This is a genomic window from Candidatus Hinthialibacter antarcticus, assembly GCA_030765645.1.
Taxonomy (GTDB): Bacteria; Hinthialibacterota; Hinthialibacteria; order Hinthialibacterales; family Hinthialibacteraceae; genus Hinthialibacter; species Hinthialibacter antarcticus.
In genome coordinates, this window is record JAVCCE010000030.1 from 1 (window position 1) to 47,675 (window position 47,675).

The following is a 47,675-nucleotide window of genomic DNA, read 5'->3' on the forward strand; positions in this document are numbered from 1 at the left end:
ACAGCAAGGACAGCAAGGACAGCAAGGACAGCAAGGACAGCAAGGACAGCAAGGACAGCAAGGACAGCAAGGACAGCAAGGACAGCAAGGACAGCAAGGACAGCAAGGACAGCAAGGACAGCAATTCGGCGGCGGGGGCAGCCCCGGCGGCAACCGTTCGTTCGCGCAGGTTCCCGGCGACATTCGAACCCGTGAAGGGATGCAGCGTTTCCTCGACGGCGAAGGCGGCGAATTAGATACGTTGCGCAACGCCGAGCAGTTTCTGCCCGGCGATAGTCCGTTTCGGGAGCCGCTAACGCGGGTGCGCGAACAAGCCCAAGAGTTTCGCCGCAGCGGAGAGTATGGCGAGCGCGCGCCTATTTATGAAATGTATCTGGAGAACGTCGCCGAGCCGCTGGTTGAAACCGCACAACGATTAGAAAGCGAAATTCAACGCTTGCTGAAGCAAAAGGAATTTGCGTTGACGGATGAAGGCGATGTTCCGCTGCAATATCAGAAAAAAGTGTCAGAGTATTTTAAAGCCTTGAGTGAATCAGAATCGGCGGATGGAGAGTAATGCAAGAATTCTTTGAATGGCTCAGCGGAGGCCGCAGCCAGGGGCTGGATTCGCTGCAATTTGACTTATCGTTTCCATTCGGATTTGGATGGGCGTTGGTCATATTGATTGCGTGCGGCGCGCTGGCGTCTTTTTTCTATTGGCCCCAATTACAGCGTCAATCCAATTCGCTTCGCTATACATTGGTCGGGCTAAGGACGGCTTCCGTCCTGCTGATATTATTTTTACTGATGGATCCCTGCATCGTCGGACAGCGCATCCAGCCGGGCGAACAAACGGTGGTTTTGTTATTTGACGACTCCAAAAGTATGCAAGTGCGCGATATGGATGGGGCGTCTCGCGCCGCCCGCCTGACGCAGCGTTATGCTCAAGAAAAAGAACATTTCGAAGAGCAGCTCAAGCAGCGTTTTAACGTCGCCAAATATCGGTTCGGCGCTTCGATTGACGCAGTCGGCGACGTTAGCCAGAACCGCTTTGAGCAACCGCAGAGCGATCTGGCGCAAGCCCTGACGCGAACGCAGCAGGAAAATCAGGCCGCAAACATTGCCGCCGTTGTCTTGTTTTCCGACGGCGCTCAGAACGCGGACGGCCCGCTTGGTCTTGAGGACGCGGCGAGCCGGATTTCTGCGCCGGTCTATGCGGTCGGTGTTGGCGAAGACGCCGAATGGAAAGACGCCCGCATCCGTTCGCTCAGCGTGAATCGGACCCATTTTGACAACAGCCCGGTCAGTCTTGCGGTGGATATTCAAACAGAAGGCCTCGACGGCGAAACGCTCCTGCTTGAGTTGTTGGAAGACGGGCGGGTGATCCAGACAAAGACGGTTGATATTGAAACGGCATTGCAATCAAACCAGATTGCAATTGACTTTACGCCGCAAAAAAAGGATTGGGTTGAATATCAAACCCGGATTTCGATTGAAGGACAAACGGTTGATGCGCCGCCCGGCGAAGAGAATTCTATACGTTCTGATGAGACCATTATTCAAAATAACGCGCGCTCGTTTGTGATTGATAACCGCAAGACGGAATACAAAATTTTGTTTTATAGCGGGCGCCCCAACTGGCAGCATAAATTTGTGCGCCGGGCGTTGCTTGAAGACGAACAACTCAAAACCGCCAGTTTGATTTTAATCTCAAAAGCCGAGCGCCAGTTTGTTTTTCGCGGCGCGCGCACAACGACCACCAACCCATTGTTTGACGGTTTCGATCAAGACCAGGACAAGTACGGGCGCTATGACGAACCCATCTTTTTGCGTTTGGGCGTCAGCAAAGATGAATTGACGAACGGGTATCCGCGCGAGGCGAAAGAACTATTTGCGTATGATCTGGTCATCTGGAACGAAGCCGATTTGGGCGACCTGAGTTTAGAGCGGCTTGAATTGACCCGTGAATTCGTCGATAAGCGCGGCGGCGCATTTCTGTTGATCGGCGGCGAAAATATATTTCGTGATGACAAACTCGCCAGCAGCCTCATCGAACCGATGCTGCCCGTTTTGGCGACGCAAATTCGCGGTGACAGTGTCAGAGACCAGGAGCGATTTTCGGTTGAAGCCACCACCGAAGGGTTTGTGTCCGGCGCGTGGACGCTCGACCCCGATAAAGATATGAACCAATTGCGGTGGAGTGAAATGCCCGCGTTGTTTCGATATCATCCATTTCAATTGACGCGGGCGGGCGCGGTGGTGATGGCGCAAGTCCAAGCGTCGGCGGATGGCGCCCGGCAAGCGCCGTTCTACGCGGTGCAACGCTACGGCGCCGGTAAAAGCGCGGTCTTGTCGTCGCCCGAAACCTGGCCCTGGCAAATGAAAGCCGACTTGGAGGACGACTCGCATGAACAACTGTGGCGGCAGATTGTCCGTAATCTGGTCTCCAATGTTCCGCAGCCGATTGCGCTGGTATCGGTCGAAAGCGCGTATCCGGTCGAGACGCCGATTGTGTTGGACGCATTGGTGCGCGATGAACAGTTTGACGCGCGAGAAGGCGCACAGACGGATATGACAATAACGGCGCCGTCGGGGCAAGAATATGTTCTCGGCGTTGAAGAATCGCTGGATGAGATGGGTGTGTATCAAGGCGAGTTTACGCCGACTGAGGTCGGCATGTACCGCTTGTTGATCGAAGCCTCGGCGGAAGAACCCGACGATATCGGAAACCGCGAGTATGCCTTTCTGGTCGAGCCGGATTTAAGCGAATTCCAAAATGCAAAATATGATCCGTCTACGTTGCAATTGGTCGCTGACCAGACGGGCGGCGAGTTGTTGACGTTAAATCAACTGGCTGAAATCCCAAAGAAAATTCCATTCATCAATCAAGAAAAATCCGAGTGGGTCCGGCTGCATTTATGGCACAACCCGCTGTTTTACTTATTGCTGGTTGGGTTGCTGTGCGCGGAATGGTATCTGCGCCGTACGCGCGGGGAGGCGTAAGATGATGAAGCGAATTGCAACGTATGCCTTTCATATCAGTTTGATTTTTATTTGTTTGATTGATCATGCTGATGCTAATCAGGCGGCGTTGATTATTTGCGGCAGCGGCGGCGAGGCGGAATTCGAAGAACGCTTCGCAGACTGGGGCAAGCGGCTTCAAAGCGCCTTCGTTGAACAATTTGGTTTTGAACCAGACCAAGTCGCGCTTCTGACGGAGCGCCCTGAAGACCCGGGCGCTATATCCAACTTAATCAATATTGAACGTGAAATTCAGAAATTAGCGGCGCCGCAAATGAAGAGGGAGGCGGTTTGGATTTTTCTGATCGGTCACGGAAGTTTTTTTGCGCAGCAGGCGAAGTTTCATGTCCCTGGAATGGACCTGACGGCGGAGCAACTTAATGAATGGCTGCGCGAAATCAATGCGCAACATCTTGTGGTACTCAATGCGTCATCCAGCAGCGCGGGTTTTATCAATGCGCTCAGCGGGCCGGGGCGAATCATTTGCACTGCGACGAAAAGCGTCAGCGAAAAAAACGCGACCGGGTATATGCGCTTTTTTCTGGAAGGAATCGAAAGCGGCGGCGCTGACCGCAATTTTGATGAGCGAATTTCTTTTCTTGAAGCCGCGTCCCGCGCGTCAGAACTCACCCAGGCGTGGTATGACTCCGAAGGGCTTATTGCAACTGAGCATTCGCTGCTTGACGACAATGGAGACCAACTCGGGTCGCGCTTGCCAATTGAAGCGCTTGATTCTCGAGATCAAGACGGCAATGTGGCGGCGACGCGTTTTCTGAAAGAATTTTCCTTCCCAGATGACGCGCCGAATGAATGGGTCCAAAACTATCAGGCAACAATGGCTGAAATTTTTGCATTAAAATCTCAAAAAGAGGCGTATGGCGCAGAGGCCTATTACGCGAAGCTCGAACAGCTATTCATCCACGCAGCGACAATCAACCGTCAGATACGCCAATATAAACCCTCCAATTAAATTTAGTGATTAAATTTTTGTCGACCGATCCAGGCGCAGATAGCATGTATGTGTTATATTTTTAAAAGAGATCAAGCGATTTGTTCTTTTTGGATGAATCTTTTTTGTCTAACAGCCGTATATAGAGAGTGCGCCTATTCATTGGGGAGATGAAGAATGAACCGAAAAATTACTTATTTTCTTGTTTTATTGTCGCTGTTTCTAACTTCAGCAAACGCCGACGTGGTTATCAACGAAATTCATTACAATCCTGCGGAACCGGGTTTTGAAGCCGGGTCGTTGCAAGAATTTATTGAATTGTATAACCCGCAGTCAACGCTCATTGATCTATCCGGCTATCAGTTTACCAATGGAATCACCTATGTGTTTCCCGATGGGACGATAATGGGTGCGAATGAATACATTGTATTAGCGCGCGATCCGGCAGACCGGTCTTGGCGCGGCAGATACTCGCCTGACTTGGGGCCGTATGAAGGGCAACTTTCAAATAGCGGCGAGCGCATTCGCTTGGAGCGACCGGATGGTACGATTGTCGAGAATTTTGAGTACCATGATGGCCCGCCCTGGCCGAGAACTTCAGACGGCTATGGTTCTTCGTTAGAACGCATTCAATGGGACCTGCCTTCCGCAGACTTTCACAGTTGGCGGGCTTCGCTTCAGACCGACGGTACGCCGGGTGAAATCAATACCGTCGCCAATGTATTGCCTCGTCCAATGATTATTGGTCACCAGACATTCCCCGCGCATCCGACTTCTGGGGATGCGGTTGCGGTTCAGCTTCACATCGACGCCGCTGACACAATTGATTCCGCGACGTTGCAGTGGGAGGTCGCCAACCAAAGGTCTTCTGGCTCAAACCCGAACCAACCAGAATTTTTAGTGCAAGGTTTTGATCGGTTTCGATATTTTAAGGGAACGAGCGACCCTTCGCCTGGTTTGGAATGGACGCAACCAGAATTTGACGATTCTCAATGGCGCGCCAGTAACGGCGGCTATGGTTATGGCAACGTCGATTTTGTCAGTACGCAATTGGACGACATGCGGGATTCATATACTACGGTGTATATCCGTCGGGCATTCAATGTGCAGGATGTGGATGAATTAGAAACGCTTCTACTCTATACGTTCTACAGCGGCGGTTTTGTCTGTTACATCAATGGGACGGAGGTCGCCCGCGATAATATTGCGGGTGAGGTTCAATTCGCTTCTACCTCGTCAAGAGTGAATAATGCAAACAATCCATCTCTCATTACCATCGAAAATGCCAATGAAGTTTTGGTTGAGGGCGAAAACACAATCGCCGTAGTCGGTCTTGCGCGGCGGTTGAATCTAACGTCTTTCTTGATTGCCGTCTTCTTGCTTGAAGGCGAGCGCCGCGAAGGCTCCGACGAGGGAAGTCATCGCATTGAAATGAACAAGATTAGTACGAGCGACGATGTCGCGATTTATGAGGCTGTCATCCCGCCGAATTTATCGCAATCGTTGGTGCGGTTTAACGCCGCGCTTTCTTTAAGCGATGGCTCGTCTTTGATCCTGCCGCATATCACCACGCTTCGACCATTTGAATCCTACTTTGTTTATGACGGTGAAGTAGAATCAAAACTGCCGATTCTCTGGCCCTATCACGCCTCGGTTTCGCAGTTGACTGAATTTGAACGCTCCGTCACTGGTATGGTAATTCTACCGACGGACGCTGTTTCTCCCTTGGTATTTGACGGCGCACTGGTTTATCCATCACGCGGCGGGACGAAGTTGAAATTCCTGAAGGGCGAAGAATACCGCAACGACCGTACGCTCAACATGATGCCGGAGCGGCCAACCGGCGGAACAACAGCGGGTTCTAGTTCGCCGCACCGTGAACATCTGGGCTATTGGTTTTTCAAGCGCTTCGGCGTGCCTGCGCCGAGAGCTGAATGGCATCGTGTTATCACTAGCGGTGAACATACCCAACAGGTAGTGTTTCAGCAAATCAACGAGCGCTTTTTAGAAATGAACGGCTTAAATCCTAATGCGGACCTATTCAAGCGAAATTACGTTAACCCAAAGTGGGAGCCGCATACCAACAAAGAAAACGGTACGGATGCGATTGATGCGCTGGAGCGGGCAATTCGCCAACGTAATGACGACGATTTGCGGGCCGCGATTGAAGCCAATCTGGTGGAAGAAGAATTTTTGAGCTATAGCGTCGCCTCTGTCCTCACAAGCAACTGGGACGGTTTCCACAACAATCACTGGATGTATCTCGACCCGGATACGCAGAAGTGGCAGATGATCCCTTGGGATTTAGATAAAGCCTGGGGATTTACCGACAGCAATTCGATGTTTGTCCGTATGCCGGTTGAGTTTCCCTTAAACGGCAGTGCCCAACACGCCGGGCGCGAGCCAGGCCCGATTACCGGATGGGTCCATCGGGACGCTACTTATGATGAAGCCTATCGAAACCGCTTACAGTATGAATTGACCCATACGTTCACCGAAGAATTCATGGGGACCAAAATTAACGAAGTCAGAGACTATTTGCTCGAAGATTTAGACTTGCTTGAAAGTCATATCGGCGATTCGCGCAATGAGCGCCGCGAGCAGATCAATGACTCAACTCAAACGATCTTAGACTTTGTCCAATTGCGCCGCGACTATCTGGTTGGTGAATTAGGAACGCCGATTCAGAACTGGGATATCTATTAAGGTTCTTCCCGTATTTGGGTGCTTTATCACAAATTGAATTGCGTTTTTTTAACGCTTTTTCGTGAATTCTTGATCTTTCGCTGTATCAGGCATGAGTACAACTCTGCTTGCTTCAGTGCGGGCTTTCACGCCCTTATGCACAGGCGCTCCCAGAGTTCCACCCATACCTGATTGGTTTGTCAATTTTTGAAATGCCGGAGCCCGTTTCTGAATCCAAAAAATGGCCATCCATCAAGGTAGGTACTCACTTACCGGATGAACCTCTATTAATAAAACCGAAATGGACCGACACCCCGACCGGTCCGGCGTCATAGATGCCGGGCCGGTTGCCGTTATATGGAGTAATCTTGTATAGTTGAACGGCTGTATTCAATTGAGTGAGTTTTGATCGAATTGGAGAAGGAAATGAAAAATACTGGACAAAAATTTTATGCTTTAACGCGAGCGCTGCTCGTTATTTCTGCCATCGCTTGCACGATGAATATTGTGACTGCCGGGCAGTCAAACATGCGGCTCTGGTATGAACAACCCGCAAAAGAATGGGTGGAGGCCTTGCCCGTCGGCAATGGACGCCTGGGCGCAATGGTTTTCGGCGGCGTGGAGCAAGAACGCATTCAGTTTAATGAAGACACGCTATGGAAAGGCGTTCCCCGCGATTATATCAATCCAAAAGCGTTGGAGACACTGCCGAAAGTGCGCCAGTTGTTGTTTGAAGGAAAACAACGCGAGGCGCAAGAAGTCGCCAACGACATGATGAGCCTGCCGCTTAATCAAGAGGCTTATCAACCGTTCGGCGATGTCAATCTTACATTTCCTAAACACCAATCCGTCGAAAATTATGAGCGCGAACTCGATTTAAACACAGCAGTCGCAACCACCACCTATAAAGTGGGCGATGTGACATACAAGCGCGAAGTATTTTCGAGTTTTCCCGATCAGGCCATTGTTATTCGGCTCTCGGCTGATCAGCCAAATGCCATTGATTGTTCAATGGCCCAATCTACGCCGCATCCTTACGTCGATGTTTTGAACACCATTCAAGACGGCGCGGGATTAGTCGTATTGACTGGTCGGCTGGACGGCTACGACCATCCCCCGACAAAATCCTATAAACCAAGTTGCTTGCGCTTTGAATCACAGTTGCGCATCGAAGTAAAAGACGGAAACCTTGCGATCACAGATGAAGGCATTGATGTGGTCGGCGCGTCGGAAGTAATTTTAAAACTCTGCGCCGCGACCAGTTATAAAAACTATCGTGACATTGGCGCCAATCCCTCCCGCCTGTGCGATGAGTATATGCGTCCTGTCGCGGAGAAGTCATTTGATGATTTAAAGCAAGCCCATGTCGCTGATTATCAAAACCTGTTCAACCGCCTTTCAATTGATCTCGGCGAGACGGATGCAGCCAAACAGCCGACCAACGAGCGCATAAAGCAATTTAGCGAACAAGCCGACCCGCAGTTGGTCTCGCTTTATTATCAGTATGGACGTTATTTGCTCATCAGTTGCTCGCGTCCCGGCAGCCAACCCGCGACCTTACAGGGCATCTGGAACCAGGAGTTAAATCCGCCTTGGGACAGCAAGTGGACGGTCAATATCAATACCGAAATGAACTACTGGCCCGCCGAAATGTGCAACCTTTCGGAATGCCACGAACCGTTGTTTTCAATGCTGGAAGACCTCGTCTACACCGGCGGCGCTGTTGCGCGCGAACATTACGGCGCCCGCGGTTGGGTGTTGCATCACAACTCTGACGTTTGGCGGGGCGCGGCGCCGATCAACGCTTCCAATCACGGCATCTGGATGACGGGCGGCGCTTGGTTAAGCCAACATTTATGGTGGCGTTATGAGTTTACCCGCGATGCAGAATTTTTGCGCAATCGCGCCTACCCCATCATGCGCGGCGCGGCGCTGTTCTTTGTCGACTTTTTGATTGAAGACCCCAAAACCGGCTGGCTGATTAGTACGCCGTCTAACTCGCCTGAAAACGGTGGGCTGGTCGCGGGGCCGTCGATGGACCACCAGATTATTCGCAACCTGCTGGGCAATTGCATTCGCGCTAGCGAGATTCTGGGGACGGATGAATACTTGCGCAATACATGGAAATCCATCAAAGAAAAAATCGCGCCGAACCAGATCGGCCAATATGGGCAGTTACAGGAATGGCTGGAAGACAAGGACAATCCCAAAGACGAACACCGCCATGTGTCGCACCTGTGGGCCTTACACCCCGGCAACGAAATCACGCCGCTGCAAACGCCGAAATTCGCCGAGGCCTGCAAGGTAACGCTTTCGCATCGCGGAGACGGCGGCACCGGTTGGAGCAAGGCGTGGAAAGTGAATTTCTGGGCGCGGCTGCATGACGGCGACCATTCATTCAAAATGCTTTCAGAGCTGTTCACCAAAAGCACGTTGCCGAACATGTTTGATACTCATCCACCGTTCCAGATCGACGGCAACTTTGGCGGTATCTCCGGCATCACCGAAATGCTGTTGCAAAGCCATACGGGAGAGATTCACCTGTTGCCTGCGTTGCCTGGCGCGCTCGCCAGCGGTTCAATCAAAGGGCTGTGCGCGCGCGGCGGGTTTTATGTCGATCTCGATTGGAGCGACGGCGTTTTGAAATCTGCCAAGTTAACGGCGCGGGTCAACGCGTCAGGCAAAGTCCGTTATCAAGACAAGGTGGTTCCCGTTGAATTGAAAAAAGGCGAGTCGGTGACATTCGGTAACGATTTGTCGCAAGGCTAGAGCGTTTGTCAAAAATACGTGCGGTAAGCGCGCCCGTAGGGCCCAGCGATAGATACAGTTACGGAAACTCAATCCGCACATAATTCTGGCAACCACTATAAAACGCAAATTGAGAGGAAACCGCCATGCAGAAATTAAAACTTGACCATGTTGCATTCCCTGTGAGCGACCTCGACGCCTCGGTTGCGTTTTACGTGGAAAAACTGGGATTGAAACTGATGTTTCAACAGGTCGATGAAGAGCATGGCGAAGCGTTCGCGTTTCTCGAACTCGAGGGCGGGAATTTAGAACTGCTGCAATCATTAAAAACGCCGGAGGCTGCGACGCCTCCGGCGATCAATGATTTGTTTTGCCCGCATGTTGCAATTCAAGTTGATGACCTGAGCGAGTGGCTAAGCGTTCTTGAAGAAAAAGAGATCGCCGTCGCTAAAGGCCCGCTTGAAATTCCCGGCAAAGTAAAATGGCTTTACTTCGCCGACCCAGACAACAATATAATAGAACTCGTCGAGTGGCTTTAAGGCCTATTCTATTTGCCGAAATGGCGGTCGGCGAAATTCAAATACTGCTGCCAGTCATAATCGGTCACGTCGTGCTTGCCTGTGCGGATATGATAGCGAATGTCATCGCCGACGGGGTGATTGACGCTCGGCTGCTCTTCAACGCCCACGCCTTTCTTACCAAATAATTCATAAACTTGGCCCGCGAATTTCGCTGAAGTGAATTCGCCTTTGGGGTCTGCCCAGCGGTCGTCTTGTGCGCTGGCGACGTACACCGGACGCGGCGCAATCAATGCGATCAGCATGTGTTGGTCAACAGGCAGCGCGTCTTCGTTTTCGTTATATTGGTTGAAATTATCATTGAACCAATGCGGAAACGCGCGGTTGATGCGCCCGACGGTTTCGCCGAAGCGCCGCCGCGACAACGCCGCGCCGCCGCAGCCCGAATCATTTGAGATGACCAGGGCGAAGCGCTCATCGCTGGCGCCGCCCCACAGCGAGGTCTTACCCAAGCGTGAGTGCCCCAACAGCGCAACTTGTTTTTCATTGATCTGCGCGTCTCGTTCAAAATAATCCATCACGCGGCTGAGTCCCCACGACCAGGCGCCGATGCTGCCCCATTCGTTGGGTTTTAACTTGTAATCTTTGGACGGATAAAAGTAAGGCTGAATGCCGTTTTGAAAGCCGTCGTCATAATCGGGATCAATATCATAGTAATACACCGTCGCGAGGCCGTATCCACGGTCGAGTATGGCGTCGACCGCCCAGCGGCTGCTGCTGGCTCCACGGCTCTCATCAACATTTGGCGCTTCGCCTTTGCGCTTCATTTCCGCCAGCCAACTGTCGCTGACGCGAATGTCCGGGTCGGCGTTGATGGTGTGGTTGCCTTTGAAGTTGAGTCCGACGAATACGGGAACCGGCGCCTTGGCGTTCTTGGGGAGATACACCAGTAGTTCGATTTTATACCCCGCCTGTTTACCAAAGGGATACAGCGTGACCTGTTTGCGTATCGCTTTGCCGCCAAGCGCGTCGTTGTCGGTTTCAACATCTGAATCGAGCGGAAACGTCTTGGCGGGCGTTTTGCCGAATACGTGTTCTTCAAACAGCGCAAACACTTCGGGGCGCCGCTTTTCGGTCCAGTCTTTGGCGGTTTTGACGACGGAACCGTCTTGGCAAACCAGCAGTTCCGGCAACTCGTAGGGCGGAATCTTGTTTTCGTCGTAGTTTGGAACAAAGTCTTGTGAGGTGGAGGTTTGGATCGTCATTAGCAATAGGGTGATGATAAATAAGATAGACTGAGTTTGTGCTTTCATGGTTTCCCCGCATCAAATGTTCTGTGATGCTTGAAGCATACCATAGATCAATCGGGATTTAAAATAGCGCATCGTATTTTTTAATGAGAGAGCCCCAGCCATATTGGACGACGGTGTGACGCAAGTTTGGCAATTGATTTTGCGCTGCGCGTTGAATTGTGCGTTCTAGTAACGCGGGGAGTCCTTCGTCTTCGTCATAGAGCGTTTGAGAATGAAATTCACGGGGGACCAAGTTTGGATAATTCAATCGGCGCGGCAGAATCGGAAACGCGCCTGAATAGACGGCTTCGACAATACTCAGCCCAAAAAATTCCTGCGTTGCGGTTGAGACCACGATGTCGCTTTGGGCCAACAGATTGGCGTAGTCGCGGCGCGTGGGCGCGTAGCCATAGTGGACCAAGCGTGAACCGAGGATGCGCTTGAGATCAAGAAACTCGACCGGCGTTTTGTGGAACTGCTCTCCGCATAAAATGGCCCGGAATTCACAGCCGTTTTTAAGCAGCGTTTTCAAGGCTTTCGCGAACTGTTCCGGTTTTTTGTCGCGGTCCCAACGATGGTTCCATAAGACGACGGGCGGCCCGCCGTCGCGAACCGGCGCGTCATGTAGCTCATCAAAATTGACCGGCGGCGCAATCACTTGTGACGCGGCCTGTTTGGCTTCGAGTTGCTCAGCCGAGGGAGCAACATCAGCAATTTTCGACAAGACGGATTGGATGCCTTCAAAGAAACTCTGTTTGTTAAATTCTGAATTGAACACAACCTCGTCTGCTGTGAGCACCGAGAGCAAATTTGTAATGGCAAAATGATAATCAATTCGTTCATCGGGATGCAGCGGATAGGTAATTTGATTTTCATGTAGATAATATATGGCAGGCGTTTGCGGTAATGTGCGCCGCGTCAGCGCCATGAAATCCGCCAGATTTAACATGCTGCTTGCAAGCACGGCGTCCCAGTGTTGGTGCGCAAGTTGGGCGTTAAATTCTTCGGCCAGTGAAATCGCCGCGCCCCGCATACGCCATTTCCACTTTCGGGCTGGCAGGGTGAGCAAGTGGATGTCATGGCGGGAATGTTGGATCAAACCGTCGATCCACTCGCGGTGAGAGCCGCCATAATAGGGTTCGAGCGCAAGGATTTGTTTTGCTGACATTGAAATTGTACTTTACTCGCTATCGTTATTCTTTGTATGATGGGGGTTAATGATACCGTAGGAGAATGAATATGCAAATTCGGCGTGATTTTTTGAAGACCTCATCGTCTACACTAATGGCGGGCGCGTCAGGGTTGTTGAGTCTAAACGCATGGGCGCAAGAGGCGGGCGACCGGCCAGCGAAAGCAAAAGGCGTAACCGTGTTGAATCCACGCAATCGCGTCCCGCTGAGTTTTATCATTGACGACTCGACTTGCTTGGTGAATCTCGCGCATTTTGGCATTCCCCATTTTAAAGAAGCGTTTCCTGAGCGTTACAAACAAGATTGGCGTTCGCTGCCGCGTGAAATTCCTGACGACTTTGTGCGAAAGTTTGGCGGCTGGTGTTCGGAACACGGCGTCAAAGGCAAGTACAGCATCGTGCCCTATCCCGCCTGCGTCGGTTGGATGGACCGTGACTTGCCGGGGTGGAGTAAAAAAGAACTGGACGACAGCATCAAACTCGTCAAGGAAGAGATGACGCCCAACTGGGATATCCACCCCGAAATGATTTCGCATACCTGGGTCATCAATACGAAGACGGGTCGGCCTTATCCCGAGCGCACCGAACAGTACATGGAAAATTTTGGCTGGACAGTCGGCAAGTCGGTCGATGAACTCGCCAATTATATGTCGTATGCGTTGCAAATTTTGCACAACATTGATTTGCCCTGCGAAGGCATCACTACGCCGGGCGGTTTTGGCAATCGCGTCTTGCCTGAACTGGCGCAGGCGACCCTGGAGTCGTGCCGCGACGTGTATCAGGCGGAGATTCCCCATTACTTCCGCCACCTGTATACCGACGAGCGCAGCGTGGCGCCGCGCGTGGAATATGCGTCAGGCCTCGACGGCGACGACCCGCGCTGCGTGGTTTCGATCATCGGTTGCACAGGCGACTGGTTCGGCGGCTGGGACGGCCTTGTACCGGGCAACGTCAACAAGTTCATTACCCCAAACCTCGAACAAGGCCGCATGGTCGATGTGATCGAGCGGGGCGAGCCTGCGATTATGGTTTGCCATTGGCCGGGCATTTATTATAACGGCGACGAAATCGGCTTCACTATTTTCAAAGAGGTTGTGCGTCGCGTCCATGAAAAATATGACAACGTGGTATGGATGAAACTCAGCGAGATCGCCCGCTACTGGGCGGCGAAGGAACTTACGCAGATTACGCTGAAAGACGGCGCCATCGTTTTGAACGCGCCCTACGCTTGCCCTGGGTTCACCATTGAATGCGAGATGGAAAACGCCGCGCAGCCCCAGCTGGTCTGCAAAAATCAAACGGCGCCGCTTGAGAACAAGGGGCGCCTGTTGGATTTAGAGAGCGGGTATTTTGTTCAGCAAGAAAAGAAATTAGCGCTCTGTTTTGATTTGCCCAAAGGCGAGTCGGTCATTCAGTTTGGGTGACGCGAATTGGAAGCATATATATCCGCAGATATTTTGTGGAAATAACGAAGAGTTAAGGACTGCCCTGGTCGTTCAGATACAAAGAGAGATGCACGCACGCCAGAATTTATTGCTTCTGCCTAAGTTTGCATTGATGGGCCAACACGTAATTAAAGTGTTTTTCTATGATTGAATGGTTATTGGTTTTGACCAGCAGGCGCCGTCGCTGCTGCCTGTGAAAACCGTTGATTCGCATTGGAAGTCTGCTGTGTGCAGCGCGGCGATTTTGCGTACGCTCTGTGCGCCTTTACGGCCCTCGCATAAGAAACACACCACCCCGCCCGAACCGCCGCCTGTTATCTTGGCGCCGTAGATTCCGTTCTCCGGGCCGAATTCAATGGCGCGTTCGACCAGCGCGTCTGTCGCGTCGCTGCCCAAGCGGCATCGGTTATATCCCTGGTGCGATTGCATCATCAATTCGCCCAATTGCATACAACAAGCCTCGCGCTCAATTTTATTGAGTGAGGTTTGGTTTAGATGCTGAGCAATCATGCGAAATATTTTGACGCGCTGATTTTCATAGATCGGATATTGCGCGCAAGACCGAACGGAATACGAGCGCGATGCTTTCGGCGTGGTATAGGCGTCAATTGTGTTGCCATACTGCTCGATGAATTTCTTGCCCGAGATGCTAACCGGAAGCAATGACGCAAAATCTTTTTCGAATAACGATGGCGTGATGTTCGCTAAATACCCTTGAAACGGTAGTGCGTTTTGATCGTGTTTATTTTTCGCTTGCGCCAGTTTTGTTTTAGAAACGCCCAATTGATTGGCAATGACGGAATAGCCCATGAACGCCGCCGTCCGAGCGTCTCCGTAGGCGTTGCCGTTCACTGAATGACGAACGCCGCTGTCGATTCCGATGATTTGTAGGTTGCGGGGAATCTCGACGGGTTTGCCGACGATATCGGGCTGGCACAAAATCGGCAGCAGTTTGTTTGCGCGTCCAAAATAGCAGGCAAGCTGGTCCATGAGTCCGCAGGGCGCGCCGACGATCTCGTTTTCAACGCGCTGCGCTAAGACCGGTAACTGGTTGCCGGGCAGTTGAATTTTTAATGCGCGGCATAACGCTGACATCACAGCCGTCTCAAGCGCGGCGGAAGATGATATGCCTTTGCCAATGGGTACCTTGGTTTCGATCCAAAAATCAGCGCCTTGGATTGGGGCGTCCGCGTCGTGAATCAATGCCAGTGCGCAGCCAAAAATATACGCCGACCATGAGTTTTCCTCATCGCCATTGAGTATATCATGCGCGTGCGCGTAAAAATTTTTCTTGATGGAAGGGAACTGTTTGAGGCTGCATTCCGCCGTTTCAGCGTGTCCCGCCCGTTTCGCGGATGCGCTGTGTACGCGCAGCGCGCCGTCGTTTCTCAGCGCAACATAGACGCCGGTGCGTTCTTTGATCGGCATCTGCAAAACGCACGAACCCGAATAGTCGCCGATGCCGCCCATCACGTCGATGCGGCCGGGCGCGGACGCAAAAACCACTTGTCGGTTGGGGCCGAAAAATCGTTTCATCTGGTTGCTGAGTTTCATTGATGGGGCCCAATCATGAATCCAGTTTGACGCGCCTGAGTTCTTCCGCCTTCACTTCGGGCATGGTATCCGCCATGAAGTTGCCGCCGCCAATTTCTGGCCCTGCGAGAAACTTTTGCAAACCCGGTTGGCGCAAGGGCGGCTGCAATAATAAGTGTAAGTGATGCGGCGAGTGGTTGCCATGGTCGACGGGCGCTTGCAGAATCGACATCACATAAGGAAAGGGGACGCCATACAGCCCGTCGTAGCGCCGGACCAAATCTTGAAAACAAGCCGCCAGATCATGCAACTCGTCGTCTGACATCGTCGCCAGCGTTGCGTGTCGCTTTTTTGGGAAAATCATCACTTCATACGCATAGCGGGCGAAGTAGGGAACAAACGACAGCGCGTTGTCATTCTCAGTGATGATACGTTCGCCCGATTCGAGCTCGTGTGATAAAATTTCTGAAAATATATTTTTGTTGTATTCCGCGTCGAATTGCCGCGCCGCCCGCAACTCCTGTTCGACCAAAGCGAAGGTGAAATTGGTCGCATAAATCTGGCAGTGGGGATGGGGGTTTGATACGCCGACCATGGCGCCGTGGTTCTCAAAAATTAATGCAAATTCAACCGCTGGATTATTTTTGAATTCCTGCATCTGCTCGCGCCAGGCGAGAAATACGTTGGTTGCTTGTTCGGGTAAAACGTCCGCCAGGGTTACGTTGTGGCGCGGATCATAACACACCACCCGCGCGATGCCGTCCGCGCGCGTTTTTTTGAATAACGCCGGGTGGCCTGATTGCGCCGCTGGATCAATAGGAGGCGCGTTGTCGCCAACGACGGGAAAGTCGTTGTCAAATATATAGACGCCTTTGTAGTCGGGGTTCACTTTGCCGTTGGCGCGTTTGTTTCGCGGGCACAAATAGCAATCAGGCAAGTATTCAGGAACGGGTTCGGACGCGCTGGCTAACGCGCCGCTCCAAGGCCGGGCGTTTCGGTGCGCCGAATACACCACCCATTCCTGACGAAGCGGATGCCATCGCTGCTCCCATTGCCCCAAAAATTCATTGCTCATAATTCGTTCACAAAATGACAAGATTGATTCAACGAAACCAAAAAATACATGAAGTTTTTGAATTCAAGAAAATAAGTATAAACGAAATTCGGCGTCTTGGACACCGATTTGCGAAAACGACAAACCAAATTGCGAATATGAAATAAAAGGGCAATTTCGTTTTGATTACAACTTGACGCTGATGTGAACCTTGGTTTAACGTAAATGCAATAAAGGTATTTTTCTCATTCTCCACATCCGGGTTTTTATAAAATTGCATGAATAAACTACATCACAAAATTGAGTACGACGCCGTTGTGAAATTCCTGATCGAAGTGGGCGAACGGGTGCGCGACCGCATCCGCCATTCGTTGATTCATCAGTCGATTGCAGAACGCTCCAGCGTTGCGGAAGAATGCGACGAAGACACCATTTTTCAGATTGACCGTGATGTCGAATCCATCATCGAACCATTGTTTGAAGAGCGGGCCGCTGAACTGGGCGGCATTGTGTTAATTGCAGAAGGCATCGGTGAAGACGGCGGCGTTGTGTTCCCTAAAGGGACGAATGAGAGCGACGCGGCGCTGCGCATCATTATGGACCCGATCGACGGGACGCGCGGCATCATGTACGACAAGCGCTCGGCGTTTTATCTCGCTGGCGCGGCGCCAAACACCGGCGGCGTTCAGTCGCTGCTGGACGTTGACGCGGCGGTGATGGTCGAACTGCCGACCTCGCGCAGTTATTTGAGCGATACCTTTTGGGCGGTGCGCGGGGGCGGCGCCCATCGCGTCACCCGAAACTTATTCAAGAACGAAGATACGCAAACCAAGATCGCTCCATCCAGCGCCAAAACCATCATCGGCGGCTTTGGCCAGATCAGCCGCTTTTTTCCACCCGCAAAAGAAATCCTGGCGAAAATTGAAGATGAAATGGTGGATGTGATTCTCCCTGAAAAACCCACTGGCAAAGCGGTCTTATTCAACGATCAATACATTTCGTCCGGCGGGCAACTCTATGAATTGCTGATGGGGCACGACCGTTTTATCGCCGATATTCGGGCGGCGCTATACCGGACGCTCGCGTCTCGGGGCGAGTGGACGGGAATGACTTGCCACCCCTATGATGTCAGCGCCCACCTGATCGGGAGCGAAGCGGGGATTCATATTACCAACGTCAACGGCGGTGAATTAGACTCGCCCATGGATACTATTTCCGATGCGGATTGGATCGGCTACGCAAACGCTTCCATTCGCGAAGAAGTGGAGCCAGTATTACAAAATATCTTGAAGAAATATGGTTTGATTTAATTGCGATTGTTTTGAATTGAGGAAAGCGGTTCATTATTCATTGAAAGGGAAATGTGATGGGATCCTTAGACTGGGGAATCATACTTGGATATTTTGTGCTGCTTTTCGGGCTGGCCTGGTGGGTCATCAAGAAAAGCAAAGACACCACCGACGACTACTTTCTCGCGGGGCGCAACCTGAGTTGGTTTATTGTTGGCGCTTCGATTTTCGCTTCTAACATTGGCTCTGAACATATAGTCGGTCTTGCGGGTTCAGGAACGACCGACGGCGTGGCGATGGCGCATTATGAATTGCACGCCTGGTGTTTGCTGATCTTGGGCTGGGTGTTTGTTCCGTTTTACATGCGCTCTCAAGTTTTCACCATGCCCGAATTTTTAGAGAAGCGCTTTAGCGAGCCTGCCCGTTGGATTCTCTCCATCATTTCGCTGGTCGCTTATGTATTGACCAAAGTCGCGGTGGGAATCTTCGCTGGCGGCGTGGTGTTTCGCACCTTGTTGCCGGAGATTCAACTCGACCTCGGCTTTGTGGTGATGGACAGTTTTTGGATCGGTTCGATTCTAGTCATAGTCCTGACCGGGATGTATACCATCTTTGGCGGCTTGCGGGCCGTCGCGTACACCGAAGCGCTGCAAACCGTTATTCTCGTCGTCGGTTCGTTTTTAGTGACCTGGTATGGACTCAAAGCGCTAGGCGGTTGGAGTGAACTGCGCGAAATATGCGGCTCGGAAATGTTTAACCTTTGGAAACCGCTGGTTCCGGCGGGAATCGAGGGCACCTGGGAGCCTGTCCGCGAAGAAACCCGCATGGCGTGGTATTTCAACAATAATTATCCCTGGTTGGGCATGTTGTTCTGTGCGCCGATCATTGGTTTGTGGTATTGGTGTACCGACCAATACATCGTACAGCGCGCCTTGGGCGCTCCGAACGAATCGGAAGCGCGCCGGGGCAGCATCGCGGCGGCGTTTTTAAAATTATTGCCCGTCTTCATTTTCATTATTCCCGGTTTGATTTGCTTTGCGCTGGCCGAAAGCGGGAAGAACGCTGAACTCGCGAGCGTGTTGTTTACCAACGGTGAATTAAATAACGAAATGTCGCAAGCGGCGTTTCCGTTGATGGTCAAGCACGTCTTGCCGGAGGGCGTACGCGGCATCGTCGTCGCGGGCTTGCTCGCAGCGTTGATGAGTTCGCTCGCAGGCGTCTTTAACGCATCATCGACGTTGTTCACGATGGACTTGTATTCAAAGTTCGACCCGAAAGCGACCCAGAAAAAACTGGTTTGGATCGGGCGTTTCGCGACGGCGGCCATGGTCATTATCGGCCTGATGTGGGTGCCCGTCATTCAAGGCGCGCGCGGGCTGTATGACTACCTGCAAGGCGTACAAGGCTATCTGGCGCCGCCGATATTCGTGGTCTTTTTTATTGGCGTGTTTATGAAGCGCGCCAACAGCGCCGGATGTCTGGCGACGTTGATTATCGGCTTTTTGCTGGGCGTGTTTCGTCTGGCGGTTGATACGCCAGTGTCGCTTCAAATGGCGGGCTATGAAGACGGCTATACCCAAGGCACGTTCTTCTGGTTTATCAACAATGTGTACTTCCAATACTACAGCCTGTTCATCTTTCTCGTTTGCGTGGTGACCATGATCGGCGTCAGTTTGCTGACCCCCGCGCCGGACGAACAACGCATCAGCGGCCTCACCTACGGCACTGTCACTGACGACCAGCGCTCGTTGTCGCGCAGCAGTTGGGATTGGCGCGACGTGCTTTCATCCGTTATGGTCATGGTTGCGATTCTCATTGCGTATATCTATTTCAGCGGCTGAGATTAACAGAAGAAACTCTGTCTCGTACGAAGACAAAGTTAAAGTATAAATGCGTCGGGGATGTCTCTCTTCGTTGAAATCAAGATTAAAATGGGGAGGGCGAACCTCCTGGTGGGCCTCGTAAAAAAACGATACCTTTTCTCGTTATCGCGGCTCGGCGGGAGCCTCGCCCTCCCCCTCTAACTCAATGAATGGTCGGTGAATCAACTCTCCGCACTTATATGCTTGAAACGGCCTTCTGTATAATTAATCGCCTACGTCCTCCTCTTCATACGCCCGCTTTGATCGACAAGGTGGAAGCGGTAACCGGCCTATCAAATTGGGGCGGCGACGAATTTCTCGAACCGCTTGAGGTTTTACTTGATTCAATCCACCGTGAGGCGCGGCTCAGCCAGCAGGGCCATTTTGTTTTGTATCAACACTACATGCGTTTATTGAAAAATCTCCTCGGCATCAATCAAGACTGGAAGCGCGAGCCGAATATCCACCAGGTTGAAATCAAGGCGCCGATTTTCATCTTAGGATTTCCCCGCACGGGAACGACGTACTTGCATCAACTCATGGCAAACGACCCCGCGCATCGCACCTTGCGCTATTGGGAACTGCTGTTCCCCTCGCCGCCGCCTGCGCCGAATACGCCTGAGGACGATGCGCGGATTCGCGAGGCCAAGCGGTTTTGTTATTGGATCGGAAAAATCTCGCCGAAGTTATATTCCATCCATGCGTTGGACGCGATGAGCGCCGAAGAGTGTTGTTTCATCTTCGACCATTGGTTTCTCGACCGCATTAACCACTTGGTGTTTGACGTTCCGACGTATGTGAAATGGTACGACCAATACGACCATCGCGCCTCGTATGTGTTCCATAAAAAAATGCTGCAAACCTACGGCGCAAATTTCCCGCCGCAGCCCTTTCTCTTAAAAGCGCCGCGCCATTTGTTTTGTCTGGATGCGTTGCTTTCGGTTTATCCCGATGCGCGCATTGTTTGGACTCATCGCGACCCGCTCGAAGCGCTGCCGTCGTTATGCAGTCTCAGCGAAACCGCCCGCGCCATCGTGTCGAAGGACATTCATCCCGAACGCATTGGGCGCCGCTGTCTTGACCATCTCGCCGTTGAGTTTGAATCGGGCTGGAAGGCGCGGCAGGCGGCGGGGGAAGGGCGTTTTTATGACGTTGCTTACAACGATTTGGTACGCGACCCGGTCAAAACCGTGCAGGCTATCTATTCCTATTTTGATATGGAGTATTCCGGCGCATTGGATGAGGCGTTGGAGGCCGAAGCCGACCGGCAACAAAATCGAAAGCATCAACCGCATCGCTATTCGCTAGAGCAATATCATCTTAACCAAGGCGAAACTCACGAACGGCTTTCAGATTACATTGAGCATTTCAGTTTTTACATTTGATAATTCATGTGAATTGAAAAAATCCTCTGGTTTTTGGGTGGGTTTTTAATGTGGATAAATCAGGGGGAGGGCGAACAAACCGTACGCTAGGCATCTCGCCGAATGAACAATTTCATCGCCCTGCGAGTTCGTTGGGAGAAATCACCGGGGTTCCCGCCCGCCAGTTTTCAACTTCTTGGTTCGCATTCTGACGAATCACATCGGCGACGGCGGGTTGAAGCCCATGCTCAATAGCAAGGGTTAAATCATTTTCCATTCCAGCCGGGTCATCCATCACCAATTTGAGAAACGCACGGTTAATATAGATTTGAAAATCGCGGGATTTTTTTTGAATGCGCTGGTCATAAATAATGAGGGCATCAAGATAGGCGTCCCGCGCGTCGTCTGTTCGCTTCAATTGCTCTAACGCGCAGCCTCGTACAATATGCGCTTCGGCGAAGCCGGGGTCGATCTCGACCGCTTGGGCGAGCAGGGTTTCGGCCTGTCGCCAATCACCGTCTTTCATCGCATCCGTCGCCTGGTCGGCGAGGAGCCATGCCTGGTCTTGCGACTCGCCGCAGGAGATCAGTAGAAAAAAGAGTGGGATCAATAATAATAATGTTTGTTGTTTCATGTTGTTCGCTCGTTCGGCGGTTTTCTCGCCGGGTCTCTGTATGTATGATTCATCATACCGCGCTTATCGCGTATTCCAACGATTGTAGTTTATAACGATGCCAAAAACGGGAAACCAGCCGCCGCACGCCAAAGAAGATCTCTCGCCGATGATGCAGCAATATGTCGAGATGAAAGAAAAATGCGGCGACGCCATTCTATTGTTTCGCTGCGGCGACTTCTATGAAATGTTCATGGAAGACGCCGTCACTGCGTCGCAGGCGCTCGACATCGCGCTCACCAAACGCGGCGGCGGACAAGGCAAGAGCGTCCCGCTGGCGGGCATCCCCTATCACGCCGCGCAAAATTATATCTACAAACTCACCCGCCAGGGCTTCCGCGTGGCGGTGTGCGAACAGATGGAACTGCCGCAGAAGGGCAAGAAACTGGTGCGCCGCGAACTGGTGCGCACCATCTCGCCCGGCGCCATCATTGATTCTGACGTCATCGACGGCAAAGAAAACAACTACCTCGCCGCGCTGTTCGACGGAGGGATGCAGGGCTGGGGGCTGGCCAGCGTCGATGTGACCACTGGCGAATTCCGCGCCACTTGGGAAACCGGGCCGGAAGGTTGGAACTCGATTCTGGCTGAACTCGCGACTCTCGCACCAAGTGAACTCCTTGTTGATTCTGATTCGCGCGACGACGCCGAGTTGCAAAAGCAGCTGCGTTCTTCATGCGATGCGTTATTGACCAGCGCGCCGGGCATGGCGTTCTCAACCGAGCGCTTTGCAGAATTTGAGGTCGAGCCTGCGCCCACGCCGGGGCTGCAAGGCAGCGACGCCGATCAATCGTTGGCGCTGAGCGCCGCGTCGGCGATTTTGCATTATTTGCAAGGCAACCAAAAAGAGACGCTGGAGTACATTCAGTTTGTCGAACTCTACCGTCGCAGCCAGTTTCTCATTGTTGATAAGAACACCGAGCGCAATCTGGAACTCATCACCAGCGCCAGCGGCGGCGGAAAAAAACATACGCTGTTGGGCGTGCTTGATCTGACGGTCACGGCGATGGGCGGACGCCTGCTGCGGCAATGGATCGTGCGTCCGTTAATTGATGAAAAGTCGATTCGCCTGCGTCAGGATATGGTGCAGGCGTTGGTTAACGATCCCAACCTGCGCGAGACGGTGCGCGATGCGCTGCGGTCTGTTTATGATTTGGAGCGCCTGCTAGGCCGGGTCACGTTCGGAAACGCCAACGCCCGCGATCTGGCTGCGCTTAAGGTCTCGTTGGAGCAAATCCCTTCGATCAACACGCTGCTCGAAACCGTCAACGCGCCCGACATGGTGCGCCGCGCCCTGCAGCGCGAAGAAGACCCGCAAGCGAAACAAATCGCGCCGCCGGGCGGCGAGTGGGTCGACCCTGTGATGGAAGTGCGCGAACTGCTGACCGCCGCCTTGCAGGACGAACCGCCGCTGACGGTGCGCGAGGGCGGCATGATTCGCGACGGCTACGAAAGCGAATTGGATGAACTGCGGTCATTGCGAAAAGACGGGCGCGGCTACATCGCCAAATTGCAGGAAGAAGAACGCGAGCGCACCGGGATCACCTCGCTCAAGGTCGCTTACAATCGCGTCTTCGGCTACTACATCGAAATCACCAACCTCCACAAAGACAAAGCGCCCGAGCATTACATCCGCAAGCAGACTCTGACTAACGCTGAACGCTACATCACGCCGGAGTTGAAAGAATTCGAAGCCAAGGTGCTGAACGCCGAAGACCGCATCGGCGAGTTGGAATACCAAATCCTACAAAAATTATTGCAAGCCGTACTCGGTTACGCAGTGCGCATCAAAGCCGCCGCCCGCGCCTTGTCGAGGTTAGACTCATTGCAGAGCCTCGCCGAAGCCGCCTCGCGTTATCGCTATTGCCGTCCTGAAGTTAACGCAGACGGCGTACTTGATATTCACGAGGGGCGCCACCCGGTTTTAGAACGCGCCGCCGTGGTCGACCAGTTCGTGCCCAATGATTGCAAGTTGGATATGGACTCGCAGCAGATGGCGATTATCACCGGGCCCAACATGGCGGGTAAATCGACCTACATTCGCCAAGTGGCGTTGATTGCTTTGATGGGGCAGATGGGTTCGTTTGTGCCCGCTGCGTCGGCGAAACTCGGCGTGATCGACCGCTTGTTCAGCCGGGTGGGCGCATCCGACGACCTCGCCCGCGGGCGCTCGACCTTCATGGTCGAAATGAGCGAAGCGGCGCATATTCTCAAACGGGCAACCGCGCAGAGTTTGGTGATCCTCGATGAAATCGGGCGCGGTACTTCGACCTTCGACGGCGTGTCGCTGGCTTGGGCGATTGTCGAATATTTGCATGGGCTGCGCGGCAAGGGCGTCAAGACGTTGTTCGCAACCCATTACCACGAACTGGCGGCGTTAGAAGAGATTCTCTCCCGCGTGATGAATTTCCATGTGCAAGTGTCGGAGAGCGCGGGGACGGTGTCGTTTCTCTATCGCATCGCGCCGGGTTACACCGACCACTCGTACGGCATCCACGTCGCTGATCTGGCAGGCGTTCCCAAACGCGTCACTGACCGCGCCCGAAAAATTCTCAAGCGCCTCGAACGCGGCGAGCATCTCGCGTTTCAAGCGCAAGAAAAAGACCCCGGCGATGAATTTCAGATTTCATTGTTCTCGATGATGGATGAACCCTTACGCGCCCGTCTCGCCGACTTGGACGTGAACGCGCTTTCTCCAATGGACGCCCTCAATCTGCTCGCCGAACTCGCCGCCGAAGCGCAGGGGAAATAAAGGGGATTCTTTCTGTCGTAATAATCCCCAATTATGGACATAAACATACACGCATTTTTTTCTCAGTAGAATGATGATGTCGTTGAATGAACTGCTTTATTTCATCCCGTGTCAGTAGTACCATTCCTTTACTCTCCTCGTTTATGCAACAAGCAACGCTTCCCGTAGATGGTGGTTCGTTGATTTCTCCTTTCTCCCAAGCCGGCCAACGCAGACTCGCCTTTTGGAGCGTGATATTCATCGCTTTCTGTATAGGTTTGTTGAATATCAATCGCGACCTTTATGAAACCACCGAAGGCCGATATGCAGAATGCGCGAGAGAAATGTTGGTGAATATGGATTTTTCCCATCCAACATTAAATAACGATGCGCATTGGACCAAGCCGCCGCTTACCTATTGGGCGATTGCGGCGGGTATTTATATCGCTGACGGCGGCGAATGGGGTGTGCGGTTATATTTGTTGTTTTCGTTTATTGGCGCGACAGTTTGCGTTTACTGGTTGGCTGACAAAATCTGGGGAGCGTCAGCCGCGCCAATCTGTGCGCTTGTTTATTGCACATCGCTATACCCCGCCGTTTCATCCGACATCGTTTCGACGGACGCTTTATTGACCTTTTGGGAAGCGTTAGTCTTGCTTTTTTTTTGGATCGGATTCAGCGAGCGCAAAGCCTGGGCGTATATCGCAATGTGGTCAGCGCTGGGAGCGGCCTTTATGACCAAAGGCCCGCCGGGCTTGTTGTTCTTTTTGGCCATTGCGCCGACGTATTATATCGGCAAGAGAAATGGAAAGGGCGGCCCTTCGCTCTTTTCACCAATAGGAATTATTTGTTTTATCGTGATTGGCTTGGGCTGGTACATTTATGAAGCAATACAAACGCCTGGGTTATTACATTATTGGTTGGGTTCAGAAGTCTATGAAAGAGTCTTGACCGACCATTTTAAACGCAATTCACATTGGACAAATATTTTCACCGTTTATGGAACAATACTATTATTTGGGTCCATGCCGTGGGCGCTCGTTCTGCTCTTTCATTTCAAGAGAATATTCCAAAAAAGCAGCCGCGTTTTCCGGTCGATCTTTCAGCCCGGCTATCTTCATTATTTTCTTCTTTCGATGGCGATCATTACGCCCTTCATCATTTTTTGCATCAGCGAATCGCGCCTTCACCTTTATCTATTGCCGTTATTCGTCCCCATCAGTCTGTTGGTTGGTCGCGGCGTTTTTGATTTTTTTGAAGCCGTCACGTTAAAGCGCTATTTTATCGGAGTTTTGGCGCTTGCTCTTTTGCTTGTGTGCACAGGTAAAATCGTTGTCGCAAGCAAAAAAAGCCGAAAAAGCATGAAGCCGGTGGCCATGCAGGTAGATGATGTATTGGCGTCGCTGGATGATAAAACGGAACTCTATTATTTTGGCGACCAGATTCCCTATAGCGTTCAATATTATTTGGGGCGCCCTATTGAGCAGATTATTGTCAATAATGAAGACGCAAAATCTCATTTTACAATTCAATCCATTCAGCAGCACTTCATTGTCGATCTTCAGAGCCATATAAGGCCGGTGGTTTTGGTTGATCGCGGGCATCTCACGATGCTGGAAGACCTGCTTTTTGGTTATGCTCCAAATGTAGAGATACTAAACTTCTCGGGCAGGCAGGTCCCTTCCATCCCAACTCCGGTACCAATAGATCAAGAAGTCGAACATAGTAAATCCGATGTTATTTTAATCGTGATTCATTAGTATCTTCTGGTGTCGGCATTCTTTTTGTCGAATTTACCACCTTCATCGCTTGACTTTTTCATGTAAAACAACTAATTGTGTTACTAGAATGAATATTTTAAATTGATCGAAAAAAGTTGAAATGGGGAAAAAGATGAACCGTAAGTCTGAAGGTTTTACATTAATTGAACTTTTAATTGTTGTCGCAATTATTGGAATCCTCGCCGCTATCGCCGTACCGAATTTTATCAACGCTCAGATGCGCGCTAAAATCGCTCACGTCCAGTCTGATTTCAAAGCGATGGCGACATCAATGGAAATGTATCAGATGGATAACAATATGTATCCGCCTCCGTTTAAATTGAGCGCATTGACGTCTCCAATTTCATATATGTCTTCTGTCCCACAGGATATTTTTCCGCCGTCGTATGATTTCGCCAGCGCGGGTGGTCAGACAAATCCGGGGGCGACAGTCAGTTGGTATCGCTATGTCTATGGAACCGATAACCCTGACGTCGGCGGCAGCGCTGACTTAAAAACCGCTCAGTGCGCTGATTATTGGGCGTATTTTCCTCCGTTTCTCTTACGCAGCGCCGCAGTAAGCCGGGCGAACGCAGAAGGTTGTAACAGCACTTGGTTGATCAAATCGTTTGGTCCCAACGTCAATCAGCCGTCGCTTTGCGGGGACAAGGGCGACGATTGCACCTTCCGTTATGACTCAACCAACGGTCTTATCAGTATTGGCGACATCGCTGTCTTCGGCCCTGGCGGACGCATTCAGTAATAACCGCTTAGTTTTTGTATAATTTCGTATGGCCCAAAACGCGCAAGAATTCCTTGCGCGTTTTGTTTAACCCGGTGTTTTGTTTTGGAATAACCAACACATCCTGACCGCCGTTGTTGCGGTATTGCGCCGCAGGCGCCTTGAACTGTGCGCCGCGTTCTTCCACGCCCGTCCAGCAGCCGTTGTCGTACATCCAGACTAGCGCGGCGCCGTCGCCCATCTGATTAGCGGCGCCTAGGTCTGTGCGGATAAATTCTTTCATGAATTTCGTAACCGGGCTGCCGGGCAGAGGGTCGAAATGCTCCGGGCGAAAGACGCTGTTTTTGTCCCAAAAATCGCCGCCGCCCCATTCAACCAACTGGCCTCGCTTGGCGACGATAAAGGCGCTCCAGCCGTCTTTTCCGTTATAGCCGTAATCAGTTGTTGTCAGGTTAAAGACAATCATCTTGTCAGAAATGGTTGGATCGTCGAGTAAGGCAATGGCGACGGTCGTGAGCGGTCCGCCCGCAATGATTACGAGTGGTTTTTCTTTTGACGCCTGATTGGCCTCGCTCACAATCAAGCGGCTGCCTGCGTTCGGCGTGAATTTTGTCTCTTCAATCTTCAGGCTTTCGGGTGGATGTAACACAGCCTCGGCGCCCAAAACTGGATTTGGAATATTTTCCCATCCTGCAGAACGCGCGGTCTTGATGGCATTATTGCAATCTTCAACGCACCGCTGCATTGGATATAAATAGTTAGGATGGTCCCACATGTCGCGGGTAATGATGTTGCCGCGCAGGTCAGCCGCGCCCAGGTGCGCTTGCGCCCAGACATAATAACTATCGAAAACGTCGTTCCACCAGTCGTTGTCATAAATGACGGGATTCGTCCCGTCAACGCCCTCAATGTGGACGCCGTGTTCATCAACTGAATACGCGGGAACTTTCGCTTCCGTCGCGTAAGGGAAACAAAGAACGAACAAGAATAGCAGCAGCAATCGGCTCATCGCGATATCCTCAATTAATCTTTAAATTGAATAATGATTCTTCTTTAAGGTTCTTCCGTAAATTGGATACTTATTTTATTTCGCTGCGTGCGGCATGGGCACAACTCTGTTCGCTTCAGTGCGGGCTTTCAGGCCCTTATGCACAGGCGCTCACAGAGTTGCGCCCATGCCTGAATTGGTTTGTCAATGTCGGAATCAAAATCATGGTCATCCATCAATGTAGGTACTCACTTACCGGATGAATCTTCTTTAACCATGATACCAAAATGAATTGTGTTCTGGAAGGTTATTGTCAATTTCTGGGACTTTAGTTTGATAGTCACAGGTTGCTTCGGTCGCGATCGTTTGCTCGCAATGACGCGGATGCGGTAAATAGTGGTGATCCGTTAAAGTTCCGCCCCCAAAGATTGGGGGCGGTTAGGCGGGGGGGTGACTGGCGGCGAAGCCGGCAGCAATTCAAAAAATCAACTACCCCCTCCCTTTTTAAGGGGGGACGGCGCTGAAAGCGCCAGGGGGGATTCGGGCGCAACGTGTTGCGCCCCTACAGGGCTGATATTTTTGATTTCGTTGCATCAAGGTCTGCCCTCACTTCGCGACGCCTCGGCTTTAGTCGAGGGTTTGGTATTGTAATTTTGAAAATTCAATCAATTAAGCAGATTTTCCTTTATTGCTGAGCAATTTTTTGCTAGGATTAACAAAATATGTTTATGTCTATTTATATATGAAAATGTGAAAGAGAGAGAGAATGCGAAAAAAGTCAGGCTTTACGTTAATTGAATTGCTTATCGTCGTTGCAATTATCGGAATCCTCGCCGCGATCGCTGTCCCCAATTTTTTGAACGCTCAGATGCGGGCGAAAATTGCGCGCTGCAAGGCTGATTTGAAAGCGATCAGTATGGGGATGGAACAATACTTTCTCGATAAAAACGATTATCCTCCCAGCCATTACATTTTTTTGATAACGACGCCAATCGCCTACTTATCAAGCATCCCCAACGATTCGTTTCCGCCGTCGTATGTTGGAAATAGCGGACAGCCGGAAGACATCGCAAAATGGACGTGGTGGCGGTATATCCGTGGGCCGCTTGCAAAAAGCGGGAGAAATGGCACCGCGCTATGCGGCGATTATTATGCGTATTTCTCACCGTTTGCGCCTCGAAGCGAGGCAATGAGTCTCTCTAGCGCACAAAGTTGTCCGGTGATCTGGTACGTCAAATCTTTTGGGCCAAACGTGGAGACGACGGGATTGTGTGGGAGTAACGGCGATGATTGCACTATGCGCTTTGATTCCTCTAACGGCGTTCGCAGTATTGGAGACATTGCGGTCTTTGGTCCCGGCGGAAGGGTCGAATAACCGAACTCGACCGATTACTTGATTGATTGATTCAAAACGCGCAAGGAAATTCCTTGCGCGTTTTTTTGTGTAAGAATGGATGAAATGATTTACGGTTTTTCTGCCAGAATTTCTTGAGGCGTGTGGCCGTCGACGGATTCGACTTTGAGTTCTTTGGTTTCGCACCAATAAATGGCGCCGTCTTCGTCGCACACGGCGGCAAGAGCGTTTTGTCCGTCTTCGCTGATTTGTCTCACGCCGCTTGGCGGCATCGTCGACGGCTCGGGATGATAGGCGTCGTGTCCGGTTCCAACCAGCAGAAAGCGCCTGCCCGTTGGAATATGTTTAACAATTGTGGCCATAATAAACAGTCCCGGTATGCAATGTGATATGAAATTTAAACGACCTTGTAAATCAACGCATCCGAAGAGGCTCGGGTTACAGCACTAGGCGCGCAGCGTGAATTCCAACGGCCAGCGCCGCCAGACCAATCAAAATTTGCAGTACCAAATTCGCAGATAGATGAATCCACTGCGAAGTGGACAGCAATTGGTTGTTCTCAAAGATAAATGTGCTGAATGTGGTAAAAGCGCCCATAAATCCCGTCAGGATAATGACCCGGGTTTGGGGGCCGAGCGCTAAGTGGTGTTCTTCAAGCGACCAGATAAGTCCAAATAAAAAACAACCGACAATGTTGACGATGAAGGTGCCCCATGGAAAGTCAGACCCCAAAATAGAACTCACCAGCGTCGATAACCCATAGCGTGAAAGCGTACCCGCTGCGCCTGCGACGGCGATGAGTATGACGTTTTTCAAGGGTACGCTCCTTCTGTGACAATTGGCTTAGTTGCGTGAATCGACCCGGGCCCATGTTCGGGCGCGCATTAACAGCGTAATTGTGCCAATGGTGGTTTTGAAGGCGGGCATTTTGCTTTCGCCTTCTTTCTTGTCGTATTGCAACTCGAAGGGAATCTCAACAATGGCGTCGCGTTTCGCATACGGCAGCGCTTTTAACATGAGTTCGCCGGTGCAGGTGAACCCTGGCGATTCAAATAAGCGTTCGCCCCATTCTTCGACAGTGCGGCGCAGGATTCTCGCTTTGAAACCCCGAAACCCGCAGGAGAAATCCTTCAGGGGAATATCCGGGCGGAACAGGTGGTAAGTCAGTCGCGCGCCCCGGCTCAAAATCTTACGGATCAAACTGACGCCGCGCTCCACTCCGCCTTTAGCGTACCGCGACGCGACGGCGATCTCTGCGCCGTTGTGGACGCAATCCGCGAGTGAATAGATCGTACGCGCCGGGTGGGTTCCGTCTGCGTCGAGGGTGACGATCACATCGTCGTCGTTGCATCGACCTAGAATATGCAACAGCCCGGTTTGCAGCGCCGCCGCCAGCCCCTGGTTTTTCTCGTGCGTAATAACGGTCACGGGCAGGTTGCCTTGGTAGGATTGCGCCTGCTGGGTTGTGCCGTCGCTGCTGCCGTCATCGACAACAATGGGGAACACATCAACGCCTTCGTCGATGCCGATGCGCTTGCTCCATTCTTCAAACTCGCGGTCAATGGACTCAAGCAACGGACGAATATTCAGCGCCTCATTATAGGCGGGCAATAAAATGTAGATGCTCATGCGGCGCCTTCTTTCGCTTGAATCGCGCGGAACGTAGGTGAATCGGTCAGGCTTTTTTTCTCGGCGGCTTCAACCAAGCGAATTTCTCCATTATTTAATTGTAGTAGCCCAATTTCGCTAAACACTTGCAGGGCAAGGTCAAAATCATTCTGTGAGATTTTTTGTATTTTTGCCAACAGCCAGGCGTTTTCTGATTTCACGGTATATTGATCGGCGCAGCAATTTTGCAGTAATTTATAAATCTCACCCAACTGCTTACGGTCAAGCGTAGAGTCTCCCGTGAGTTGAACGGAAGGCGCGCTGGTCGTTGGGGGCGCTTCTTTCACAACGGGCCGCGGCGTTGGTTTGGGGGCTGGCTGTGTCACCGCTGGAGTCGCGGCGGGCCGAATGTCGCTGAGATGCAGCCGGATATCGCGCCGTCCCTGATATTCTTCATAGCGGCAACGGAACAAAATTTCGACCTCGCCCTCACGGGGCAGGGATTCGAGTTTTTTGCCTTGATTAAAGCCAATTGATTGAATGATTCCACACGCATGTTGAAAAGAGGCTTGCAAGTGGTTGTTGCCGACGATTTTTGCGCCGTAGCCGCTGAGTTGCGTCCGCGCATAAAATACGGGTTCTTCATTGCCTTGACCGAAAGGCTCCATCTGAGCGAGCTCTTTCATCCAGGCGTCGTCGATTCGTTCGAGAGGCAAGGGCGCGTCGACCCAGATCGGCGGCGCGGTCGGTTCTTGCCATTCGGCGTCGGCTGCCTGATAGAGCGCGGCTTCAAACGCTTCGATGTTTTCGGCCAGTACGCGCATCCCCGCCGCTGATTCGTGCCCGCCGCATGAAACCGCATGAGGGCGCGCGCAGTCGAGCAGCGGAACCAAACTTTGTCCCGCCAGGGCGCGAGCGGAGCCGTGGGCTTCGCCGCCTTCAAGCGTTAACACGAAGGTCGAGCGTCCATAACGCTGCGACAAACGCGAGGCCGCCAGGCCAATGACGCCGCGTTGCCAGTCGGCGCCCACCACGAAAAGCACTTTATCGGATCGGCTTAAAATGCCGTCGGCTTCAATTTGTTTACAGGCTTGATCGACAGTCTGTCGTTCGATGGTTTGGCGTTTTTGGTTTAACTGATGCAGCGTTTTCGCCAATTCAACAGCCCGTTGTTCATCTTGAGTGATTAACAGTTCGAGCGCGATGTTGGGGTCTTCCATTCGGCCTGCGGCGTTAATGCGCGGCCCCAGCCGAAAGCCAATGTCCCAGGCGGACACTTGATTGGGAAGCACCTTGGCGGATTCCATCAATGCTGACAATCCAGGGCGATCAACGGCGCCAAAACGCGGCAGCGCTTTCTTGAGCAGCAAGCGGTTTTCGCCAATCAGCGGCATGACGTCCGCTACCGCGCCTAAGGCGGCGAGTTCAATCTGGGCGCTATCGTCGTCGTCTCCCGCTAACTCGCGGCGTAGAGCGCAGGCAAGTTTCCAGGCGACGCCAGCCCCGCTCAAACACTTGCTCGGGTAGGTTTCTTCCGGTCGCATGGGGTTGAGAACAGCGACTGCGGGCGGGCGTTCGTCTCCCGGTTCATGGTGGTCAGTAATGATAACGTCAAGCCCCAGGCGGTTGGCTTCTTTGACGGCGTCGACCGCCGTGGTCCCGCAATCCACCGTAATCAGCAGGTCGCATTGTTCTGCAAATGACGCCATCGCCTCATGTTGCAGCCCATAACTGCCGGTTAAACGGTTGGGGATATAGCTTTCCGCCGTTGCTCCGAGTTCCCACAACGTTTCGAGGACGATAGCCGTCGAGGTAACGCCGTCCGCGTCATAGTCGCCGTGAATCAGAATGCGCTGATCTTTTTCAATCGCCTGGCGAATCCGGTCGACTGCGGCCTGCATTTCCGTAAAAAGAAAGGGATCGGGAAACGCCTCGTGCTCAGATGATAAAAAATGGCGGGCGTCGTCTGGTGTTGTGACGTTCCGCGTAAACAGCAAGCGCGCTAAAAGCGGTGATATTTGTAACTGTTCTTGTATCGCGTCGACCGCAGCGCGGTCAAACGGCTTTGATTTCCACTCAGACAGCATGAAATAGCCCGTTATCCTTGAGGCGAATCCTCAACCCTTCATTTAGAATCCTCGCCAAATATTTGCTTGGCGTCATCATAGTCCATTGTCGGCTGCGGCGTAGGTTCCGTAATTGGCGCGACCGTTTTTGAATTGTCTTCGAGAAAATTGTTTTCTTGCAAGATGCGCAGTCCGTACCACAATACGATAAACATGAATATGGCGAGTAAGGGTAGATAGTTGCGTCGTTCACGATACCAGGGCGTAATTACTTCTTCTTCCCGTTGACCATGTAATATGCTGACAAAACGGTCTTTCGTCGACCGTCGCTTTTTATATTGGTCGCGCCGTGGCTCTCTCATAAAAAATCACAATTATTTTTGATTTCATGTCTTGGCAATTTGCGAACAAACTATATACTCCTTCCGTCAGATTCAGTAGTCGAGTCTGTAAAGTTCCTTCTCGTCGAACCGAAGGGATATCGGCATTGTTGGATAAAGAGTATATTTACGCGCCTCCGCAATAACCGATGAGCAACTAACTGTCGAAAATACGCTGAGTTTGATGAAATTCGACTTGACACCAATTGCCATCCGCCGATATAGTATGGTTCGTAAAACGAGGGGTGAGTAGCTCAGTTGGTTAGAGCGCCTGCCTTACAAGCAGGAGGCCACAGGTTCGATTCCTGTCTTACCCAAATTAGAGGTTCCCGGTTGACAATGGGATATACCCAAACGGGGCCGTAGTTCAGTTGGTTAGAATGCCTGACTGTCGATCAGGAGGTCGCGAGTTCGAGTCTCGTCGGCCCCGCCATTGTCAACCGGGAACGTCATCGTTTATGAATTCGGCGATGGAGGGATGGTCGTATGATACGGAGAAACCGCTTCTCCGCTTTTTTAGCGCTTTTCATCTGTTTGGCCGTTTTGCCTACAGTAAACGCAGGGCAAAATGACGCCGCCTCATTTATTCTTGACTTTTCAGCCTCCGACGACAACAAAACCGAATCAACCCTTGGCTCGGAACCCGTTATCACCGATGGTCTGTTTACCGCGACGTTGGTTCTAGATAATGCGGTTTCGTTAACCGGTTTGACAGTTGATTTGCGGTTTGACCCCAATGTCTTACAAGTCGTTTCCATCAATGAAACGGTCGGCGATGTCAATTTCGACGGGCGCTCTAATATTGCGGATGTATTGACTTTGGCCGAACGGTTTGAAGCCACACTTGATGAAACCAACGGCAACCCCGAATATGATTACTTCGATTTGGTTCCCTCCGGCGTGATTGATATGGATGACATCAATACGCTGATGGCCCGAATCAACCAAACAGACTTATACTGGACCAGCAACCCGAACACCGATGGATTTAGTGATTTTCAAACCTATCCTGAAAGTGTTGAGATATTTGAAGACCCGGCGGTGAGTTCCGCTAAAGGGTTGATCGACGATATCGCCGTTGTCCTGCTGCCCCGAAGTCATCCGCCAGAGGATGGATTCGGCTTCAGTGGAGATGCCCGAATCGCGACAATCACATTCCAGGTCATCGGTCAGAGCGGTGACACAACGATTTCGTTTGAAGACCCCATTGTGTTAGACGCAATGACCGTAATTAACGATGATGGCAGTTTTGAAGAGAATACTGAAAGTCGACCAGCATCACCAGAGATTACCATAACGATCCCGTAAGGGATTGTTTTTTTACATTTTTGCAAAAAGAGCTAGACGAATCCCCCAAAATGTCGTAACGTAGTGGGGATTGTTCTCTAAACGATTTGGAGGCATGTTTTTATGTATCGCAATTTATTCCAGCGTTGGGTTATGGTTGTTGTGGCCGTGTGTGCGGTTGGGTGGATCGCTCTGCCTGCTTCTGCGCAAGTGAGCGAAACGCCTACTGAGACTCCAGTTGAGACTCCAGTCGAAACACCGACATCAACACCTGTTCCACCAACAAACACACCTGTTCCTCCGACGGCGACGCCAGAATCTCCGGCTGAAACGCCGACCGCGACGCCTGTTCCTCCGACGAATACTCCGGTTCCGCCAACAGCGACGCCGGAAACGAGTGTTGAGACGCCGACCGCGACTCCTGTGCCTCCGACGAATACTCCGGTTCCGCCAACAGCGACGCCAGAGACCGGTGGCGAGACGCCGACCGCGACTCCAGTGCCTCCAACAAACACTCCTGTTCCTCCGACGAATACTCCGGTTCCGCCAACAGCGACGCCAGAGACCGGCGGCGAAACGCCAACGGCTACGCCTGTGCCTCCGACGAATACGCCGGTTGCTCCAACCAACACACCGGTTGGCCCGACAGCGACGCCTGGCGATCAGCCGACGCCGATACTGATCCCCACTAAAATCCCGACGCCGACTCCGACAGTGGTTCGCGTGAACCCAGAACTCGGTATGTTGGTTTATGATGTCGTGGGTGGCTCACATTTGGGCGGCTCAGCCAACTTGGCGTTCGATACCGGCCTCTCAGATGCTGCTGGTAACTTATTCAATACCCGCGTCCGCGACGGTGTGCCTGATCCGGCAGCCTTGGGGCCGTTCCTCTTCTTGTTCCTGGGTAACGACTTTGGCTTCCAGTTCGTTCCTGTCGCTCGCGACGTCGAACTTTCGGGCGAATGGAGCCGCAACAATGGCTTGTCCCGTGAAGGCGCTTACTTCCTTCTCGCAGGTACAATCGGGCCGTTCCCGCCTGTCAACGCTCGCCTCGGCGCTGTTGGCAACGAACAAGGCGGCGGTATTGATACAAACGGCAACGGCTTCTATGGCGACACCCCATCGGGTGGAACCATTGGATCGTTCGGTACGTTTGAATCCGATATTATTCCAATCAATTACTTCCCAAGCACTGGGCTTTATGACGGAACATTGATTGATCTCGAGCCGGCTGGCAACAATGGCTTCTATGTCCTCGACCGCACAGGCAAGATTTATGCGGAAGGCAACGCCAATGCGGCTCTCGAAGTTGATCTTGGCCTTTCGGGCGGCGTCACAGCGGTTGGCTTCAAAGTTTACCGCGGCGGCCTCTTCCTGGGCGATGATACGACTCCGGCCAACAGCCAATATGCCGCTGCAAGCGACATCATTGGAACTGGCGCGTACGTGCTGCTTTCAAACGGTGTGGTTCGCGTGGTTGGCGATGCTCCAGCGATTAGCACGGGCGATGCGCCGTTCGTACCGGGAGGCGCTGATCCGCTTCCGTTCAAAGACATCGAATTATTGCCGAACCAAGCCGGAACCGCATGGGCTGGCGTGGCCTTGTTAACAGGCGACGGCATCATCCACGGCGTACCGTTCGCGGGTCAGACCCTGGCGGAAGACTTCGTCGATGCGATTGGGCCATTCAACGCTCTTGAATTTGGCGGCTTTGGCTTCGATATCGCACGTGACCTCGAAGTTGAAATCAGCGGCAAGCCTTTGTACGGCGTTGATAACTCCGGCAGCACGGTGGGTACAACTGGCGTTCGTATCGGTTCGTTCTTGACGGACGGCTTCGGCGGCGTGTTTGCGGGCGGCGACTCAACCCGCTTCGCTCCGGCTCCCGTTAGCGCAGACCGCGCGACCCACGATGTTCCGGGCTTTGGACCGTCCTTCCCGTTCCCGGTCAACTCAGCGTACTTCTTCCCGGATGACGTTGTGATTGATATGGAAATCATTTCTCCTCCAAAACAATAACGGAGGAGAAGTTGAATTGAGATAGTTAAGGGGGACGCGAATGCGTCCCCCTTTTTTATGCACAAAAATAATTTACGATTACAACTATGACTACGATCCAACACAACCTTGAAACAATCAGGCAGCAGATGTCCGAGTCTTGTATTCAAGCGGGACGAGACCCAGAGGATGTTAAACTTGTAGCCGTCAGCAAGTTGCATCCAGCTGAGGCCGTACGTGTTGCTTATGCTGCTGGTCAACTTGTGTTCGGAGAGAACCGCGTACAAGAAACCGCGCAAAAAATCCCGACGCTCAGCGATCTGCCGCTTGTATGGCACTTCATCGGGCATTTGCAAACAAACAAGATTAAGAAAGTCTTGCCGCTGGTTTCGATGATTCACACCGTCGATAGTGACCGCTTGATCGCGGCGCTTCAAATTGAGGCGGAAAAACTTGACCGGACGATTGACGTTCTTCTACAGGTGAATGTTGGCGGCGAAGAACAAAAATCCGGCGTTGGCGATGACGAATTAGAGACGCTCATACGCGCCTTAGAAAGCGCTCCGCGTTTAATATGCCGAGGGCTGATGACCGTCCCGCCTTATGAAGAAGACACGGAAAAAGTGCGTCCCTATTTCGCAAAGTTAAGAGAACTGGGTGAGAGATACAAAGTCAATTTGTCTCCGCCAGGGCAGCGCCTTGAACTCTCAATGGGCATGAGCCACGATTTTCACGTTGCGATTGAGGAAGGCGCCACGTTAATTCGAATAGGCACGGCAATCTTCGGCGCCCGCAACTATGGGTAAAGAATTCAGTTTGCGATACATTACAATAAGCCATCTCAATTAATGCGTTCGAGAAGTAATTCGGCGTATCTGAAATTGACAAACCCGTTTTGGCATGGGTGCAACTCTGGGAGCGCCTGTGCATAGGGGCTTGAAAGCCCGCACTGAAGCGAGCGGAGTTGTACCCATGCAACATACAACCAAAGATCAAGTATTTTTGAGACGGCTTCTACATCTTACCTCTAACTCCTCCCGAACTTTGGGAGAGTAAAGTAATCAATTCATGCGTTCAACGATTGTAATTTCTCTATTATTGGTTTTACTCATCATCGCGATTATCGGCGGGGTGGTGGTCTATTCGCCTGAACAAAGCACAATTGTGGTAACAGACACGGAGAATCCGCCTGCCGATTCCTTTGAGGTCGTTTCAAAGCCAACGCCGACAGCAAAAGCAATCACAGCAAATCTTGATGACGCAACAGAGAGCCAGCCGTCAAATCTTGAAACGTTCGACCCGATTCAGCGAGCACATGACGCTGTGAATTCGCTAACACCGATAATTCAAAGTGCAAGTCAACGCTCGTGGGCGGGGCATGTGTTTAACGCGGTCGACCAAAAGCCAATGGCGGGCGTGGCAGTCAACTTGAATGGACAAGTAACCGACGAGACGAGTGAAGGCGATGGGCGGTTCACTGCAAAGTTGCCTAGCGATATTCAATCTGTTAGCGCTACGTTGTCATATCCTGGCTATAACTCGGTTGGAGGGATACTCAATCGAGATCACAATCAAAATATTTTTATTATGATTCCCGAAGGCGCGTTATTTGTCGAAGTGATCGACAATGCCAACCGGCCGGTCTTATTCGCACAGATTGAAATCAAGAGTAATAGCGGCTTTTGGAGCAAAAGCGTCACTGCGGATATTCGCGGGCGCTACTTCGAACCTAACCCGCCCGATGCGGGACTTACTATCAGCGCATCCTATCAGGGATACACAGACGAAGGCCAAGCGACAAAGATTGTCGAGCCGCCATTCTTAGAAAAAATATCTCTTCAATTAAACCGCCCCTATTTTTCCATCTCCGGCCGAGTGGTAGATCGCGATACCCAAAAAGGCGTTGAATGGGTGAGTCTGACTGCCACGAGCAAGAGTGTTATTCGCCAAGAGTTTGTGTCAACCGACAAAAATGGTTACTACGAGTTTCCCGATTTGCTCCCATCTAGTTACACAATTGAACTGGCGCCAAAAGATGATAGTTTTCATGTTGTCCCCGAACAGAGGTCTCGCGTTGTGCGCGTGATTGACAAACACGCGCGTGATGTGAATTTCGAATTGGTGAGGGGATACAGCGTTTCAGGGATCGTCGTTGACGCGAATGGTAGTCCTGTTCCAGATGCGACAGTTTATCTGACTCCCTATCCAACGATTCTTCATAAGAATTTTATGTTGGAAGAAGACGTAACAACCACTGACGCGCAGGGCAACTTTACCTTATACAACCTGCCGCCGACTTCAAACAAAGAGAGCCGCATCGCCGCGGTTCATAAAGAACTTGGCAGCGGCGTAAGCGAGCCGTTTGATCCAAACGAAGGCGAGTTGGGACCATTTACGATTACGCTCAACGGTCTAAGCACCGTAGAAGGAATCGTCGTTGACGAAAGCGGCGCCGCAATTGCAGGCGCGATGGTTGATGTACATTCACCTGATCTCGCTTTAATGGCAACTGTTCCCGGAAGTCAGACGACGACTGGTTCTGATGGCGAATTTTCGATCACGCTACCAGCCATTCCTTCTTCAAGCGACAAGGCGCCTTTGTCAACATATCAATATCGAATATCTGCTATGTTGGAACCGCCCGACCGCGATATTACAAAATTCCAATTTGTTCAAAAAACAATCGAATTGAAGCCGGGTGAATCCAAAAATGTCACATTAGTTTTGCCTACACAAAAAGGTATTATCCGAGGACGAGTGACAAACCAATCAGGGACGCCAATAAGTGGTAGTATCGTTTATGCACGCAATCAGCGATACGGTGTTTTCACAGCCAACACCGATGAAAACGGTGTGTACTCTTTTGGAAAGTCGGAAGATACGCCTAATTCAACGCATTTCCTACACGCTGGTGTGTATGATTTGGAATTCATCGGCCCAGGCAACCCGACCCAGCGCGGTGCGTTGTATCAGGTCAAAACAGGCACGCTCAATGCGGATGTCGTATTGACCTCCAAAACCTGGCGCGTCACCGGCGGGGTGATCGACGCTGACACCCGCGAACCAATTCATCAACTCGGCATTTACGTCGAATCGGTCCCTATGGCTGAGCGCGCCCGGCCTTACCTCACCTCAATCCAGATCAATTCCTATGACGGAACCTATGAAGTTCCATTTTATGAGTATGGGCGCTACCGCTTGCGCTTTTATGCGGACGGCTACGATCCCCAGGCTGGAATCATTACCGTGGTCGAAACCTCCAAAGAGATACAAGTGCAAAACGTCGAACTGAAACGCACCGAGACGACTGGTTCGATCTACGGCCAGTTCGTCGCCCCCAGCGGGACGCAACTCGGTAAAGTCGAAGTCGTCGGTATTGGCGTGTTCCCAGCGAGCAACAATCAATTTAATATCGAAAACCTGCCGCCGGGCGGACACGACCTCGTGTTTTATCTCTTCGAAGTCGCCAGCCAGTCGTACACGCCAATCGGCGTCTTGACCAGCGTCACTGTCATGGCGGGCGGGAAAACCCAAATCGGCCCGGTCACCGCCGCCAACCTGCAAACCCGATATGTGAATCAGTAGTTTAGAATATTTTTTCTTGAACAGCCCTATATGATCCTAAAGAAAGTCGATTATTTGTTACTGCGTGTACCGCTACAACCAGTTGTGCTCACGCGGTAAACTGTGGGGCGGCTCTGTCCGTAATTTAGGTTAAGGACCAATTCATGGCTGAACCATCCCGTTACGCCCAGGCGGGCGTTGATATCGACGCTGGCGACCGCGTCAAAAAACGTATCATCCAACTCGCGCGCGACACTTTCACGCCTGGCGTACTCCATCGCGACGGCGCCTTCGGCGGCCTCTATTCGCTGGCGAACCTCAATCTCAAAAAGCCTGTGCTGGTGTCGAGCGTTGACGGCGTCGGCACCAAAGTCAAAGTCGCCACAATGTGCGGCGACCATAGCGGCATCGGCGCCGATTTAGTCAATCATTGCATTGACGATATCCTCACCTGCGGCGCCCAGCCGTTGTTGTTTCTCGATTATTACGCTTGCCACACGCTCGACGATTCGGTGCTGGTGCAAGTGGTCGAAGGCATGAGCGCAGCCTGCAAGGCGGCGGGCGTGTCGCTGATCGGCGGCGAGACCGCGCAGATGTCAGACGTGTATGCGAAAGATGAGTACGACCTCGCGGGAACCATCATCGGCGTGGTGGATGAAGACGACATCATCGACGGGCAATCAATAAAACCGGGCGATGTGATGTTCGGCTTGCCGTCGTCAGGACTGCACACCAACGGTTATACGCTGGCCCGCAAGGTGTTGTTTGATGAAGCCGGGCTACAAGTTGATGATACGCCGGACGGCTTCACCAAATCATTGGGCAAGACGCTGATCGAACCGCACCGCTGTTATCTGCCAGAATTCAACGCGGTGAAAGGTTCCGTCAAGATCAAAGGAATCGCCCATATTACGGGCGGCGGCTTTGAGGGCAACGTCCCCCGCGTATTGCCGGACGGCTGCGCCGCCCGCGTTGACGCCTCTGCATGGACGCCGCCTGCGGTGTTCCAACTCATGCAAGAGAAGGGCGCCGTCAGCCGCGACGAAATGTACAAAGTCTTCAATATGGGCATCGGCCTGATCTTCATCGTCTCGCCCTGCGATGCAGTCAAACTCGCGACGAAATTGCCGCAAGGGTGCAAGATCGGCGAGATCGAGCCGGGCGACGGCGTCCGAATGAACTTTGAATAATCTGATAAAATGGTGAAATGGGTGCAGCAGCGGTTGCAACAGTTGCGGCAAGCGCTTGATGCGCCCTGGCTGCCGTATTGTTTAGCGCTGTTGCCGTTGCTGCTCATCGCTCACTCATTTAACGACGGCTGGTATGGCGACGACTTCGTTCAGCGAACCTGGCTGATGGATTCAGCAGAGACCAACGCCCGCGCCGCGTGGCTGCTGCCTGATAATTCTCCTCCTTCAAATCGCTTTCACTATGCTATGTTTGAATTATTCAATTTCGCCGACGGTGGCGAACAGGTTCAACACTGGGTTGAGCGCGGCGTTATGCCCTGGTGGACGCACCCCGAGTTGCGGGTTCGCTTTTTTCGTCCGCTGAGTGGAATTACGCACTGGCTTGATTATACACTGTGGCCGGGTTCGCCATTCATCATGCATCTTCACAATGCGCTGTGGCTTTTTGTGATGGTATCCATTGCGATATTCACATTTCGTTTATTTCTCCCAAGCAAGGTTGCGTTGCTTGCGGGGGTGTTTTTCGCTCTCAATGATTGTCTTGCGGGCGCAGCATGGATCGCCGGACGAAATGCCCTGCTCAGCGCGGTGTTTGTCTTCGCGACGCTTTATTGCCATCATCGTTGGCGCACTGGTGAAAAACGCTTTTGCATTGCCGCGCTTCTTTCATTTCTTGCGGCGCTGTTGTCGTCTGAAAGCGGCGTGTGCGCGTTAGCGTTTCTGATTGCTTATACGGTTTTTATTGATCCACGTTCGGGCAAAAAACGCTGCTTGTCATTGCTGCCGTATATGGTGATTACAATTGTATGGAAAATTCTCTATGAATTGTTCGGGTATGGAGTCCAACATTCCGGCTTGTATGTATCACCATTGAACGTCGGCGAATTTTTGCTTGCTGTTTTTCAAACTTATCCAGCGCTGCTTCAATCGCTTGTCATACCCGACGCCTTTCATTACTCATTATCAATAGGCCTGAGTATCGGCGCGCTGTTGTTTGTGTTACTGCTTCCTGTTATTCAAACAAATCCGGTTGCGCGGTTTCTTCTTTTCGCAACCCTGCTGTCATTGGTTCCATTATGCGCTCATACATGGTCAACGAATATTGAGCGATTATTTTATATCCCTGCCTTTGGCGTGTGCGGATTATTCGCGATAGTCGTTATCTATTGGCATGAACGCTTATCGCATTTGATCAATCCATCAACGACGAAATTGGCCATGTCAATCGTCGTAACATTTGCTTTGGCTTTATCCGCTTATTCGATGTTTCAAAAAGCGGATAAACCCAAAAATGAACAAGCAGATTTGCTCCGTGCGGTTTCAGAGTATCAATTCAGCCAACTTAATGAAAACCACAGTATTTTTCTAATGGGGACGCCAAATTCAACCTGGCATTTTTATTATGCTTTTCTTCACAAACCAACGGTTGATGAAAAGACAATTGCGCGAGTTTATACACTGTTGCCTGATTTGAATGTTAGTTTTCTTAATACCGATGAAAACGAGATGATTGTTAATCTCAAAAATAATTGGACTCTTAGCGATTATGATTCTGTTTGGCGAAGCAAAAAGACGTTTCAATTTACCAATGGGCAGAGAATCAATGCAGGCGCCTTTGATGTGATCGTGTTAGAATCCGACGAACAATTGCGCCCGCAGAGATTGAAATTTGTTTTTGATGGTTCTCTGGCATCGACCCGGTATGATTGGCGCCAATGGCGTTTAGGCCGTTGGAACACAATGCCAATCGTAGTGGTGGAGTAGCCGCCCCTTTTATTGAGGGCGTTTCGATAGCAAAATAAGTCATTCATATTTCACAAAATACTTGCGAGGAAATCATGCCTGATTATAGATCCCGAACTACAACTCACGGACGCAATATGGCCGGAGCGCGCTCTCTCTGGCGCGCCACTGGAATGAAAGACGATGATTTTGGGAAACCAATCATCGCCGTAGTCAATTCGTTCGTCGAATTCGTCCCCGGTCACGTTCACTTAAAAGACCTTGGTCAAATGGTTGCGCGTGAGATCGAAGCGGCGGGCGGCGTCGCCAAAGAATTTAACACCATTGCTATCGACGACGGCATCGCCATGGGCCACGGCGGCATGTTGTATTCGCTGCCGTCGCGCGACCTGATCGCCGACAGCGTCGAATATATGGTCAACGCCCACTGCGCCGACGCGATGGTGTGCATCTCCAATTGCGACAAAATTACGCCCGGCATGTTGATGGCAGCCATGCGGCTTAATGTTCCCGCCGTGTTTGTTTCTGGCGGCCCGATGGAAGCGGGCAAAGCGGTGGTCGAAGGTAGCGAAAAGCGGTTGGACCTGATTTCAGCCATGGTCAAAGGCGCCGATCCCAATGTCTCTGACGAAGACGCCGAAGCCTATGAGCGCTCGTCCTGCCCCACCTGTGGATCGTGCTCGGGCATGTTTACCGCGAACTCGATGAACTGCCTTAATGAGGCGATTGGCCTGGCATTGCCCGGCAACGGCACCGTGGTCGCGACCCATTCAGACCGCAAGGAACTCTTTTTAAACGCGGGACGAATCATCGTTGATTTGACCAAGCGCTATTACGAAAAAAATGACGAAACCGCCCTGCCGCGCAGCATCGCCACATTCGAAGCGTTTGAAAACGCGATGCGGTTGGATATTGCAATGGGCGGTTCAACCAATACCATCCTCCACTTGCTCGCTATCGCCCAGGAAGGCGGAGTCAATTTTACGCTGGACGACATCAACCGTTTGTCAAAATCGACGCCTTGTATCTGCAAGGTCGCCCCGGCCTCGACGGAAGTGTTTGTTGAAGACGTCCACCGCGCTGGCGGCATCATGGCGATTCTGGCTGAGTTAAGCCGGGGCGGATTGATCCATCGCGATGTTCGGTCAGTACACAGCGCCACCTTAGGCGAAGCGCTCGACAAATGGGACATTACCCAAACGGCGGACGAGAAAGTCAAAGAGTTCTACCGCGCCGCTCCAGGCAATGTCCCGACCCAGGTCGCGTTTTCACAATCCAAACGCTATGACGCTTTGGATGCAGACCGCGAAAATGGCGCCATTCGTTCCGTTGAACACGCATTCACCAAAGACGGCGGCTTGGGCATTCTCTATGGCAACCTCGCCCCGGACGGCTGCGTCGTTAAAACGGCGGGCGTGGATGAAAGCGTGTGGAAATTCAGCGGCCCAGCGGTGATTTTTGAGTCGCAAGAAGACGCGGTCGACGCCATTCTGGGCAAAAAAATTAAAGCAGGCGATGTGTTGGTCATTCGTTATGAAGGCCCGCGCGGCGGCCCGGGAATGCAGGAAATGCTCTACCCGACCTCGTACCTGAAGTCGATGGGTTTAGGCAAAGACTGCGCGTTGGTTACCGACGGGCGCTTTTCCGGCGGCACTTCAGGCCTCTCGATTGGACACGTCAGCCCCGAAGCCGCATCAAAAGGCAACATCGGTTTGGTGGAGGAAGGCGATACTATCGAAATCGACATTCCAAACCGCAAAATGCAAATCGCTATTTCGGATGCGGAACTCGAAGAACGCCGTGAAAAGATGGAAGCCAAAGGCGACAAGGCCTGGATGCCCGCGACACGCAATCGTCAGGTATCCACTGCCTTAAAGGCGTATTCGATGATGGCGCAAAGCGCCGACAAGGGCGCCGTCCGCGATCTGAGTTTGGTGAAAAAAGTATAACGGTTTTAATGCCATTGATTCAATCAAAAGCCTGGCCTGTAGTGGTCAGGCTTTTTTTGTGATCGGTGAATTTTATGTTCATTGAATCGCGTTTTAGAAACCGATTCACCTTGCGTTTGTTCTATGGTAATGTGATGGAAACAGTTCAACGATTGTGAGACGATAACGATGAAACGGCGAACCTTCTTGTCCCAAACCACTAAACCCATGATCGGCCTTTCCGCCGCGATGCTTGCAGGCAACCCCAGGCAGGTTCTTGGCGCCAATGATAAAATCCGCATCGGTCTGGTTGGCTGTGGAGGCCGCGGCCTGATGCTGTTTCGCGCCTATTCGCGTGATGAGCGCTTTCAATTCGCTTACATGTGCGATCCTGACCCGCGCCGTGGGGCGCGGGAATTCGAGTGGGCGAAAGCAGAACACAATCCCCATATCAAGCGTTATACCGATTTCCGCCGTATGTTGGATGACAAGAACGTCGATATGGTGATGATCGCCACCCCCGACCATTGGCACGCGCTCGCAACCATTCTCGCCTGTCAGGCCGAGAAAGACGTCTATGTAGAAAAGCCCATGAGCCACAACCTGGTTGAAGGGCGAAAGATGATCGAAGCCGCCCGCAAATATAACCGGGTCGTACAAGTGGGTATGCAAAGCCGCAGCGCTCCCTATTTATATGAAGCGGCTGAATATATCCGCAGTGGAAAACTCGGCGACATTCAACTCTGCAAAATTTTTAATATGAAATCTGACCGCCCGTTTCATGCAGACGAAACGCTCCAGCCTCCCAAAGAACTCAATCTAGACGTTTGGCTGGGCGCGGCCCGCGAGAAATACGCCTATGTTTATGCCAGCAAAGGCTGGCTCTTTTACTGGGATTTCTGCAACGGTGACATGATGAACGATGGCGTACATCAAATTGACATTGCGCGTTGGCTGCTCAATCAACGCTTCCCCAAGAGCGCGTATTGTACCGGCGGAAACTTCGCTTTCGACGATGACCGTGAAGTGCCTGACACGCAGTGCGCGGTTCTCGAATTTGACAATCAGATTGTGACCATCGAAAACACGCAGAACATGCAATACATGCAAAAAACCACCTTAGACATGCGCAACCGCAGCGAGTTCCCCCTTTGGCAGCACAACGCAACCCGCATTGAAATTTATGGATCAAAGGGATTAATGATGGTCGGGCGGCACGGCAGCGGCTGGCAGGTTTTCAGCAAAGACGGTCAGGTTGTCGCAGAGGCTCATGGTCAGTTTCCCGACGAGCCTCACAAAGACAATCTCTATGAATGTCTGCATTCACGCAAGCGCGCAAACGCCGATGTTGAAGAGGGCCACATCAGTTGCGCTTGGGTCCATCTGGCGAACATTTCACTCAAGTTAGGCGGGCGCAAACTGGTGTTCGACGCGGCTTCTGAAAAATGTGATGTCCCAGAAGCGAACGCGCTGCTTCAGCGCCAATACCGAAAGCCCTATCAATTGCCGACGATATGAGATGATAAGGCGTGGGTGTATCTCTCTTCGCTTCAGTGCGGGCTTTCAGGCCCTTATGCACAGGCGCCTCTATTAATTTACAAAATGCTCATCTAAAAATGACTGGATTCCTGCGATGTATTCTACTCTTGAAACCGCATGAATGTCGTGGCCTGCCCGGATCGAGAGAAACGCTTTCGGCTCGTTCGCTGCATCAAATAGCTCAGCAAGCAATGTTATCGGATTCTGGTGGTGGGCTGCTTCGCCTGCCGCAGGCAGGCGAAGCAGCCCACCCTACCTTGACTTTAGTTAGGTAGTACATTGAGGATATTCATTATTCTTGGACTTTATCTTTAAATTCTTTGGTCAACGTGATGATGATTTCAACACCTGAAAGACCTTTAGTTTCAAGTTCTAAGTGCAACAGGAGTGTTCTTTGGAAAGTGCTTTGTAATAGCTGAAGTTATTCATTTTCTTCTCCAAAAATTTGGAATGGATTGGCGAGCGCCGAGCCAAGGACGTGATAGCGTCTAGTCCTTAATGATAATACAAAAAAAATTCCTCATTAATAGACTTGATTATGAGTTCCGACAGATATGAATAAAACGTAGACGTAATTGTCTTGTTCTCTGAAAATCAATCTGATGTCTCCTCCCGCCGAAATCGCTCGGTATCCAAGAAGATTTCCTTTTAACGCATGGTTTTTTAGGATGGGATCAAAAGGATCATTCTCAAAGAACTCGAGAGTTTCACCGACTCGAATTTTTTGGTTGGGTGTTAATTTTTTGAGCCCTTTTCTAAAATCTTTATGGAACCGTATCCGCATTGATTTTAACCCAGGCCAAGCGATTTGCGCGCTTTAGCCATAGATGAAAATTCTTCAACATTAATGCCTTTTTCCGCTTCGGCGCCTGCTTTTAGAATTTTCGCGATGTCTTTCGGCGGGTAGTTTTCTTCCAGAAATTCGTCTTCGCTGGCGGCGACGAACTCTTGTACTTTCTTACGTTCGCCTTCCGGCAGTTCTTGGATGAGTTGGATCACTTCTTCAGCGGTTTTCATTTGAATCGGCTCCGGTAGAGGGTTTTCCTTCGACATGATTATAGTACAAAATTATGGTTCATCCGGTAAATGAGTACCTACATTGATGGATGGCCATGATTTTGAGTTTAAAGAATTCTTGATCTCGAAATCCATAGGCTTGGCGTTTCATGGTTTTGATTTTGTTGTTGGTTCCTTCG

The 47,675-nt window shown here is 51.6% G+C and carries 35 protein-coding genes and 2 tRNA genes; 24 read left to right on the plus strand and 13 right to left on the minus strand.

The annotated features are described in order from the left end of the window. The 6 genes from P9L94_07775 to P9L94_07800 form a co-directional block, all read left to right on the plus strand. A partial coding sequence (locus P9L94_07775; GenBank protein MDP8243964.1) for a hypothetical protein occupies positions 1 to 556 on the plus strand: 556 nt, incomplete at its 5' end. After that, positions 556 to 2,982 (plus strand): hypothetical protein, encoded by a 2,427-nt coding sequence (locus tag P9L94_07780; protein ID MDP8243965.1) that lies wholly within the window; start codon positions 556 to 558, stop codon positions 2,980 to 2,982. The genes P9L94_07775 and P9L94_07780, both read left to right, overlap by 1 nt. A 1-nt stretch (position 2,983) precedes the next feature. After that, positions 2,984 to 3,970: a hypothetical protein gene (locus P9L94_07785; GenBank protein MDP8243966.1), complete on the plus strand. Its 987-nt coding sequence runs from the start codon at positions 2,984 to 2,986 to the stop codon at positions 3,968 to 3,970. A 156-nt stretch (positions 3,971 to 4,126) separates the two neighbouring features. After that, a complete protein-coding gene (locus P9L94_07790) occupies positions 4,127 to 6,655 on the plus strand; it encodes a CotH kinase family protein (GenBank protein ID MDP8243967.1) in 2,529 nt (842 codons plus the stop codon). A 405-nt stretch (positions 6,656 to 7,060) separates the two neighbouring features. Further along, on the plus strand, positions 7,061 to 9,403 hold the full coding sequence (locus P9L94_07795; GenBank protein MDP8243968.1) for a glycoside hydrolase family 95 protein: 2,343 nt from the start codon (positions 7,061 to 7,063) through the stop codon (positions 9,401 to 9,403). A gap of 125 nt (positions 9,404 to 9,528) precedes the next feature. Further along, the gene (locus tag P9L94_07800; protein ID MDP8243969.1) at positions 9,529 to 9,921 is read left to right on the plus strand and encodes a VOC family protein; all 393 of its coding nucleotides are present in this window, start codon (positions 9,529 to 9,531) and stop codon (positions 9,919 to 9,921) included. An 8-nt stretch (positions 9,922 to 9,929) separates the two neighbouring features. Here P9L94_07800 and P9L94_07805 read toward each other — a convergent pair whose 3' ends face one another. Both P9L94_07805 and P9L94_07810 read right to left on the minus strand, forming a co-directional pair. Then, positions 9,930 to 11,213, minus strand: a complete 1,284-nt coding sequence (locus tag P9L94_07805) for a hypothetical protein (protein ID MDP8243970.1) — start codon at positions 11,211 to 11,213, stop codon at positions 9,930 to 9,932. Positions 11,214 to 11,271: 58 nt separating this feature from the next. Continuing rightward, the gene (locus P9L94_07810; protein MDP8243971.1) at positions 11,272 to 12,360 is read right to left on the minus strand and encodes a DUF3524 domain-containing protein; all 1,089 of its coding nucleotides are present in this window, start codon (positions 12,358 to 12,360) and stop codon (positions 11,272 to 11,274) included. Positions 12,361 to 12,431: 71 nt separating this feature from the next. Here P9L94_07810 and P9L94_07815 point away from each other — a divergent pair, with 71 nt between their 5' ends. After that, positions 12,432 to 13,805, plus strand: a complete 1,374-nt coding sequence (locus P9L94_07815) for a hypothetical protein (GenBank protein ID MDP8243972.1) — start codon at positions 12,432 to 12,434, stop codon at positions 13,803 to 13,805. Positions 13,806 to 13,967: 162 nt separating this feature from the next. Here the strand turns inward: P9L94_07815 and P9L94_07820 are convergent, their stop codons facing one another. Together P9L94_07820 and galT are read right to left on the minus strand one after the other, a co-directional pair. Next, the gene (locus P9L94_07820; protein MDP8243973.1) at positions 13,968 to 15,380 is read right to left on the minus strand and encodes a galactokinase family protein; all 1,413 of its coding nucleotides are present in this window, start codon (positions 15,378 to 15,380) and stop codon (positions 13,968 to 13,970) included. A gap of 13 nt (positions 15,381 to 15,393) precedes the next feature. Further along, the gene (gene galT / locus P9L94_07825) at positions 15,394 to 16,434 is read right to left on the minus strand and encodes a galactose-1-phosphate uridylyltransferase (protein ID MDP8243974.1); all 1,041 of its coding nucleotides are present in this window, start codon (positions 16,432 to 16,434) and stop codon (positions 15,394 to 15,396) included. Positions 16,435 to 16,691: 257 nt separating this feature from the next. Here galT and P9L94_07830 point away from each other — a divergent pair, with 257 nt between their 5' ends. The 3 genes from P9L94_07830 to P9L94_07840 all read left to right on the plus strand — a co-directional run bounded on the left by P9L94_07830 (position 16,692) and on the right by P9L94_07840 (position 20,949). Continuing rightward, positions 16,692 to 17,723 carry an inositol monophosphatase family protein gene (locus P9L94_07830; protein ID MDP8243975.1) on the plus strand — a complete coding sequence of 344 codons (1,032 nt, stop codon included), beginning with the start codon at positions 16,692 to 16,694 and terminating at the stop codon, positions 17,721 to 17,723. A 56-nt stretch (positions 17,724 to 17,779) separates the two neighbouring features. After that, positions 17,780 to 19,543, plus strand: coding sequence for a sodium:solute symporter (locus P9L94_07835; GenBank protein ID MDP8243976.1), 1,764 nt, complete (start codon positions 17,780 to 17,782; stop codon positions 19,541 to 19,543). Between the two features lie 293 nt (positions 19,544 to 19,836). After that, the gene (locus P9L94_07840) at positions 19,837 to 20,949 is read left to right on the plus strand and encodes a sulfotransferase (protein ID MDP8243977.1); all 1,113 of its coding nucleotides are present in this window, start codon (positions 19,837 to 19,839) and stop codon (positions 20,947 to 20,949) included. A 112-nt stretch (positions 20,950 to 21,061) separates the two neighbouring features. Here P9L94_07840 and P9L94_07845 read toward each other — a convergent pair whose 3' ends face one another. Continuing rightward, on the minus strand, positions 21,062 to 21,562 hold the full coding sequence (locus tag P9L94_07845; GenBank protein MDP8243978.1) for a tetratricopeptide repeat protein: 501 nt from the start codon (positions 21,560 to 21,562) through the stop codon (positions 21,062 to 21,064). 97 nt (positions 21,563 to 21,659) lie between these two features. Here P9L94_07845 and mutS point away from each other — a divergent pair, with 97 nt between their 5' ends. The 3 genes from mutS (at position 21,660) to P9L94_07860 (ending at position 26,855) form a co-directional block, all read left to right on the plus strand. Next, the gene (gene mutS, locus P9L94_07850; GenBank protein ID MDP8243979.1) at positions 21,660 to 24,353 is read left to right on the plus strand and encodes a DNA mismatch repair protein MutS; all 2,694 of its coding nucleotides are present in this window, start codon (positions 21,660 to 21,662) and stop codon (positions 24,351 to 24,353) included. A gap of 260 nt (positions 24,354 to 24,613) precedes the next feature. Further along, positions 24,614 to 26,092 (plus strand): glycosyltransferase family 39 protein, encoded by a 1,479-nt coding sequence (locus P9L94_07855; protein MDP8243980.1) that lies wholly within the window; start codon positions 24,614 to 24,616, stop codon positions 26,090 to 26,092. Positions 26,093 to 26,225: 133 nt separating this feature from the next. Beyond that, on the plus strand, positions 26,226 to 26,855 hold the full coding sequence (locus P9L94_07860; GenBank protein MDP8243981.1) for a prepilin-type N-terminal cleavage/methylation domain-containing protein: 630 nt from the start codon (positions 26,226 to 26,228) through the stop codon (positions 26,853 to 26,855). A gap of 7 nt (positions 26,856 to 26,862) precedes the next feature. On the opposite strand, the gene P9L94_07865 is transcribed toward P9L94_07860, so the two are convergent. Then, a complete protein-coding gene (locus P9L94_07865; GenBank protein ID MDP8243982.1) occupies positions 26,863 to 27,843 on the minus strand; it encodes a hypothetical protein in 981 nt (326 codons plus the stop codon). 745 nt (positions 27,844 to 28,588) lie between these two features. On the opposite strand from P9L94_07865, the gene P9L94_07870 reads away from it, so the two are divergent. Continuing rightward, complete coding sequence (locus P9L94_07870) at positions 28,589 to 29,197, plus strand: prepilin-type N-terminal cleavage/methylation domain-containing protein (GenBank protein ID MDP8243983.1); 609 nt, start codon at positions 28,589 to 28,591, stop codon at positions 29,195 to 29,197. 89 nt (positions 29,198 to 29,286) lie between these two features. On the opposite strand, the gene P9L94_07875 is transcribed toward P9L94_07870, so the two are convergent. The 5 genes from P9L94_07875 to P9L94_07895 all read right to left on the minus strand — a co-directional run bounded on the left by P9L94_07875 (position 29,287) and on the right by P9L94_07895 (position 33,212). Next, positions 29,287 to 29,538, minus strand: a complete 252-nt coding sequence (locus P9L94_07875) for a hypothetical protein (GenBank protein ID MDP8243984.1) — start codon at positions 29,536 to 29,538, stop codon at positions 29,287 to 29,289. Positions 29,539 to 29,614: 76 nt separating this feature from the next. After that, positions 29,615 to 29,992: a fluoride efflux transporter CrcB gene (gene crcB / locus P9L94_07880; GenBank protein ID MDP8243985.1), complete on the minus strand. Its 378-nt coding sequence runs from the start codon at positions 29,990 to 29,992 to the stop codon at positions 29,615 to 29,617. Positions 29,993 to 30,019: 27 nt separating this feature from the next. Then, positions 30,020 to 30,805, minus strand: a complete 786-nt coding sequence (locus tag P9L94_07885) for a glycosyltransferase family 2 protein (GenBank protein ID MDP8243986.1) — start codon at positions 30,803 to 30,805, stop codon at positions 30,020 to 30,022. Further along, entirely contained in the window at positions 30,802 to 32,871 is a 2,070-nt protein-coding gene (gene recJ / locus P9L94_07890; GenBank protein MDP8243987.1) for a single-stranded-DNA-specific exonuclease RecJ, read from the minus strand. Before recJ ends, P9L94_07885 begins: the two co-directional genes overlap by 4 nt. A gap of 38 nt (positions 32,872 to 32,909) precedes the next feature. Beyond that, positions 32,910 to 33,212: a hypothetical protein gene (locus P9L94_07895; protein MDP8243988.1), complete on the minus strand. Its 303-nt coding sequence runs from the start codon at positions 33,210 to 33,212 to the stop codon at positions 32,910 to 32,912. Positions 33,213 to 33,473: 261 nt separating this feature from the next. On the opposite strand from P9L94_07895, the gene P9L94_07900 reads away from it, so the two are divergent. The 10 genes from P9L94_07900 to P9L94_07945 all read left to right on the plus strand — a co-directional run bounded on the left by P9L94_07900 (position 33,474) and on the right by P9L94_07945 (position 46,458). Then, positions 33,474 to 33,547 (plus strand) — tRNA-Val (locus P9L94_07900). Between the two features lie 39 nt (positions 33,548 to 33,586). Further along, positions 33,587 to 33,663, plus strand: a tRNA-Asp gene (locus P9L94_07905). A 53-nt stretch (positions 33,664 to 33,716) separates the two neighbouring features. Then, a complete protein-coding gene (locus P9L94_07910) occupies positions 33,717 to 34,538 on the plus strand; it encodes a hypothetical protein (GenBank protein MDP8243989.1) in 822 nt (273 codons plus the stop codon). A gap of 102 nt (positions 34,539 to 34,640) precedes the next feature. Next, on the plus strand, positions 34,641 to 36,536 hold the full coding sequence (locus P9L94_07915; GenBank protein MDP8243990.1) for a hypothetical protein: 1,896 nt from the start codon (positions 34,641 to 34,643) through the stop codon (positions 36,534 to 36,536). 86 nt (positions 36,537 to 36,622) lie between these two features. Next, entirely contained in the window at positions 36,623 to 37,321 is a 699-nt protein-coding gene (locus P9L94_07920) for a YggS family pyridoxal phosphate-dependent enzyme (GenBank protein MDP8243991.1), read from the plus strand. A gap of 262 nt (positions 37,322 to 37,583) precedes the next feature. Next, on the plus strand, positions 37,584 to 40,100 hold the full coding sequence (locus P9L94_07925) for a carboxypeptidase-like regulatory domain-containing protein (protein MDP8243992.1): 2,517 nt from the start codon (positions 37,584 to 37,586) through the stop codon (positions 40,098 to 40,100). Positions 40,101 to 40,243: 143 nt separating this feature from the next. After that, on the plus strand, positions 40,244 to 41,269 hold the full coding sequence (gene purM, locus P9L94_07930; protein MDP8243993.1) for a phosphoribosylformylglycinamidine cyclo-ligase: 1,026 nt from the start codon (positions 40,244 to 40,246) through the stop codon (positions 41,267 to 41,269). A 9-nt stretch (positions 41,270 to 41,278) separates the two neighbouring features. Next, on the plus strand, positions 41,279 to 43,033 hold the full coding sequence (locus P9L94_07935; protein ID MDP8243994.1) for a hypothetical protein: 1,755 nt from the start codon (positions 41,279 to 41,281) through the stop codon (positions 43,031 to 43,033). A 74-nt stretch (positions 43,034 to 43,107) separates the two neighbouring features. After that, complete coding sequence (gene ilvD, locus P9L94_07940) at positions 43,108 to 44,961, plus strand: dihydroxy-acid dehydratase (GenBank protein MDP8243995.1); 1,854 nt, start codon at positions 43,108 to 43,110, stop codon at positions 44,959 to 44,961. A gap of 168 nt (positions 44,962 to 45,129) precedes the next feature. Next, a complete protein-coding gene (locus P9L94_07945; protein MDP8243996.1) occupies positions 45,130 to 46,458 on the plus strand; it encodes a Gfo/Idh/MocA family oxidoreductase in 1,329 nt (442 codons plus the stop codon). Between the two features lie 810 nt (positions 46,459 to 47,268). Here P9L94_07945 and P9L94_07950 read toward each other — a convergent pair. Both P9L94_07950 and P9L94_07955 read right to left on the minus strand, forming a co-directional pair. Then, positions 47,269 to 47,496, minus strand: a complete 228-nt coding sequence (locus P9L94_07950; GenBank protein ID MDP8243997.1) for a hypothetical protein — start codon at positions 47,494 to 47,496, stop codon at positions 47,269 to 47,271. A gap of 58 nt (positions 47,497 to 47,554) precedes the next feature. Then, positions 47,555 to 47,675, minus strand: a 121-nt coding sequence (locus P9L94_07955; GenBank protein MDP8243998.1) for a transposase, incomplete at its 5' end; no start/stop codon positions are given.

Coding starts and splice junctions, on each gene's coding strand:
- P9L94_07780 (MDP8243965.1), top strand. CDS start 556: ATGCAAGAATTCTTTGAATGGCTCAGCGGAGGCCGCAGCCAGGGGCTG.
- P9L94_07785 (MDP8243966.1), top strand. CDS start 2,984: ATGATGAAGCGAATTGCAACGTATGCCTTTCATATCAGTTTGATTTTT.
- P9L94_07790 (MDP8243967.1), top strand. CDS start 4,127: ATGAACCGAAAAATTACTTATTTTCTTGTTTTATTGTCGCTGTTTCTA.
- P9L94_07795 (MDP8243968.1), top strand. CDS start 7,061: ATGAAAAATACTGGACAAAAATTTTATGCTTTAACGCGAGCGCTGCTC.
- P9L94_07800 (MDP8243969.1), top strand. CDS start 9,529: ATGCAGAAATTAAAACTTGACCATGTTGCATTCCCTGTGAGCGACCTC.
- P9L94_07805 (MDP8243970.1), bottom strand. CDS start 11,213: ATGAAAGCACAAACTCAGTCTATCTTATTTATCATCACCCTATTGCTA.
- P9L94_07810 (MDP8243971.1), bottom strand. CDS start 12,360: ATGTCAGCAAAACAAATCCTTGCGCTCGAACCCTATTATGGCGGCTCT.
- P9L94_07815 (MDP8243972.1), top strand. CDS start 12,432: ATGCAAATTCGGCGTGATTTTTTGAAGACCTCATCGTCTACACTAATG.
- P9L94_07820 (MDP8243973.1), bottom strand. CDS start 15,380: ATGAAACTCAGCAACCAGATGAAACGATTTTTCGGCCCCAACCGACAA.
- galT (MDP8243974.1), bottom strand. CDS start 16,434: ATGAGCAATGAATTTTTGGGGCAATGGGAGCAGCGATGGCATCCGCTT.
- P9L94_07830 (MDP8243975.1), top strand. CDS start 16,692: ATGAATAAACTACATCACAAAATTGAGTACGACGCCGTTGTGAAATTC.
- P9L94_07835 (MDP8243976.1), top strand. CDS start 17,780: ATGGGATCCTTAGACTGGGGAATCATACTTGGATATTTTGTGCTGCTT.
- P9L94_07845 (MDP8243978.1), bottom strand. CDS start 21,562: ATGAAACAACAAACATTATTATTATTGATCCCACTCTTTTTTCTACTG.
- mutS (MDP8243979.1), top strand. CDS start 21,660: ATGCCAAAAACGGGAAACCAGCCGCCGCACGCCAAAGAAGATCTCTCG.
- P9L94_07860 (MDP8243981.1), top strand. CDS start 26,226: ATGAACCGTAAGTCTGAAGGTTTTACATTAATTGAACTTTTAATTGTT.
- P9L94_07865 (MDP8243982.1), bottom strand. CDS start 27,843: ATGAGCCGATTGCTGCTGCTATTCTTGTTCGTTCTTTGTTTCCCTTAC.
- P9L94_07870 (MDP8243983.1), top strand. CDS start 28,589: ATGCGAAAAAAGTCAGGCTTTACGTTAATTGAATTGCTTATCGTCGTT.
- P9L94_07875 (MDP8243984.1), bottom strand. CDS start 29,538: ATGGCCACAATTGTTAAACATATTCCAACGGGCAGGCGCTTTCTGCTG.
- P9L94_07885 (MDP8243986.1), bottom strand. CDS start 30,805: ATGAGCATCTACATTTTATTGCCCGCCTATAATGAGGCGCTGAATATT.
- recJ (MDP8243987.1), bottom strand. CDS start 32,871: ATGCTGTCTGAGTGGAAATCAAAGCCGTTTGACCGCGCTGCGGTCGAC.
- P9L94_07895 (MDP8243988.1), bottom strand. CDS start 33,212: ATGAGAGAGCCACGGCGCGACCAATATAAAAAGCGACGGTCGACGAAA.
- P9L94_07910 (MDP8243989.1), top strand. CDS start 33,717: ATGATACGGAGAAACCGCTTCTCCGCTTTTTTAGCGCTTTTCATCTGT.
- P9L94_07915 (MDP8243990.1), top strand. CDS start 34,641: ATGTATCGCAATTTATTCCAGCGTTGGGTTATGGTTGTTGTGGCCGTG.
- P9L94_07920 (MDP8243991.1), top strand. CDS start 36,623: ATGACTACGATCCAACACAACCTTGAAACAATCAGGCAGCAGATGTCC.
- P9L94_07925 (MDP8243992.1), top strand. CDS start 37,584: ATGCGTTCAACGATTGTAATTTCTCTATTATTGGTTTTACTCATCATC.
- purM (MDP8243993.1), top strand. CDS start 40,244: ATGGCTGAACCATCCCGTTACGCCCAGGCGGGCGTTGATATCGACGCT.
- P9L94_07935 (MDP8243994.1), top strand. CDS start 41,279: ATGGTGAAATGGGTGCAGCAGCGGTTGCAACAGTTGCGGCAAGCGCTT.
- ilvD (MDP8243995.1), top strand. CDS start 43,108: ATGCCTGATTATAGATCCCGAACTACAACTCACGGACGCAATATGGCC.
- P9L94_07945 (MDP8243996.1), top strand. CDS start 45,130: ATGAAACGGCGAACCTTCTTGTCCCAAACCACTAAACCCATGATCGGC.
- P9L94_07950 (MDP8243997.1), bottom strand. CDS start 47,496: ATGAAAACCGCTGAAGAAGTGATCCAACTCATCCAAGAACTGCCGGAA.